Source organism: Actinosynnema sp. NPDC020468 (assembly GCF_040642015.1).
Lineage (GTDB): Bacteria > Actinomycetota > Actinomycetes > Mycobacteriales > Pseudonocardiaceae > Actinosynnema.
This window is the reverse complement of sequence record NZ_JBFAEO010000008.1, coordinates 115,343-173,013: the sequence shown is the minus strand read 5'-3', so window position 1 is coordinate 173,013 and position 57,671 is coordinate 115,343. Positions and strand designations below refer to the sequence as shown.

Genomic DNA, 57,671 nt, shown 5'->3' with positions numbered 1-57,671 from the left:
TGGAGCAGGCGGGCGACGGCGCCGTCGCGCGGGTTCGCCCGCGCCGCGCTGCGCGGTCTCGTCCCGCTGCTCGCCGAGGGGGCGCGCGTGCCGGACGCCGCGCAGCGCGACGTCCTGGCCCGCGCGGCGCTCGCGGCGGGACGTGCGATCGACTTGACGAGGACCACGGCGGCCCACGCCTTCGCCTACCGGCTCACGTCCGCCCACGGCGTGCCGCACGGGGTGGCGTGCCTGCTGAACCTGAGTTGGCTGCTGCCGTACAACATCGAGCGCGCGGGTGTCCCCGAGGTCGTGGCGCTGCTCGGCGCGACGGGCCGCGACCCGCTCGACGTGGTGGTCGGCGCGTTCGGCCGGTTCGGCTGGTCGCACCGCCTGCGGGACTACGGCGTCACGCGGGACGACCTGCCGGCCCTGGTGGACGCCGGTTTGGGTGTCCGAGCGCGGGCGGACAACAACCCCGCGCCGCTGGAGCGCGGGGAAGTGTTGGAGGGACTGCGCCGAGTCCTGTGAGGGTGGGCGCCCACCCTCACCGGTGGGCGCTCGCGAACCACACCCGGCCGGCGCCGGCGCCCCGGGTCGGTCGTGGGACGTCCCGGCCGAGCGACCGCGCGACCTCGGTCGGCTCCACCACCCGCGCGGCCCAGCCTCGCGCGGCCAGCCACGCGGCCGGGTCGTCCACGGCCGACAGCCAGGCCGCGCCGTTGCGGGCGAACTCGCCGAGGTCGAGGTCACTCGGCCGGCCGTCCAGGAAGGCGGTGTTGACCTGTTCCACGGCGAGCCTGCTGCCCACCGACGACGCCGAGCCCACGCCGGCCAGCACGGCCTCCTGCACGGGAGGCGGCAGGAAGAACAGGATTCCCTCGGCCACCCAGGCGATCGGCTCGTCCACGCGCAGGCCGGCGCCCACCAGGTCCGCGAGCCAGTCGCCCGTGAGGTCGCTCGGCACCACCACCCGGTCGGCGGTGGGCCGCGCGCCCGCCGAGTCGATCACCCGCTGCTTGAACGCGAGCACGTCGGGCAGGTCCAGCTCGAACACAGTGGTGTCGCGCGGCAGGCCGAGCCGGAACGCCCGGGTGTCCAGGCCCGCCGCCAGGATCACGACCTGGCGGCAGCCATCGGCACGCGCCCGCACCACGAAGTCGTCGAAGTACCTGGTGCGCACGGCGAAGAAGTCGTGGTGCGGTGCCCCGTCCTTCCGCAGCGCCGCGTACGGGACGGCGTCCGGCCCGCCCGCCGCGCCGACGAACGCGTCCGCCAGGTCGTCGGTGAACAGCGCGTCGGGTCGACGCGACTCCACGGCGCGGGCGAGTGCGATCACGAAGGCCGTCGACTCCACCGCGGACCCGGCGAAGGAACGCCCCGAGTTCATCGGACCTCCTCCTCGAGGCGCCGGTCCAGGCCGGGATCGACGTCGGGCACGCGGTAGTCGCGCACGAACCGCTCCTCCAGCAGCAGGATGCTCAGCACCTGGAGGTAGGAATGGCTGTAGGGGTAGGGAACGTGGCCGTTCTCGAACGTGCCGACCTTGTCCAGCAACGCCTTCACCCCGACCCGGTCCAAAATAGAGGACGAGTCCGGTGCGGACGAGAGCAGGTCGTCCACCCAGTCACCGGCACCGGGCAGCAGGGCGCCCGCTCCGGGCACGCGCAGGCCGAACTTGGGCCGCCGCACCACCTCCTCGGGCAGCACGTCCGCGAACGCGTCCCGCAGCACGCGCTTCTCCTGCGCTCCGCGCAGCGCCCACTCCCTCGGCAGCGAGGTCGCGAACGCGACCAGCGCCGGGTCGAGGAACGGGTAGCGCGACTGGAGCGTGGACCCCGCCGCCGGCCGGTCGCCCTGGCAGGTCATGCCGTACCCGATGAAGAGGGTGTGGATGTCGAGCCACTGCGCCCGCCGGACCAGGTCCCAGCGGTCGAAGTCGGGCACCTGGCCGTGCACCCAGTCGAGCAGCCGGCGGTCGACGTCCGCCGCCCGCACGTCGCCCGCCAGCAGCCCGGCGACCGGCTCGCTCTCGAAGCGGCGCAGGTGCACGCCGAACGGCGAGCTCCCGAGTCGGTCCCGGTGGAACCGCACGATGTCCGGGCTGCTGGTCGAGTCGGTGGCCCGGATGTCGTGCAGCACGCGATCGAGCTCGCCCGCCGCGCCGTCGAGCGACCCCGAACGCAGGAACTCCTGCGCCACCACCGCTTCCTTGGTGATGTCGTACCCGAGGAACAGCTCGTCGGCGCCACCGCCGCTGACCATGAGCCGCATTCCGTGCTCGGTGGCGTGCCGGGCGAGCAGCGCGTACCCGATGGGCGCGGCGCGGAACAGCGGGACCTCGCACCGGTGCACCGCGTCCGCGAACGAATCCCGGATGTCCTTCTCCGACACCGTGATCGAGGAGTGCTCCGAGCCCAGCGCCGACACGACGACCTGCTGGTGGTGCGACTCGTCCACGCGCCGGTCGGCCAGGCGGATCGAGAAGGTCCGCAGGGCGCCGCCGCGCAGCTCGCGGACGATGGAGGCGATGACGGCGGAGTCGAGCCCGCCGCTGACCAGGACGCCGACCCCGTCGTCGGTGCCCGGGTTCCCGATGCGGGTTCGCACGGCCTCGGTGAGGGTGGCCCGAAGCCGCGCCTTCGCCTCGTCGTAGTCCGCCGGGGGGTCGGCCGGCGGCGAACCGATCGCGTCGAAGCCGTGGAAGTGCTTGCGCAGCTCGGTGTTGTCCTCGCGGACCGTCAGGACGTGACCGGAGGGGAGGGAGTCGACGTGCTCGAAGGAGGTCTCGCCGGGTATCGCCGCCCAGAAGCGGGAGGCGGCCAGCACGCGGGACGCGGACAGCTCGCGCGGCACCTCGGGAAACCCGAGCACACCCTTGATCTCCGACGCGAAGTAGAGCGCACCGCCTCGACGGGAGTAGTAGAGCTGGCGCTCGCCGAACGGGTCCCGGGCCAGCGTCAGCTCGCCGCGCTCCCGGTCGTAGAACGCAAACGCGTACTGCCCGTTCACCCGACGAAGGGTGTCGCGCACGCCCCAGCGCGCCAGCGCCCACAGCAACACCTCGGTGTCGCCGGCGGTGTCGAAGCGGCACCCCTCGGCGGCCAGCTCGGCACGCAGCGCGCCCGCGTTGAAGACCTCGCCGTTGAACCCGAGCACGAACCGGCGGTCCGGGGTGCGCATCGGCTGCCGCCCGCGCACGGGGTCGGTGAACGGACGGCCGACCACACCCAGCGCCAGCCGCCCGTCGTGGTAGGACCCGGCCGCGCCCGGTCCCCGGTGGGCGATGGCCCGGATCGCGCGGTCCAACCCCGCGCGCCTGCGGTCGTCGTCGCGGTTCCCGAAGGAACCGGCTATGCCTCCCATGTGTGCCCCCGAGTTCTCGTGTGTTCAGTACCTGCCGGTGGCCGGCGCCACGGCCCGGCCGGGTCCGTACGGCGCCCGGTCAAGCCACGCGCCGAGGCTCGGCACCCACGGCGCGAGCAGCCCGGAAACCCGTCGTGCGGCCACCCGGACGCGACCGCGCGGCCTCATGTGGGCGAGCGCGGCGGCCGCCGCCGCGCTGTTGGCCAGTGCCGCCGCCCGGCGTCGTTCCGCGAACTCGTCGACGGCGGCCCGCGCCCGCGCCCCGCTGGTCGCGAGGCGGGCGACGGCGATCGCGGTCGCGGCGCTGTCGGCGTCGGCGATGCCGCTGTTCATGCCCCGCGCGCCGAACGGCGGGAACAGGTGCGCGGCCTCGCCGACGAGCAGGACCCTTCGCCGCGGATCGGTGAAGGTGTCCGCGACCCGGTGCGTGAAGTGGTACTTCGACGCCCACCTGATCCGCTCCGCGTACGCGGCCGGTACCACCCTGGGCAGCCACCGGCGGACGGCGTCGAGGGTCGCGAACTCGTCGTCGGCGTCGGTCGCCCGGCACTGGAGGTCCACCTGGAACCCGGAGGCGAACGGCACGACCAGCACGTTGCGGCCGCCGAGCCCCGGGTGCTCGTAGTGGAAGACGCGCGCCGGTGGCCGGGGATCGGCCGGGTCCTCCTCCACGTCCACCACGACGTGGTACGAGTCGGACCGGTGGCCCGGCGACCCGATGCCGAGCGCGGCGCGCAGCCGTGACCTCGCGCCGTCGGCGGCGACCACGTGCCCGGCCGGGAGGTCACGTCCGTCCACTGTGGAGAGCACGACCCCGGTGGTGCCGACGTCGACGCCGCCGATCCTGGTGTCCCACTCGAACCGCACACCCACGTCGTGGCACGCGGCCAGCAACAGGCGCTCGGTCTCGGTCTGCCGCAGGCTCACGAACGGTGGCGGGCGGTCGGGCGGGCCCGGCGGGTACGTGCGGGAGTGGACCTGCCTACACCGGTAGAAGGTCTGCTGCCGGGTCCACACCAGCCCGCGTTCGGCGAACTCCCGGCGCAGACCGGGCCGCAGGCGGTCCAGCAGGGCGAGCGATTCGCCGTGCACGAACAGCGCCCGGCTCCCGGAACGGACCCGGTCGGCCGGTTCCGCCTCGTACACGACGGTGGGGATGTCCAGTGCGCGCAAGGCCAGCGCCGCGGTCAGCCCGGCCGGACCGGCGCCCACCACGGCCACCGGGTCGGTCGCCGTCATCCGTCGCCACCACCCGCGCGGAGCACGAACCGGCGGAGCTTGCCGGTCGGCGTCCTCGGCAGCGCGCCGACCACGGTCACCGACCTCGGCACCTTGAACGGCGCGAGGCTCCTCCTGGCCAGGTCGAGCAACTGCGCCTCCAGCAGGGCCGGGTCCACCTCGTCGGTGGTGGTGACGACGAACGCGCGCAGCCTGGTCGCGCCCGAGTCGTCCGGTACGGCCGCCACCCCGACCTCGCGCACCTCCGGGTGCTCGCCGAGCACCTGTTCCACCTCCAGCGGGGAAACCTTGATACCGCCCACCATCTCGATGTCGTCCGCCCGTCCGGCGTGGGCGTAGGAACCGTCCGGGTTGCGGACCGCGCGGTCCCCCGTCCGGAGCCACCCGTCGACGAGCACGCGCGCGGTCTCGTCGGGACGTCCGTGGTAGTGGGTCATGATCGAGGGACCGCGCACCCACAGCTCGCCGACCTCCCCGTCGGGCCCGCCCTCGCGGCCGATCCGGAGTTCGTAGCCGGGCAAGGGGAATCCGATGGTGCCCGGCACGTCCCGGTCGAGGGTGTTCGCGCAGCAGGCCCCGCCGATCTCGGTGGAGCCGAGCTCGTCCAGCACGGGTGCGCCGAGCAGCGTCCGCGCCCGTGCGCCGAGGTGCGGGGTGAGCCGTTCCCCGGCGGAGACGGCGACCCGGACGGAGCGGAAGGCCTCGGCGTCGGCGTCGACCACCAGTCCGGCGTACGCGGAGGGCACCGCGTGCAGGACCGTCACCCGGTGTCGCCGCACCGCTTCCGCGACCGCGGCGGGTGTGGGCTTCCCCGGCAGGAGCACGGCCGACGACCCCGAGTGCAGCGGGTAGACCAGGCTGTTGCCGAACCCGTAGGCGAAGTACAGCTTCGACAGGGAGAAGCTGACGTCGTCCGGGGTGATCCGCAGCATCCGGACACCCACCGCGTCGTGGCACGGCGCCAGGTTCCCGTGCCGGTGCACCGCGCCCCTGGGGTCGCCGGTGGTGCCCGAGGTGTAGTGGATGTAGAGCGGCGCGTCGTCCGGCACCGGGCGGGCGTCCGCCGGGGGCGCGGTGCGCGCCGCGTCCAGCAGCGCGTCGATCCCGGACCGGGGCGTGACGCCGAAGCGGTGCGCGAGCTCCGGCGCGGTGACCGCGAACGCGGGCGAGCAGTCGCGCACGAGCCGGTCGTGCTCCCCGGCGCCCGAGTTCGGGTTCACCGGCACGGCCACCGCGCCGATCCGGGCGATCGCCAGGAAGAGGCACACCCATGCCGCGCCGTCGGGCAGCGCCACCACCACGCGCTGTCCTCTGTGGACTCCACGGGCGCTCAGCGCCGTGGCCAGCCGGGCCGAGGTGTCGTGGACTTCGCCGTGCGCCCAGGACTTCCCGCCGACCTCGTGGTACGCCACCCGGCTCCACCAACCCTCCCGACCCGCGAGGTCGGCGATGCGCGCCGCGACGTTGACCACGTGGCCCTCCCCTCGGGAGTTGCGATGTGCCTCGCGATCGACGCTAACCACCCGGCGCGCACCACTCCAGGTTTCCTGTGTGTCGGCACAAAGCGGGTGGACTTCTCCGCGCCGGTGCGCTGTGGTCGGATGGCGGCGGCGGCACGCCGGGCTCGATGCCCCCGGTGGTGCCCCGAACTTCCCGCAGCACCCGCGATCCGGGGCGTGCGCGCGTCCGCGCTGCCTGCGAAGACTCCCACGAGGTCCGATGCGCACTTTGCTGATCGACAACTACGACTCGTTCACCTACAACCTCTTCCACCTGCTGGGCGAGGTGAACGGCGAGCCGCCCGCGGTGGTGTCCAACGACGACCGGTTCGACCTGGCGGACCTGCGCCACTTCGACAACGTGGTGATCTCACCGGGCCCGGGCCGTCCGGAGCGGACCGCCGACTTCGGCATCTGCGCGGACGTCATCGCCGCGGGCGACCTGCCCCTGCTCGGGGTTTGCCTGGGGCACCAGGGACTGTGCCTGCTCGCGGGCGGCGAGGTGGGGCCCGCGCCCGAGGTCCGGCACGGGCGGCTCTCCCCCGTGCTGCACGACGGGCGGGAGCTGTTCGCCGGGCTCCCGTCGCCGTTCCACGCCGTCCGCTACCACTCGCTCGCGGTCACCCGCGTGCCGGACGAGGTCGAGGTGACGGCGCGGACACCGGACGGCGTCGTGATGGCCGTGCGGCACCGCACCCGGCCGCAGTGGGGCGTCCAGTTCCACCCCGAGTCGATCCTGACCGAGCACAGCCGGGAGCTGCTGGCGAACTTCCGCGAGCTCACCAGGCGCCACGCGCCACGTCGGGTGGCGCGCACGGCCAAGCCCGCGCCCGCCCGCCCGGCGGCGCCCGCCGCGCCACCGCGAACGCGCCGCGCCGAGGTCCTCGTGCGCCGCGTGGACGTCACGCTCGACGCGCGCCGCGTGTACCAGGAGCTGTACCGGGACGGGGTGAACCCGTTCTGGTTGGACAGCAGCTCGACCGCCGGCCCCGACGGGCGGATCTCGGTGCTGGGCGACGCTTCCGGGCCGCTGGCGCGGACCGCTCAGGCCGACGTCCGCCGGGGCGTGGTGGAGGTGGAGTCCCGGCACGGCACCGAACTGGTGGCGGGTTCGTTCCTCACCTGGTTGGACCGCGACCTGCGGTCGTTCGACGTGCGCGTGCCCGCGTTGCCCTTCGGCTTCGCGCTGGGGTGGGTCGGCTACCTCGGCTACGAGCTGAAGGCGGAGTGCGGCGGGCGGCGGGCGCACCGGGCCGGGACACCGGACGCCACGATGGTGTTCGCCGACCGGGCGGTGGTGGTCGACCACCACGCCGGGTGCCTGTACCTGCTCGCCCTGGCGGAGGACCCAGCCGGCGCCCCGGCCTGGCTCGAGGCCACGCGGGAGCGGCTGGAGGCGCTGGCCCGCGTGCCGGAGGCCGACCTGCCGCCACCCCGTCCGGTGCGCCTGAGCGGCAGGCTGCGCGCCCGGCACGGCAAGCGGGAGTACCTCCGGCTGGTCGAACGCGCGCAGCGGGAGATCGCGGCGGGTGAGAGCTACGAGGTCTGCCTGACCAACGCGGTGACCGGGTGGGGCGAGGTGGACCCGTTCGAGGCGTACCGGTTCCTGCGCGAGCACAACCCGGTCCCGTTCGGCGCGCTGCTCCGGTTCGGCCGGCTGGCGGTCCTGAGCACCTCGCCCGAGCGGTTCGTCTCCGTCGGCCGGGACGGCACGGCGGAAGCCAAGCCCATCAAGGGAACCCGGCCGCGCGGCCCGACCCCGGAGGAGGACGAGCGCCTGCGGCGCGACCTGGCGTCCAGCGAGAAGGACCGGGCCGAGAACCTCATGATCCTCGACCTGCTGCGCAACGACCTCGGCCGCCACGCCCGGCTCGGCTCGGTGCACGTGCCGAAGGCGTTCGACGTGGAGAGCTACGCGACCGTGCACCAGCTGGTGAGCACCGTCCGGGCCCGGCTGGCACCCGGGGTGTCGGCCGTGCGGGGCGTGCAGGCGGCGTTCCCCGGCGGGTCCATGACCGGCGCGCCGAAGGTGCGGACGATGCAGATCGTCGACGAGCTCGAAGCGGGTCCGCGGGGCGTGTACTCGGGCGCGCTCGGGTACTTCTCGCTGTGCGGCGCGGCGGACCTCAGCATCGTGATCCGGACCCTGGTGGTCGACGGCCGGCGGGTGGAGTTCGGTGTCGGCGGCGCGGTGATCGCGCTGTCGGACCCGGAGGAGGAGTTCGCGGAGACCGTCGTGAAGGCGACGCCGATGTTGCGCCTGTTCGGGCAGGCGTTCCCGGAGGGCGGCGAGGACCCGGCGACCCTCACGGGCGCCTGAACCGCGTTCGGCGGTCGGCGCGGGTGGTTCCACCAGACCGGAACCACCCGCGCCGGCCGCCGGGGTGACGGCGGGCGGCGCTCAGGTGAACGTGTGCTCGGCGCCGGGGAAGCGCCGCGCGCGGACGTCCCGCGCGAAGGAGGTCGCCGCGGCGTCGAGCGCCCCGGCGAGGTCGGCGTAGCGCTTGACGAAGCTCGGCACCCGGCCGCGCCCCAGCCCCGCCATGTCCGTCCAGACCAGCACCTGGCCGTCCGTGTGCGGTCCCGCGCCGATGCCCACGGTCGGGATGCGCAGCTCACCGGTGACGGTCTTGGCGACCTGGTCGGCCACCATCTCGAGCACCACGGCGAACGCGCCCGCGTCCTCGACCGCGTGCGCGTCGGCGACGACCGACGTGGACGTGTCGCCCCGGCCCTGCACCCGGTACCCGCCGAGCCGGTGCTCGCTCTGCGGTGTGAAGCCGACGTGGCCCATCACCGGGATGCCCGCGTTCACGACCGCCGTGATGTGCGGGGCGAACGCGCGTCCGCCTTCGAGCTTGACCGCGTGCGCGCGGCCTTCCTTCATCAGCCGCACCGCGGTGCCGACGGCCTGTTCGACCGACACCTGGTAGGAGCCGAACGGCAGGTCGGCGACGACCAGCGCGTGCTTCGCCGACCGGGTCACGGCGCGGACCAGCGGCACCATCTCCTCGATCGTGATCGGGATCGTGGTCTCGTGACCGAAGACGCTGTTGGCCGCGGAGTCGCCGACGAGCAGCACCGGAATGCCCGCGTCGTCGAAGATCCCGGCGGAGTGCACGTCGTAGGTGGTGAGCATCGGCCACGCCTCGCCGCTCTCCTTCAGCGCTTGGAGGTGCGGGATCCGGATGCGCCGCCTCGGTGGGCGTTCGGGGGTCGTTTCCATGGTTCTCCTGCTTCGAGCGTGTCGGACCGTGGGACGTGCCTTGCGCGAGGGCGCCCGGTCGCGGCGGTCGTCACACCGGCCGGTCGACCAGGGACTGGTACACCAGGTTCTTGAAGACCCGCTGGTAGTACCTCGCCCGCCAGTACTTCTGGGTCATCAGCAGCGCGACGAGGTCCTCGGCCGGGTCGACCACGAAACTGGTGGATCCGCGGCCGAACCACCAGTAGTCGCCGACCGTGCCGAGCACCGCCGCCGGTCCCGCGTGCCGGCGCACGGCGACGCCGAGGCCGAAGCTGTGGCCCTCGCCGGGGATGAAGTCGGGCCCGGTGCCCCGCAACGGGCCGAGCTGGTCGGCGGTGAGCAGCTCGACCGACTTGCGGCCGAGCACCCGCTGCCCGTCGACCTCGCCGCCGCCGAGCAGCATGCGGGCCAGCCGCAGGTAGTCGCCCAGGGACGAGAAGGCGCCGCTGCCGCCGGACAGGAACGCGGGGCGCGAGGTGAGGTCGCGCATCGGACTGCCCGCGGTGAAGGGCTCCGGCGGCTGCACGATCAGGTGCGCGCGTTCCGGTGGCACGAAGAACCCCGTGTCGGCCATGCCGAGCGGGTCCAGGACGCGGTCGGCGACCAACTCGTCCAGCGGCCGGCCGGACACCACCTGGAGCAGGTGCCCCACGACGTCGGCGGACCGGCCGTACTCCCAGTGGGACCCGGGCTGCATGGCCAGCGGCAGCTTGGCGATCGACGCGGTGAAGTCCTCCACCGACTGCGCGTACGCCGCGTCCGTGTGGTCGAAGTCGCGAACGCCCGCCTCCTCGTACAGCTTCAGCATCCACGGCGAGCCCCGGTAACCGCCGACGATGCCCGACGTGTGCCGGAGCAGGTCCAGGACGGTCATCTCCCGCCGCGCGTCCACCAACCGGAACGAACCGCCCGGGGTGGACTCGCCGACGGGCCGGTCGGCGAGTTCGGGCAGGTACCGCCCCACCGGGTCGGCGAGGTCGAGCAGTCCCTCCTCCACCAGGGACAGCGCCGCCGCGGTGGTGACGAGCTTGGTCATCGAGTAGACGCGGAAGAGCGCGTCGAGCCTGATCGGCGCGGTGTCGGTCCGCGACATCGCGCCGACCTGCGCCACGTACGCCGTGCGTCCGCGGCGGTGCACCAGGGCGAGCGCGCCGGGAATCGACCCGCTGTCCACATGGGACTGAAGCAGGCGTCCGATCCGGGCGAGGCGGGGCGCGGAGAGGCCCACCTCCTCGGGGGACGCGCGAAGACCGAGGTCTGGTTCCGGTGGCACTGGGCTCCCTCAGGTCGGAATCGGCACGTGCACGGGGCACTCCGCGCGGGTCGACTCCCGGCGGACGCGGTGAGGCCGCCCCGGGCCGGGTCGTCGCCGATCCGGCGCGCCGCGGCGCCGTTGACGGCCGGCACCCGGGAGCCCGCTCCTCCCGCGATGACGCAGGTGCGCGACCGCTCCCCGTGGTGGATGTGCGCCACGTCGACTTTCCCGTTCGGCGGGATCCCCGCCGCGGCGAGCGGCTCCGAATCGGCGGTGGGCGATCCCGCGCGGCGCGGGTCGGCCTTCGTCACGGTGGCGCGGCGGGTCGTGGACTTCGGCATCTCCCGGTACACAAGCCCCCCCAGGCCGTGGTGCGACGTCGTGGCTTCCTGCTTACTCGACACCGCGCCGGCCCGGCAAGGACGGTTGTGCGTTTGAACAATTCCGTTGACAACTGCGAGACGACACCAGTAGACCCAAAAGAAATGTGTCGACCGGGTGGGCACGCGGCGGTCCGCAGTTCAGCCGACCCGATTCGGACTTATCGGCGAATTCGATTTCGCACAACTTCCGGACGGGGAGGCGGTGGCGGGTGCCCATGCGCAAAGGGCTGTTCTCCGGTGGCCGGTGGCGGGCCGGATCCGGTGTGGTCGAGGTACGCGACCCCTACACCGGGGAGGTCGTCGGCGCGGTCGCCCGCGCCGATCGCGGACAGGTGCTCGACGCCGTCCGCGACCTGACGGCGTTCCGACCCTCGCTGACGGCGTACGACCGCGCGGAGGTCCTCGCCGCGACGGCGGGAGCGGTCCGCGCCGAGCGGGACGACTTCGCGGACCTGATCTCCCGCGAGTCCGGCCTCTCGGTCTCCGACGGCCGGCGCGAGGTGGACCGCGCCGTCGCGCAGCTCGAGTACGCCGCGGAGGAGTGCAAGCGGATCACCGGCGAGGTCGTCGGGACCGACGTCACCGGCGCGCGGCAGCGGCGGCTGGCGATCACCACCCGCGAGCCGATCGGCGTCGTGTGCGCGATCACGCCGTTCAACAGGCCGCTGAACCAGGTGGTCACCAAGGTCGCCCCGGCGGTCGCGGCGGGCAACCGGGTCGTCGTCAAGCCCTCGGAGAAGACGCCGCTCAGCGCCGTCCGGTTTGTCGAGACCCTGGTCCGGAGCGGACTTCCGGCCCGGATGATCGCCCTGGTGGTCGGCGATCCGCGCGAGGTCGTCGGCGCGCTGCTGGACTCCGGCGGGATCGACATGGTCACGTTCACCGGCAGCACCGCCGTGGGCAAGGCGATCGCGCGGTCGGCGGGCATGCTGAAGCAGACCTACGAGCTCGGCGACAGCGGTGCCCTGGTGGTGATGGAGGACGCGGACGTCCCGGCCGCCGTGGCGGCGGCGACGGCGGGCGCGTTCGCCACGTCCGGGCAGTCCTGCCGGGGCGTGAAACGGGTCGTCGCGCACGTCGACGTCGCCGACGAGGTGGCGGCCGGGCTCGCCGCCGCCGCGTCGGCACTGGTCGTCGGGGACCCGAGGGACCCGACCACCGACGTGGGGACCCTGATCGACGAAGCCGCCGCGCTGGAGGTCGAACGCCGGGTGGCGCTGGCCGTGGCGCAGGGCGCGGAGGTGCTGTGCGGTGGTGTCCGCGCCGGCGCGCAGTACCGGCCCACCGTGCTCGACCACGTGCCCGGGAACGCCGAGCTGGTGCGCTCGGAGACCTTCGGCCCGATCGCGCCCGTGGTGCGGGTGACGGACTTCGAGCACGCGGTGGACGTCGTCAACGGCACGTCCTTCGGGCTCCAGGCCGGCATCTTCACCCGCGGCCTGGACTACGCGCGGCGCGCGGCGGAGCTGTTCGAGGTGGGCGCGCTGATCGTCAACGGCGGGCCGCAGTTCGAGTCGCCGAACATCCCGTTCGGCGGGGTCAAGGACAGCGGCATCGGCCGGGAGGGGGTCAAGTACGCGATCGAGGAGATGACGAGGGTGAAGACCATCGTGTGGTGACGCGCCGGGAAGGTGATCCGTTGCACGCCAACGGTTCCCCGCGCACCACACCCGCTCGTGACGACGGAGGACGAAGGATGCAGGTGGACGGTCGACCGACCGATTCTCCCGGGAGGCGGCCCGCGGCCGTCGACGGCGGGATCGCCAACCCGAAAGCCGTTGCCTGGAACCGGCTCGGCAGCGCCTACTGGAACCGCAACTACGACGGCGGCCCGGACGAGGCGGGGTGCGCGCAGTACCTCGGCGGTGTGGCGGGTGGCGAGCGCGTCCTGCTCGTCGGCGCCAGCACGGTCCGGCTGGCCCGTGCCGCGCTCGACGCGGGCGCCCGGCTCGTGGTCGCCGACTTCTCGGAAATCCTGCTGGCCGAGTTGGAGGCCTCGCTCGGCGCGGACGCCGCCCGGTACGTGCGGGCCGACGTGGTGAGCGCGGATCCCCCGGACGTCGGGAGGTTCGACCTGATCGTGGCGGACCGGCTGGTCAACCGGTTCACCCGGGACGAGATGGTCCGGGCCCTGCGGTTCCTCGCCTCGGCGGTGGACGTGGGCGGGCGGATGCGGTTGAGCTACCGGCTCGGGCTGTACGAGCGGGACGAACTCCTGCTCGCCGAGGCGCGACGCCGGGGAGAGCAGGCCGCCGTGTTCGACGAGGCCGCGTTCGACGTCGACTACAGCGGCGCGTCCGGGTGGCTCGCGGAGGTGCTGCCCCGGCACGGTGACATCCCGGTGGAGGCGCTGGTCGACTTCTACGTCGCGCGCGGCCGTGAACACCGGCTGCGCGAGGGTGAGCTGGACGGGCTGCTCGCCGAGGCCGTGGGGGACGGGACGCGCTACCGGGTGGCCCACCTCCCCGTGCCGGGGCTGCCCGCCGACTTGCTCCTCGAATTCACCCGATCGGCGTGACCGACTCCGGGAACAGTGGCGCGAACAGTGGTTTCGACATCGTGTCCGCGCAGTGCGGCGAAGTAAGACGCCCACAATTTCTCACACTGTGAACAACGGTTGCCCACCGGCTTCGCGCTTTAGGGCGACCGTGTTACTTTCGGATCGGCTGGGCCTTTATCGGGGCGGGGTGTCCGGCGAAACCGGGGGCGGTGCTCACCCTATCCCTGCTTGAAATGCACCTCCCGGCGCCGATTCACCCTGCGCGAATTACGGGGGGATTGTGGTGACCGAGAATTCATCGACCGGTGGTGACGCCGGTTCGGCTTACGTGGTGCTTGTGGTGGACGACCGCAACGGGCCTCCGTGGCAACTGGGAACCGACGCCGACGTGGTCCGCGGGACGCTGGAACCCGAGTGCCGATCGGGGCTGCTGGCGATGGTCGCGCCCGGCGGGGAACGCCTCGTCCTGCTGGTGCCGGCACACCGGGAGGTGCGCGCGGCCGAGGCGAAGTCGTTGGCGAACCGCGCGTTGCGGGGTTTGGAGGGCGCCGGTCGGCAGGCGGTGGCCACGGTGGCGAGGACGCGGGGGGACCACGGTCTCGGCGCGGCGGTGAAGGAGGCGCACAGCATCATGCGGGTGGTCCGGGCGCTGGAGTACGGCTCGGGCGCCTACCTGCGCGACGACGTGATCATCGAGACCGCACTGCTGCGCTCACCGGACCTCACCCGACTGCTCTCCGACCGGATAGCCCCGCTGGCGCACAGCAACGCGCCACTGCTGGACACGCTTTCCTGCTTCCTGGCCTGCGGACAGGACCGCAGGAAAGCCGCGCGCCAACTGCACATCCACCCGAACACCCTGATCTACCGGTTACGCCGGATCCGCGAGCTGACCGGGTTGTCCCCGACCGTGCCGAGGGACATCCAAACACTCGGCGCGGCCGTCGCGGCCCGCCGCCTGAACCGGACGGGAGAACCGATCCGCGGCGCCACCCCCGGGCACCAGGGCCGGACGACGGCCGAGTGCTGATCGCGGCACCGGAGTTCGACCCGAACGCGTTCCGGCCCGACGCGGGGTGAAACACCCGACCACGTCCGCAGTGGACCGGGGGGGCGCCCCCCCGGTCGCCGGTCCCCCGCCCTCGTCGCCAACCCGCGCAGCACCGTCGGCACCCGCCGACAGGCACCGCGACACCCGGACCCGACGGTGGCCTGCGAGACGTTGGTGTGCAACAGGATCAGAACCACCTCGACCTGGGCGGACGAGGCGGCGACGAAGCCGCCGTGGTCCAGGACCACCCTGGGATGTCCGGGAATTCGCCCATGTCCGGTCAAGCGCCACGCGAGCGTTCCGACACCGCGGTCCCCGTGACCTGCCTGCGGGCGCGGTGCGGGTCGACCACGCGATCACGGGATCGACATGGCCACCAAACGTCGATTTGCCAGTGGCGTCCTACTGATCCGTTCAGTGGGACGCTGCTGGTCTTTACAGCTGATTTGCCCCGAGAGCGGAACGAGATCGGATCCGCCTGCGCCATCCTGGGTCCGTCGCCGCTTGGGGAGGGACTCACCGGTGCCCGAGGACATCGCCGGGTCCGAGCAGATGCTCGCGAACTGGAACACCCGGAACCGCGCCGCCCGCCGGGGTGACGAGCGGTCGTCGGACGGTTCCGCGGAAATCCTTGCCGTGCCCAGTGGAATCCGGCAGGACCTGGTGATCAACAAGGCCAGGAAGAACTTGCCGCACCGTCGGCCGACCAGCCGGTGCGCACACCGCACGACCGCAACGAGATCACCTTCCGGATGAGGGGGTTCGATGGGTTCCGGTGGTTTCAACGTCACCTCGGACGTGTTGGAAGCGCACGCCAAGGCCTTGGAGGGCCTGCACGGGCGACTTCAGGAAGCAGTGGACGCGGCCGGCACCGTGTCGATGCCGACCGACGCGTACGGGATCATCTGCCAGCCGTTCCGGATGCTGCTCGATCCCGTTGAGCAGTGGGGCGTGGACGCGCTCAAGGGCGCCGCGGAGGCGCTGGACGCCACCGCCAAGAAGATCGCCGCGACCACTGAGCACTACCAGGAGGTCGAGGCCCGGATCACCCGCACGCTGAAGGGCGGCGCCTGATGTCCTCGCCGAACCGGCTGGTGGCGAGTGCCCCGGCCGAGCCCACCGGTTTTTTCAACGCCGGCACGGGTGACAACGGCTGGGCGACGGGTTTCTCCATCGCCGACTCGGCGATGGACGCGTACAAAGGTCTCTTCGAAGGCGGCTGGATCGAGGGCGGCCTCGGCGTCGTCGGCCTGGTCGCCGACGCCGCCTCGATGGCCATCGACCCGTTCGGCACCCTGCTGTCGTCCGCGGCCTCGTTCCTGATGGAACACGTGCAGCCGTTGAAGGAGGCGCTGGACTGGCTGGCGGGCGACCCGCCGGTGATCCAGTCGTACTCGACGACGTGGAACAACGTCTCGCAGGAGCTCGGCGCGATCGCGGGCGACTACAAGGCGGCCGTCGACGGCACCGGCGAGTGGACGGGCGCCGCGGCCGAGTCCTACCGCAAGGCCGCGGGCGAGCAGCTGGACGCGTTGTCCGGCGCGGCTTCCACCGCGGGCTCGGTCGGCACCGTCGTCGGTGTGATGGGCATGGTCGTCGGTTTCGTGCGCGAGATGGTGCGCGACCTGATCGCCGACCTGGTCGCGAAGCTGATCACGTGGGTGCTGGAGGCCGTGTTCACGCTGGGTTTCGGCACACCGGTGATCGTGGCGCAGGCCGTCACCGCGATCTCGAAGTGGGCCGCGCGCATCGGTGAACTGATCCAGAAGCTCATCACGACCATCAAGAGGGTCTCGCCGCTGCTGGGCAAGCTGGTCGAGATCTTCACCAAGATCATGAAGGTCGTCGGCAAGCTGACCGGCAAGGTGACCGGACTCGACGTGATCTCCACCAAGTCCGTCAAACCCGGCGGCCTGTTCCCCAGCGCCAACGCCCCGGACCTCTCGCCCTCGACCCGCGGCGGGCCGCCGTCACCGTCCACTCCGGACAGTTCGCCGCACTCGTCGTCACCGTCGTCCGACTCGGCGCCCGACACTTCGACCCGCGCCTCCGACGGCTCCACGGCCCACACCCCGTCGCGCACGCCTGACAGCGCGTCGGCCCCGCGTACGCCGGACAGCGCGCCCTCACCCGCGGCTCCGTCGACTCCCGACGCGCCGCACCCGACGCGCGACACGGGCCAGACCGTCCAGTCCTCGGCGGCGGCGCCGGAGGCCCCGTCCCGCCGGGAAACCCCCCAGACCCCGACCCGCACCTCGGACGGCAGTCCGTCGTCCGCGCGGCCGCAGGTGGGACCGCCGGGCGCCCGGAACGCGGGCGGCAACGCCCCGTCCTCCCCCACCGCAAGCCGTCCCACGGCCCCGAACCAGGGCTGGACCGGCACTCCTGGCAGCCGCGGCGAAGTGGGCTCCAGCGCCACCACCCCTCGCCCCTTCGACACCTCGACGTCGGCGGCCAGGGCAGACGCCCCCGCCCACCCGACCTCGATGCCCGCAGCCCCTTCCACGCCTTCCAGCGGTATGCCTTCGGGCGCGATACCGTCGGGTGGCATCCCGTCAGGGGGAATGCCTTCAGGCAGTGGCACGCCTCCCGCCAACGCCCCGCACACCTCTTCGACCGGCGCTCCGTCCGCAACCGCCCCTTCCGCAGGAGCACCGCACGCTCCGTCCTCTCACGCCCCCTCAGCACCGCGCAGCGACGCCCCGATGCACCCGCAGTCGTCGGCGCCACCGTCGCCCACCGCATCGTCGACTCCTTCGGCCCGAACGGACGCCGCACAGGCCCCGTCCCGCCCCGACACACCCCGCGGTGTCCCGTCCGCGCCGTCGCGTCCTTCCGCGCCCAACGCTCCGCACGGCGGTCCGTCGCACCCCGAAGCCCCCAGCCGACCAGGCGCACCACACCGGCCCGACAACCGTCCCGACGGCGCACGTTCCCGCGGCACCGACACCGACTCACCACACCGCGACCCGGCCGGCACCACTCGCTCGGAAGCCGCGACCCCGCGGTCCCCGAACACCCGCTCCCCCCACAGCCTCGACGCCGGCACACCGCACCGACCCGGCGCCGACGCACCTCACCACCCGGACGCAGACAGGCCGCACGACAGCAGCCCGGACAAGCACCACGACGGTGACCCGGACACGCCGAACAGCCACGACCCGGATGCCCCACCGGCCGACCGTCCCTCCGTCGAGGCCGCGCACGCCAGGCACGCCGAGACCACCCCGGCCGGCGTCTCGCACCACGGTGGCGACAAGGACATGGGCGACCTGCCGCACAGGGTTCCCCACGACCCGCGCTACTTCACGGCCGACGTCCACATCACGCCGGACGGCAAGGCGCGCATCGGCGGTCACGACTACACACCGGCCGAGTACGCCGACATGCTCAAGCGCAGCGGCTACGACAGCAGCAAGCCCGTGCGGCTCATCGGATGCGACGCCTCGAGGAACGACTTCGCGCGGCAGCTGTCCAAGAATCTCGACGCGCCCGTCCTCGCACCAAACAAGCCCGCCTGGACCGACAGCCGCGGCCGCGTCTTCACGAGCGACCCCGAGATCCGACCGGACGGCACGCGCCGGCCGAAGATCCCGCCCAACGGCGAGTGGGAGACCCATCACCCGGACGGCACCAGGACCAACGCGAGCGAAGACGGGTTCGCCCCCGGTACGCCCGACAAGGACAAGGAGCTCGATCCGTCCGACGCCCGCGACCGCATGGCGCGGCGGAACATCCGGGACGAGCCCGTCCACATCGAGACCCTCGAACCCAGGGCCTTGATGGAGGAGAAGCTCAAGGACAGGGACTACCGGGACAAGTACTACGACGGGCCCGACAAGAACGGCGAGTACAGCCGCAAGAACGCCAACCAGGTCGACGCCAACGGCGACGACGTGCCGAAGCTCGTCGAGAACCCGAAGGGCTCCGGCAACTTCGACGCGTCCTCCGACGCCTACACGCCCGCGAAGTTTCGCGAGGACATGCCCGAGGTAAGGCACAACGCCACTGCGGACCAGAAGTCGGCCGCGCAGGAAATCATCGACCGCCGCGAAGCCTCGTTGGCACGCACGAAGTCGGCCGACGACGCCTACCGGAAGGAGATCGCGGGCGATCGCGACGCCTCGCAGCAGACGATCGAGGAACGCCGCGCGGCGCACGCCGAACGAACCGACGTCGGCGAGGAACTCGGCGAGCACGCCGCGGCAGACGCGGTGCGCGACTCGTTCCCGCCGGAGAAGTTCGACGTCACGCCGCTGCACGACCCCGCCCTGAAGGGCTCCGGCCGTTTCGACCAGGTCTACGAGGTCCACAACAAGGAGACCGGCGAGACCAGGCTGGTCATCGTCGAGGCCAAGGGGCCCAACGGAGAGCTCGGCACTCGCCGGCACAAGCAAGAGAACTTCCAGCAAGGCCACCCGCGTTATGTCGACAGCGTCATCGAGAACATGCGGCAGAAGGGCACTGCGGGGGAGCAAGCACTCTCCAAGCGACTGAAGGCCGCCCGGACGGGTTACGTCCTGGACTACCAGGTCGTCAAGGCCAAGGTCACCGGCTCCGGTACGTCCGCCGAGTACGGTGGCTACAGCCAGAAGCACTTCGACCTGTCGAGATAGACGGAAGGAATCAGCCCGGTGGTGACCATCGCACGACACGTGATCGACGTCGTCAAAGCGCGGCACGAGGCGGACGATTACGCCGGCGACCGCGAGCAGATGACCAGCCGGATCCGACTCAACGCGAAGGCGCTGTACTTCCTGCAAGGGGAAGCGCAGGCGGAAGCCGCGTGGCGAAGCGTGGTCGACCCAACGGCGTCCCGCAGCGACACGTGGGAGGCCGTGGCCCTGGTGATGCAGGCGTCCTCGGCGATCTTCGCCGCCTCGAGCAGGGCCGAGGGCGAAGTCACCTTCCGGATCCTGGACGAGGACTACACGATCCCGGCGACGGGCCCGACCCAGGACTCCACCATCAGCCTGTGGTCGACGGCGATGTCCCTGGCCATGATCTGCAGGGATCGTCCCCGCCTCGACCTGCTGGCCCGGACCTCGATCGACGCGCTGCGCGAGCGGACCGGCCAGACCGACGAGTTCCAGTACGACTGGGTGAGGACCCTCCAGGCCTACTGGCGTTCCGCGGACGGCCTGATCGACACACTGCTCCGCGCCATGCAGGGTGCCGATCCCGACGCCGATAGCGTCGCGGGAGCTGACCTGGTCGCGCGGATCTTCTACCCGCCGATGGAGCTCTTCTACCTCCTCACCCAGCGCGAGGACGCGAAGTTCAACGAATCGCTCGCCAAAGCCGTCGAACTCCACAAGCAGTACTGGACGGCCACGCGCGAGCGCGCGACCGACCCGGAGGGGTTCATCGCTTGGCAGCTGCTCGCGATCGCCTGCCTCGCGAAAGACGCCGGCATCGACATCACGGTCGAGTCCGACTACCTGCCCCGCAACCTCCTCGACGGCACCTGGGTCGGCGAGAAGCAGCTCTGACGCGCCTGTAACCGCAAGGCTCCTGCACACCCTCGGGGTTTGTGGGCGGCGTGGGTGTGACCTTCCCGCGCGCGTCGCATCGCGGGGCCGGCGACGCATCAGGGCTGAGCTCGTCGTGGAACCCGGGGTGTCACGGGATCCGGCCCGCCACGGCACCGACGCGCACGACCGGGGCCGTGCGGTCACCGGGTGCCCGCAGTCGACGGACCGCACCGTCCGGTGCCACGCGGAACCGGGGTGGCGGGGAGGGCAGCCACCCCGGTGGCGGGGTCACGAGATTCGGGCCGCCAAAGGAGCGAAGCCCGCGGGGAACTTGCCGAAGGTTTCGACGTAGGTGTTGTAGCCGTCCGCGGTCAGGGTCCGGGAGACGTTGGTGACCAGTTTGCCGTCGACCTTCTTCTCACCCACCACGCGGAACCGCTCGGTGCCGATCGACGGGAGGGCGGAGTCCTTGAAGCACTCACCGGGACGCTTGACCGTCGTCGTGGCGAGGCCGCGGTCGACGAACAGCAGGTAGGCGTTGAAGTCGCTGCCGTAGTTGCAGAACTCCAGCTTGTAGGTGCGCGGCGCGGCGGTGGCGGCGCCGGTGGAAGCGAGCAGGAGGCCGGTCGCCATCATGAGGGCCGCCGCGGCGGCCGCGAGCTTCCGAGTACCGGATCGCACGTGCTTCTCCTTGGGCAGAGGGGAACTCCCGGTCGGGAGTCACGGCAAGGACACCACCGGGCGCCACCGCGGCACCAGGCAGGAAGACCGGCGGTCCACCGGCAGTCCGCACCCATCCACAGAGGACTTCGCGGTATGCGCAACCGTTGGAGCAGAAGGAGATGAACGCGCGGTGACGAGAAGCCGGGCAGCCGGGTGCCGACGTGACAAGATCCTGGACACCTTCGCCTGGGTCGCCTGAGACCTCGAGGTGTCGGGTGTCCACGTCGTCGAATCGGGCGTCGAGGAAGTGGACACCGAGCTACCGCGGCTCCGCGTCGGTGAGCAGCCGGCGAACCCGCGACCAGGCGCCGTCGGCGCCGACGCGGAGAACGGGATCGTGCTCGACCTGTCCGGCCTCGACACCGTCACCCCGACGACAACAAGGTGACCTGCTCCCCCACGGCGAACACCGACCTGTTCGACCTGCTGCGCGCCGGCCGCGGCCGACACGGCGTGATCACCCGCGCCACCCTGCGCCTGGTCCCCGCGCACACCCACCCGCATCCACCAACCGCACACCCCGCCCGTGCCTACCGCAGGCAGGTACTCCGCCGTCACCACCGCCGAGCTCACCGCCGCCGACCTCGGCGAGACCGGACTCGTGCTGCTCCACCCCGTGCCCGCAACCGATTCGCCACCCCCGGCCTGCACCTGCTCGGCGTCCTACAGGCCGCTCCACCGAACTCCCCCGCCGTGCTCGCCTCGATGCTCGACTCGAACCGCCGCCTCACCGAGCGGGTCGCCGCCGGCGGCGGGACCGTCCACCTCGGAGCCCTCGCCCCCTGACCGCCCCACCTTCGGGGGAACTCCGGACCAACGCCCCGGCCACGCTGGTATCCATCAACGGTGGTCATCGACGAGGACGCACAACGGCGGATGGCCGCGAACCGGGCGAACTGGGACGCACGCACCCCGATCCACGCCGCCAGCCACTTCTACGGACGCAACCTCCACCACCCGGAGAACTGGTTCGCCGACTTCGAATGGCACGACCTAGGCGACCTCCACGACCGCGACCTAGTCCACCTCCAATGCCACATCGGCACCGAGACCATCGCGCTCGCCCGACGCGGCGCCCACGTCACCGGCCTGGACTTCTCCGCCGCCTCCATCACCGAGGCACGCCGCATCGCCGCCGCACACCAAGTCCAGATCGACTACGTCCACGCCGACGTGCACGACGCCGTCACCGAACTCGGCACCAACCGGTTCGACATCGTCTACACCGGCAAAGGCGCCCTGTGCTACCTGCCAGACCTGCCCACCTGGGCCGCCATCGTCCACGACCTGCTCAAACCCGGCGGACTCGTCTACATCGCCGAATTCCACCCCCTGCTCAACGCACTGGGACCCAAACCGACCGTCGGCAGCGACCTGTTGCTGCGCAACGACTACCTGTCCGGCCGCGGCCCGCAACGACAAGACTCCACCCACACCTACACCGACGGCCCCGCCCTGAACACCGCCACCGTCTCCCACGAATGGCGACACGGACTAGGCGACCTGATCAACGCCCTCATCGGCGCGGGTCTGACCATCCGGCACCTCACCGAAACCGACGCCCTGCCCTGGCAACGCTGGCCCACGATGACCCAGGACACCGACACCTGGTGGAGACTGCCGCCCGAGTCACCACGCATCCCATTGCTCTTCGGACTCCGGGCGACCAAACCCGAACACCGACTACCCATCGACGTCGATCATGGCCCGCACGTCGTCGGCCCGGGGATCGCCCAGCTAGACCAAGCCGAGGAAGGGATGACCAGAAAGGCCGCGACATGACCGCCTCGCGCGCCACCGAGGTCTGGACCCTGCGGGACAAGTTCGCGGCCCACCTCAACCTCCGCGAAGAACTCGGCCCGGACAAACGAACCCCACCCTCTTGGTTCCTCACACTCGAGCAGTCGAAGACCTGACCCCCTACTGACAGCCTGGCAAGACGCCTACCACGAACCACCCACCCCTACCTGATCAACTACCGCGACCGCCGGCTCCGACCAACCCTGGCTCGCCTGACTGAACTCAACTCCCCACTACGCCGCTACATGGACAAGAACCAATACTTCATTTGGCGTGCACCGGACGACCAAGCCTTCTTGGAACGGCGACATGTTCGACTCCGAATCCCAGTTCACGCGCCACATCGCAGCGAACAGCGCAGAACCTGCACCCGGATCTTGACACTCCTTGGAGATCCGACCGCGTTCCCATTTCCTCGTAGGGGCTATCCAGCTGCACGACGCTCGTTCCATCTGACTGCCGTCGCGTCCGCGCGGGAGGCCAACACGGGGCAGGACACGCAGACCTCGGAAAGGCCTGCGCATGCGGAGACGAGGCACCGGGCACGCCGTACCTGCTCGACACCGCAGGAAGACCCCCGCGCGTGCGGGGACGAGGACCCCAACGCCGAGATCACCGTCACCCACTCGGGAAGACCCCGCGCGTGCGGGGACGAGTCGCCGATCGCCGTGATCACCTCGACCGGGAGGGGAAGACCCCCGCGCGTGCGGGGACGAGTGCGCCAGGTCGTCCCAGGCTGCTTGCGCCGCCGGAAGACCCCCGCGCGTGCGGGGACGAGGGGTGTTCCGCCGCGGTGTGGCGGTCCGCCTCCGGAAGACCCCCGCGCGTGCGGGGACGAGTCGGTGCGTAGCCAGTGCATCGGCGAGTCGGGGGGAAGACCCCCGCGCGTGCGGGGACGAGTACCGGAGTGCGTCCGGCCCGTGGTCGTGCTGCGGAAGACCCCCGAGCGTGCGGGGACGAGGGCCAGCTCACCGTCTACGTCGCGACCCACGACGGAAGACCCCCGCGCGTGCGGGGACGAGAACGTGCCGACCACGGCGGTGATCCTGACCGTCGGAAGACCCCCGCGCGTGCGGGGACGAGATCACCGAGATCACCAGCTACCAGGGCAATCCGGGAAGACCCCCGCGCGTGCGGGGACGAGAAGGTGTGGAACGTCGTGCGCGGCCTCGCCCACGGAAGACCCCCGCGCGTGCGGGGACGAGCACCGGAAGCGGGGCACCGAGGAAAAGCCCCAGGGAAGACCCCCGCGCGTGCGGGGACGAGACAACATGCGCGGGACCACGCTGCAAATCCACAGGAAGACCCCCGCGCGTGCGGGGACGAGAACCAATCGTTCGCGTCCGCGTAGTAGGGGACCGGAAGACCCCCGCGCGTGCGGGGACGAGTTCCACGCCCAGGACCTCGGGATGGGCTTGTCCGGAAGACCCCCGCGCGTGCGGGGACGAGATCGGCGGGCGAACCCTCGCGCTGGGCACGAAGGGAAGACCCCCGCGCGTGCGGGGACGAGGCTTCGCGACCTGCGGTCCTACAAACCGTAACAGTGTTTCTCATTCACCTCGATTCGAGGGATACCGGCTCCGGTCGTCATGATCGGCGGAGGCGGGCGGAGAGGACGAGGCCGTCGTAGTCGACGGGGTACCAGCGGTCGTGGCCGGCGGTGCGGACGGTCCAGCCCTGTTCGTTGTCGGCGGGTTCGGTCATGATGGCTTGGCCGTCGCGGATGCGTTCGGCGAGGAGTTCCCAGAGGCGTTCGCGTACTCGGCAGCTGGGAGTGCCGACGAAGATCCCGGCGGACACTTCGACCATCCATCGGGTGAGGTGACCGCGCAATCCTTCCGGCGCGGCGATCAGGACGATGACGGTCAAAAGTCCACCTTTGCCGGTGGCACGTCGAATTCCGGGCCGATCACGACCACGTGTTCTCCTGCGGGACCACCGTGCGCGGAGGCCCAGTTGACACCGCCGGACACCGCGCCCAGTTCCTCGTCCCACAGTTCGCGCGGGTCGCGGTCAACGAGTTCTTCGCCGTCCGGCAGTAGAAGGTTCTTCACGTCGCGCACGATGCGTTGCAGCAGCTGGGTTTCCACGACGCGGTCGCGCAACGCCGTGCGGGCGTCGCGTTCCTCGGTCAGCCCCTCCGCGGCGAGGTCGAAGGCCAAGGGGATCGTGAGTTCGGCCTTGTAGAGGTCGGCGACGTCCATGACGAACGACGTCGCCGACCCGGTGTGGACGAAGCCGAGACCGGGACTGGCGCCGAGGCCGACGATGACGGCGTGGCAGATGCCGTAGAGCGCGGAGTTCGCGGCGGACAGCAGGCGGTTGACGTCGTCCCCCGCAGCGAAGGCGTCGCCGGGTTTGTACTCGCGTTTGGTCCACGGAACGCCGGTGCGCTGCGAGTGGTGCTGGTAGAGCTTCTTCACCCGCGTTCCCTCGCGGCCGCGCAACTGTTGCATGGTCGCGGTCGCGACGTCTTCGCCCGGGAACCGCATGGCGTACATGCGACGGGCGACGTCGAGCCGTTCGACGGTGCGCGTGACGAGCCAGGCCTGCCGCATCAGCAGGTGGGTGCCGCGGCTGGCGCCCATGCCCGACGCGTACATCCGCACGCCGTGCTGGCCGACCCAGCACACGGCGGTGCCGGAGTCGCCGAGCAGCGCCACCGCCGCGTGGGTGATGCGGGTGCCGGGTCCGAGCAGCACGACCGCGATCATGGCGGCGGGAACGCGGACCGTGCGTTCCTTGTTGATCAGCACGATGGCGTTGTCGTCGCGGTCGACGTGGGTGCGTTCGACGTAGACGCTGGACACCCGGTCGACCACCCGGTGCAGGTCGTGGGGATGGGCCTGCCACCACATGTCAGCCATCGGCACTTCGCAGTGGCGCGAGGGTGAGCAGCCCGCACCCGTACGCCTTGTTGGGGCCGATGCCGGAGAGCATCGCGGCGCGCAGCGCGTCCGGGTCGGTGACGGCCAGGCGGCCTTCGAAGGTGATCGCCTGCATGGTCACCGGCTTGGCCCCGTCCTTCTTGGAGATCCGGTAACGCGTCGAGTCGACCACACGCACCTCGTACGGGGTCTTCGCGTCGGATGCGGGCACCAGCCCGGGAGCGGGGTCGTCGGTGCGTGCGACGGGAATGGCGAAGCCGTACCCCGCGGTGCGCCGAAGCAGCCACTCGAGTTGGTGTGCGACCGTGCGGTGCGCGACCCGGAAGCCGCGCTGGGGCTTCCGGTCGCCCCACCGCTCGAGCTGCGACGCGGTGCGCTTGGTGGGGGTCATCGTGGACTGGACGGGGTTGGCGGTGAGCCGGAACGCGAACTCACGGCCTGGCGCGAGTTGCCCCAGCAGCGGCGTGTAGTCGCGGACCAGCACGTGCTCGCCGTCCGCGTCGGGCCATCCCGCTTGTTCTACGAGGTGCGACCAGTCCGGCCGGCTCGGTGTCAGCACGATCAGGTCGACGCGATGCCCACGGGCGTCCAGCCGCCACAGGACCCGGTCGGTCGGTGGATCGGGAAAGCCGCCCAACACGGCGCCGTGGAGGCTTCGCGGATTGCGCAGGAACTCGCGGCCCTTGGCGCGCAACGGGTTGATCCGGATTCGGGACAGGTAGGTCACCGTCACCACCCCAGCAAAGCGAACGGGTCGTGGTCGGTGGTGCCGGCGCCCGAGGTCGGATCGGCCAGCCCCGTGGGGACCTCGACCCAACCGTGGCGAATCGACCGGGTGGTCCGGCCGCGGTCGAGCGGATCGAACGACAGCGGGTGGTCCTGCGCGGTGTCGAGCACGCCGTCCTCGTCGCCACCCGCCGCGGCGTCGATCGTGGTGGCGAGGGTGACGAAGGCGGGTGGCGACTTCCTGCGCCCCAACTCGTTCCTGCTGTAGGAGGCGAGCCAGGGTGTGGCCCGCAGCGCGGAAACCACGTCGGGCTGGGTCTGGTCGTCCAGCAGCAGCGGCTGGGTCGGCACGCACGACCGTCGCCCCAGGGCCAGCGGGAACGCCGGGTGGGTCACCGCGTGGCGCAGGGTCTCCACGAGTTCGCGCGGACCCTGGACGGCGACGAGGAACACCGCGTCCTGGAGGTAGAACCGCTGTGTCAGGTGGGTGTGTTTCACCGGCCCGGTGGGCTTCTGCACGCCCTTGGCGTTGACCGACGCCGACAACAGCGGCAGCCCGCGGTAATCGCTGACCGTGTGGTAGTCGCGCAGGAGCGTCCCCGGTTGATCGACGCGCACACCCAGCGAGAGGTCGCCGAGGTCGGCGATGCTCTCGCTTCGGGCACGGCCCTGCGCGGCGGCGAGCAGACCGATCACACCGGACTTGGTGGGGCGCCCGGAGGTCTCTCGTCGGTTGAACTCGCTCGTGTCGCCCCAGGACTGCAACGGCGCAGCCAAGCGCAACAACAGCACGGACTGGCCGGCTGGGTCGGTGTTCATCGCAGCGCGTCCGAGGAGAGCCAGTCCGCGGCGAAGCTCTTGACCTCCGACAACAGTCGCGGAAACGGCATCGACGCGTCGAACGCCTCCGCCAACCTGGCCGCGTCACCGTTGTAGCAGGACAACACCTTCACCGGCGCCTGGCCCCAGTTCGTGGTGGCGATGGTCATCTCGGCGGCGAGCCTGGTCATCGACTGGTCGAGCACGCCCTCGCTGGAGCGGACCGGCTTCTCGAAGGCCGACACGAGGTTCACCGGCTGGTCCTCCCGGGCCACCACGGCGACCAGGCTTGGCAGGGTGCGGTGGGCGAAGGAGTTGGCGTGCCCGCCGGGGATGGAACGGGCGAAGCAGTCGACGAACAACTCCACTGCGGACGGCACCGCGTCGGCCCCACCGAGGTTGGTTTCCAACTGGTCCAACCCGATGGTCGCGTACCGGTAGAGCGTCGCGGAGTTGAACTCGATGGTGCCGATCATCCCGGCACCCGGCTGTTCCCGCGTGTTCTCGTCGTCGACAGCGGTGTAGTAGTCGAACTCGATCTCGACCGGGTGGGTGGAAATGGCGTGCGCGACCTGACACGCCGCGTCGACGTTCAGGTTGGGGATGTCGGCGACCATCCGCCCAAACAGCGCCACGTCCACCGGGTGGCCGGTGCCCAGGATCTTCTTCACGTCAACCCGCTCGACGGCGTCCTTCAACGCCGCGTCCTCCAACGTCACGAGGTCGGCGATGTCACCGACCTCGGTGACGATGGCGTCGAGTTGCGGATAGCCGAAGAACAGCAGGTAGGACATTTGTTCGGCGTTCTTCTTACTGGCCTTGATTTCCAGCGGCGCGAGCAGCGCGTTGGCGATCCGGGTCGCGTCCTCGGCGGTCACACCGTGCGCGTCGGCCAGCCTGCGACCGAGCAGGCTGGACATCTGCTTGGTCCGCGTCCCCAGGTCCTCCTTGGACATCCTGGTCGCGAACGCAGTGCGCGTGGCGCGTTTCCACGCCTGGGAGGACACTCGCGAACGTCGCGCGCCGCCGTAGATCGCCTGTTTCGGCGAGTTGGCGTCGTCCCGGTTCATGTTGGACGGCGGGACGGTCTGAAGCACGTGGATGTCGAGAAAACGGCGTGACGACACTGCACAACTCCAAGCTGTGACGTAGGAAAAGTGGTGATCGGCTGCGAGGTCAGCCGTCGACCCGGTCCGGCTCGTCCGTCGGACGGGCGTAGAACTGCAAACCCCAGTACCTGCGCGTGGATGCCGCGCCCTCCGACCTGGTCCACATCCGGAGGTCCTTGCTCAGCCTCGTGTAGTCGAGCGCGATCGACTTGCCCCGCAGCAGGGTGATCAGGCCGCGCAAGTGCGCGACCAGCTCGTCCAAGCTGGTGGCCGTGGCCGCCGCGTTGAACCGGCGGGTGACACCGTCCTCGTTGACCCCGTCCGACGACTTCAGCCGCCGCATCGCCTCGCCCAAGCCGACACCCTTGCGGTGCATCGGCGTCCGCTGGGACTGCTGGTGCAGCCCGTAGAGCGCCAGCGCGGCGTGCTCGGCGACCAGCGCCGGCGCGTCGGGGTGTTCCGCGTAAGTCCGGTAGAACCGCCACATCTGCGGCACCGTCCCGGCCTGCCTTCCCAAACCACGCCGCAGTGCCGCCAGGTCCCCGCCGTTCGGTGGCTTGTCGTTCTTCCACCGGCCCTCGCCGTCGACCTGATCCTCCCAGTAGGGCTTGTAGCCGGGACCCGACGTCGTGGTCATGTCAGTTCTCCTGATCGGAATCACCCGTCCCGCGCGCCGCGGCCGCCAACGGCAACACCTCGCGCACGGTGCGACGGAAGGTCAACTCGGCCCTCGGGGAGCACAGGGTCACGCTCTTGCCTTTGTGCTCGATCGTGATGCCCGCGAACTGACGTGGGGACGCCTGGTCGAGCAACGGCTTCGCGACGGCGAACGCCTCCCGCCACACGACCTGCTCCCACGCCAGGCTGACCGCGTCGATCGCCTCCTCGTCGTTCCGACGCTGGAGCTTGCCCAGCACGAGGCGCGTGTACGGGTCCACCGCGTGCAACAGCCGATCCCCCGGCCGCTGCCCCTTGTCCCACGGCAGGGCCTCGGAGGACGTGGTGCGCCGGAGGTCCGCCGACAGGCCGTTCAACGCCCGGGCGACGAGGTCGGCCTGCTCCGCGATCCTGAGCAGAGTGGCCCGCTCCCCCACGCCGGTCAGCGCCACCACCGGCAGGGGGATGGAGTCGGCGATGAAGTTCTCCACGACCGCCGACTGGGTGCCGTACTCGATCCCCGTAGTGAGCACCTGCAACGGAAAATCGGGTTCGAGCACCTCGGCCAGCTCCCGCAGTTGGCGACTGGTCTGCACCGGGTCCTCCGCGTCGCGACCGGCAGGCACTGCGAGCAGACCGTCCAAGCCGCGCCACGCCGCACGACCGGACATGTGCCGACGGGGCCGCCACGTCGGTTGACTCGGCTTGGCCTTCGGATCCTGCCGCCACATCGTGTGCGGCTCGAACTCCGGCGTCGAATCCGGTCTGTCCCCGGCGCAGACCAGCACGCCGGTGACACGCGGCCCGTCCGGCGTGTCCTCCGGCTGCAAGCGGATGCGGCGGGACTGCCAGGTCAGCAACTCCAGCCGACCTGCGGCCGTTTTCACCGCCCAGTCCGCCGTCCACGGATCCCGCCGCCATTGCGGACGGTCGCCGTCAGGCAGGCCGTCCTGGACGCGGGGGACGTTCAACATCAACGTCTCGGCGAGCGTGCGACCAACGGGAACGACGACGCCCAGCTGCCCCAACGGTCCGGTGAGGTTGCCGGTGGTCTTGCCGCTCTTCGCCCGGTCGTCATCGGCCGCCCCGGTCTTGATGCCGGCGGTGTCCCAGCAGTGGGTGTGCAACAGCCAGCGCGCGGCCTGGGCCGGGGTCAACGGCAGGGGTTCGTCGCCCACGCGCGCGGAGAACAGCGGAACGCTGTTGCCCGAGGTGATGGACGGCACGAGCAGCGACGACGACTTCACCTCGCCCTTGGTCGTGCGCAGACCGGCGACTTGCGCGAAGGGGTGGTGGGGGTGGAACAGCTCGAACCGTTCGTGATGATCACGGAGGTAGGCCGTGATCCCGACTCGCGCCGAGTTCCGCCCCCGTGCGCCGGGCTCCTCGGCCGGAACTTCGGTTCCGGTGAACAACGTTCCGTCGACGGCCGCCCGCATCCACTGCCGCCACTGCTTGGTCGACCTCGGCGCGCCGAGGGCGTCCAACACGATCGGCAACAGGAACTGCCGGAGGATCACGGGCAGCATCGTCGCCGGGGTCACCGCCAACTGCTCGATCTCGTGCGCCCGCGACAACGCCTCGCGGCCGGAGACCTCGGTGTGGATCCCACCGATGCGGACCGGGATCCACGGGTCGTCCAACAGATTCATCATCACCCGTCTTCGCCTGACAGTTCGTGGGCTACGCGAGTTGCCGGCGACGCCACTGCGAGCGAAAGCGACACACTGCGCGGTTAGTTGCACCACACTACGAACCTAGGCGGATCTTGTAAATTGTGTGAGGTTTCATCGGTGTCGACCGACGCCGATCGGCTGACGCACGACCAAACCCAGATTGTCGTCGTAGGACACGACGCTGCCCCCGAGCTCGACGGACGTCGTGTCGTCCGGAATCACGAGAGCCCGCGTGTGCTTGAGCCACGGGTGGCGGCTCCATTCAGGGAGCGTCCCGAGTTCGCGCAACGCCGCCTGGGTGAGACGGGCCGGCAACCTCACCGTTCCCGCCACGACGTCCTCCAGCAGCTCCGGCCCTTTCTCACCGTGCACGCCGAGCCGGACGTTGCGATAGGTGCGGTAGCCGCGCTCGTCGCGTCGCAACACGACCACCTCGACCGACTCCTCGCCATCGCGGACGAGAGCGTCGAGTCGCGTCTGCTCATGGGCCCCTGCGACGTGGGCGTAGCTCAATCCGGCGAGGGTCGGCGCGGTCCACTCGTCCGGTGCGGACAGCAGGAACGGCCGGGCGTTGGCCTTGCGCGCTTCCTCGCGCTGCTCCCAATCGGCACGGGACTTCTGCTCGTCCTCCGGCCACCGGGTCCGGTTCTCGTCATGGCCGGAGTACACCGACTCCACGAGACCGGGGATGACCGTCGGCAGCGTCCACCCGGCCGTACCGGTGACGCCGAGGACGAGGTCCGCGGTGCGCAGCAGGCGGTATCGACCGTAGATGTGCTCACTGGAGGCGAGAAACCGCGGTGGACCGTCGGCAGCGAAGGTCACGCCCGTGACGACCACGGTGGGACGCTTCAACGCGGTGGGCCTGGCGCGCTGATGACGATGGAGCCGGCCGACGCGTTGCAGGAGTAGGTCGATCGGGGCGAGGTCGGACACCACCAGGTCGGCGTCCACGTCGAACGACTGTTCTGCCAGCTGGGTCGCCACCAGGATCATCCTTCGCGGACGCGGCTTCCCTTTTCCGGGTTCGCCAAGAAGGTCCAGGCATTCCTGAGTGCGGCGGGCACGTGGTTCGACGGCCAAGCGGGCGTGCAGCAGTCGGACGTCCTCGCCGAACTCCTTGCACAAAGCGGTGTACGTGTCCTGCGCCCGTCGCACGTCGTTCCTGATGATCAACGCGCACCCCTCGACGGGCAGGCGACGGTTCAGCAAGGCGACAAGATCGGCCAAGTCCTCCGGCCCTTCCCCCTCCTGGCCGCCCGGCTTCTTCCGGGTCACGGAAAGCAGTTCGACGCCGACCGGCTCGGGCGCCCGCCAACTTTCCGACGACGTCACCAACACCTCCGGCTCGTCCGCCTCGACGCACACCGTGGTGATGCTCGGATATCCGGTCGGTCGCGGAAGATCCGGCAGCGAGGTCCGGACACCATTCCTCCCGCCCGTCGCGTACGCCTCCACGAGGCTTCGGCGTTGCTCCGCAGGCAAGGTCGCGGAGAGCAGGATGACCGGCACCCGTGCCTGCCCCAGCCACCTCAACGCCTCGTGGAGGAACTGCGACATGTACACGTCGGCGGCGTGGACCTCGTCGAGGATCACGACCTTGCCGGCCAGACCCGCCGCGCGCAGCATCACGTGCTTCGTCCTCGTGGCGGCGTGGAGGAGTTGGTCGATGGTGCCGACCACAACGGGGGCGAGCAGACCGCGAAGCCGTCCCAGCAACCATTCCGACGGGCCGGAGCCACCGGCCGTCTCGTCCCGGTGGGAGGACATGCCGTACATGTCCTCCCCGACGCTGTCCCACCAGTGGTCGGGGTCGACCTGAGGCGGGTTCAGGAGTCGCTTCCACTCGGTGTTGAAGTCGCGCTTGCCGTGAAGGAGAACCACTCGGTCTTCCAACCCCGGACCGACCTTGCCGACCCACTCGCGCACGCGGGTGAACATCGGGTCGCAGGTCGCCTGCGTAGGCATTCCGACGAAGACGCCGTCGGCTCCGAACGCGGCCGCGATGATCTCAGCCGTCGCCAGTGCCACTTCGGTCTTGCCCTCGCCCATCGGCGCCTCGATCACGAGCAAGCCGGGCGAGGACATGGCCCGAACACGTTCGACCGCATGGCGCTGGAACGCGCGGGCACGCCGGCCGAACCGCTCCATCAGGATGTCCTCCGGAGGCGTACTCAGGCGCCCCCAGCCACCGTGCATCCGCAGTTCCCGCCAGGCGTTCGCCGCCCGACCCCGAGCGCTCGCCATCGTCACGGCGTTCAGGTCGTCGATGCCGGTGAAGTAGTTCTCGTTGCTGGCGATCCAGTCGGCCATCACCACGAGCCCGCTCAGGTGAAGCTGTTCGCTGCGCGTCAACATGACCACCGGTTCGACCTCGACCACCTCCGCGAAGCCCTGCGCGCGAGTGAAAACAGCGACCACCGCACACTGCACGCTCTTCCACGCTTCTCCACGCCCGTGCCCATCCGCGCGAACGAACGACCCCGCGACGGCGCCGCGTTCAGGGACAAGGCCGTGGTGACCAGCGACCAACGGCCAGATCCAGTCGATCGCCTCCTCCGACCAGCCGACCTCGCCCAGGTGGTCGATGAGCAACTTCGCTCCCGCCCTGTCGTGCCGCCACCGCGTCTTGGGCGTGACCGAAGCGGGCCAACTCAACCCGGACGCACGGACACGTCGCGCCTCCACCGCGTCGAGCACCTGGAATGCGGGTGTCGCTTTACCGCAGTCGTGAATTCCGCAGATCCAGGCGAAAAACCTACGGCCGCGGTCACCCGAAACCGAGTCCAACCGATCTTTTGTCGATGACGAGAGGAAGTTGTCCCACAGCAGTTCTGCGACGGCAGCTGTGTCGAACAGGTGGGAGAGCAGCAGGTTCATCGTGCCGCCCGCATTTTTGCGGGATTTCCCCCAGAGGGCACCGAGCCGAGTACACGTCTCCGCGTCAAAGCCAAGTTCGACAGCAAGGGCCGCAGCACTGGACACGTACTTCTATCCCATCAAGTCTGGCCCGTCAGGCAAATCCGCCGCCTCGTCGGGCACCCGAAGATCAAAGGCACACCAATCGTGAGCCATCCGAACATACGAACGATCATAGCCGGTGATGTTCACTAGATCGAGCGAGCCCACCGATCCATGAACCGCAACCGCAATAATGCGGCCAATGGCGATGCTGGCATCGCTCCATCCCCCGACTTGACTGCCCGCCGTATGGCAAGCGATGGATCCGCAGGCACGGGGAGGCGAGCGCGCCCCGGTAGCCGACATCCACAGGTAGGGCGACCCCGCATGCACGGGGACGACGAGGACCTGGGCGCCTGGCGCGACGGAAGACCCCCGCGTGCGCGGGGACGAGCGCTGCAACCGGGTCGGCGGCAAATACGTGGCGGGAAGACCCCCGCGTGCGCGGGGACGAGCGGTCGTTTACCGCTGAGGTCGACGGCGACCGGGGAAGACCCCCGCGTGCGCGGGGACGAGGCGGCCAGCGCCCGGAAGGCGTACTACTGCGCGGGAAGACCCCCGCGTGCGCGGGGACGAGCGTGACCGAGGATGTGCACGGTCAGCGCCGGGCGGAAGACCCCCGCGTGCGCGGGGACGAGTCCATGACCAGCCGCCCCGTGAGCCGCCGCCCGGGAAGACCCCCGCGTGCGCGGGGACGAGGGCGTGGTGCCGGTCGGCAGCGCGATCGAGTACGGAAGACCCCCGCGTGCGCGGGGACGAGGTGATCTGGAGGACGCGCTGCGCGTCGTCCAGCGGAAGACCCCCGCGTGCGCGGGGACGAGCTCGGAGTTGCGCTCGGTGTAGGCGAGCGTCGCGGAAGACCCCCGCGTGCGCGGGGACGAGGGAAGAGTGGGATGTCGCCACCGGCACCTCGGTGGAAGACCCCCGCGTGCGCGGGGACGAGACCGGGCCGGCGACGTCGTCGCGTGTGGTTCCGGGAAGACCCCCGCGTGCGCGGGGACGAGGGGGTATCGCGTCGCGTGGGGCAGCGTGCGAGCGGAAGACCCCCGCGTGCGCGGGGACGAGTTGATGCTGCTGGCGTGGGTGCCGTACATCGCGGGAAGACCCCCGCGTGCGCGGGGACGAGGCTTTGTGACCTGCGGGTTTATGAACGAGAACAGCGTTTTCCATTCAGTCCTCGCAACCTACCCCCACCCTGCTCGCGCTGTGGTTAAGGATGCCACGGGTCTAACGCCGTCCGGTGCCGTGATCACGACACGGTTCGGAGCCGGTGAGGCCTGGGCGCCGGTGAGGGTCACTTCCGGTGTCGCGGGCTTTGCGGTCCGCGGTGCTGTGCCGGGTGCTCGACGGGGTGTGCGGGTCGAAGTGGGTTGGCAGGTGTCTGGCTGGTGTGGTTCCGCAAGCCTGTAAGTCGGGCTCGGGCTGCCAGACGACGGAGCCGGTCCGACAGGGTGTTGGATTCCATCGGGTCGGGTGTGGCGGTGTTCAGGAGAAAATTCGTTGCGGCTTCTGCGAGTTGGCGGTGGAAGTCGGGACCGGGTTGTGGGCTCGGTGTTCGCGTGGGTGGCTGGATCGTCCGTTCGGTTGCCGTGGCGAGTGGTTCTGCCGGCTTGGATCGAGGGGCCGGGTGTCGTGGGCGCGTTCACGGTGCCCGACGAGTGCGAGCCGGTCGCGCATGGCCGCTGCGGCAGGCGAGAGGGCGGATGCCACGGGTTGTGTGGAGGTGTCATGAAGGCGCACCAACGGGGACAGCCGGTGGTGCAGGACCTTGGTCGCCGACGAGACGGTGTCGGTTTCTCGGTTTTGCCAGGCGTCGGTGATGGCCTGGACGGGGTCGGTGGTGGGTTCGACGGCGTGGAGGCGTTGGGCGAGGGCGGGCCACGCCGGGTCGGCGAGGATGCGTTCGGACTCTGTCGGCAGGGCGGTCCGGATCCATTCGGTGGCTTGGTGGTCGAGATGGGTCGACGCCGCGTTCGTCAGCCATAGCCGGAACATGCGCGTCGGGGTCGGATCGACGGAGGGTTCGACTCCGGGTTGCTCGATGGGCTGTCCGGTTCGGCCGGTGGCCAGTGCGGTGATCCAGCGATGTGCGCGTTGCCGTGTGCCGATTCCCTCCGGGCCGGCGAATGAAAGGTCGGAGTCGCGGATCTGCCAGTGTCCGCGGAACACGGCGACCTGGCCGGCGATGTGGATCCATTGGCGACGGTGGGCGGTGTTCTCCGGTGTCGGACCGAGATGAGTGGTCCACGGCGGCCAGGCGAGCACGGCGACGCGGACGAGCCGGTCCACGGGGGTGGTGATGTCGTCGGCTTTGGTGTGCAACCAGGTGTGGAATTCGGTGCGGGCTTCGTCCGGTGGGCCGACGGGAGCCGGCGGTGGGGTCAGCCATCCCGGGAAGTCCGGTCGGGACGGGTCAGGGGTCGCGGCCAGGGTGGCCGTCGGATCGGGGTCCAGGGAGTCGAGTTCCAACAGCGCGTCGAGCAGTGCGGGCAACACCGGGTCGGCGAGGATTTCGTCCGCCATGTCCGACAACGCGTCGCACAGCCATCGTTCCGGGTCCTGGTCGGAGAGGTACAGATGGAGTCCGTGCTGGTACTCGAGGATCTGCCGGTCGAGCCGGAACGGTGCCGCGAGGGCGTCACGCAGTTCTTCGGTGGCGGACCTCTCGCCGCTTTCGTTGTTCAGGATCCGCGTGAGCGCTTGCGCGGCCGGGGTGTCGGCCCGGTGGCGGTAGAAGAGGTCGCCGTTTTTGACGTGACCGGTTCGGCGAGTACGGAGACCTCGGCGGTTGTGGCGGGTGACGATGGTGTCGCCTCGACCGGCGTGGTAGCCGTCGCGGAGCAGGGTTCCGGTGGGTTCGACGTGCCCGGCGGCGCGCAGTTCGTGTTGGGCTCGGGCGGAGAGGTCCGCGACGACGCCATTGGTGTCGGAGGCCATGGCGACCACCGTGCAGTCGGTTGTTCTTGATGTACCGGTCGATTGCGGTGGTGTCTCCGAGACGCACGCCGAGAACTGCCTGTGCTTCGGCCGGGTTGACGAAGCGGTGGACGTGGTCGAGTTCGATTCCGCCCGCGTCGTGATGGATGAGGCGGAGTGTGCCGCCGGCTTCGACGGCGGCGAGTTGGCGGTGGTCGCCGACCAGGCGGACGACGGCGCCGCGTTCGGCGGCCAGTTCCCGGACGCGGTCGAGCATGCGGGTTCCGGCCGCGTTCCAGGCGTGCCACGGCGGCGGTCGCGACGGGTTCGGGTACGACCGTCGCTACGGCGACGGGGCGTTGTTCAGCGTCGAGGATGGCCTGGCCTGCCGGTGGTGGCCGCGACGGCGGAACACGGACTCGCCGGTGGAGCGGCGCAGCAGTTCCCGCCGAGCATCGCCGTGATCTACGAAACACTTCGCGACTCCCGGCGCGGCTCGTTCGTGTTCACCTCACCGGCCACCTGGGACGGCCGGGACCCGGGCGGCCGCGGTGGTGTCGATCATGTTCCACCGATCCTGCCGTGGCTGACGTTCCACGAGGGCCGCCACAGCCATTCCACCTGGATGATCGAGGACGGGATCCCGGAGGTCGCCCGACGGGCCAGGCTCGGCCACAAGATGAAGGGCATCGCGCGGATCTACGACCATGTGACCAGCGTCATGCTGGACCAGCTGGACGAGGCCCTCGAAGCCCGGTGGCGTTCGTCACTGCTGACGCTCCAGGACGACGAGTTGACCGCAGTGGTCGGACGTTTTCCGCACCTCGGGCAGACGGTGGCCGACGCGCGAGCACTACCGTCGCACCGACCGATCGCCATTTTTTCGCCATTGATCTTGCCCAACACGCAAGAAGCCCGGCCTCAAGATCGAGTACCGGGCTTCTGACCTGCGTATTTCGTTGGTGGACGATACAGGGATTGAACCTGTGACCCCTACCGTGTCAAGGTAGTGCTCTCCCGCTGAGCTAATCGTCCGAGGCGGAGACGGGAATCGAACCCGTGTACAGGGCTTTGCAGGCCCTTGCCTAAGCCACTCGGCCACTCCGCCAGTGCACCTGAGGCTAGCACCCAGGGTCTGGCCTGAGCCCAAGGGGCCCTCTGCCGAGCGGATGACGAGACTCGAACTCGCGACCCTCACCTTGGCAAGGTGATGCGCTACCAACTGCGCTACATCCGCATGCTCCGGGGATTTCTTGAACTGTTTGCCCTTTTGGGGCTGGTGTTCGTGACTTCCTCGGTGCGAGAGGAACTTTATTACATCCACCGCGACAGGATCAAATCGGGGGTCCCCTCAGACCCTCGCAAGCCCGTCACCAGCGGTTTCAGGTGAGGTCGGTGGAGATCAGGTGGGTCAGCGCCTCGTCCACGTCCACCCACAGGTGCTCGTTGCCCGGCACCACGACGTCGTACGTGCGGTCGAGGAAGTCGGCCAGCTCCTGGGCGGACGCCTCGAACATGGCGTGGCCGGACGGGGAGCTGAGTTCGATCACGACGACTTCGGGGTCGTCGGCGGCCGGGCGGATCCGGACGTCGCCGTCGCCCGCGTCGGCGATCAGGCCGTCGGCGAGGAGGTCGCGAGCGAAGACCCACTCCACCCAGCCGGCGCGGCCGGTGCGGAACGCGGCCACCACCGCGTACGGGTCCTTCGTGTCGTATCGAAGCTCCACCTGCACCGGAACCGCGGGTGTCCGCGGCGCCAACAGGTCGAACACCGCTGTAGAGCGGAGTGTCACGTGGTCGTTGCGCATCGTCGTTACCCTCTTCTCCCTTCCCGGCCAAGGAAACGACCGAGCTCTCTACTTGTGACGTACATGTGGCGAGGAACGCTCGACATCGAGGCCGTTATCACCCGATCGGTCCCACGAAACTTCGCTGGGCGACCGGATCGCTGCGTTCCGTGTCCACGCCGACACCACCGCACCATCTTGCTGGGTTTAACCTGAACCCGGTACCGGCTGTTGCGCGAATGTTGGACGTGAGGACTCTTCTCGTGGCTGACTCACCCGCCCCGGCGCCACGGCGCCAACCCGACGACCGACCGTCCGACGTGGACCTGGTCGCCCGGGTCTCGGCGGGTGATCGGGGCGCGTTCGGCGCGCTCTACGACCGCTATTCCCGGCCGGCGTACTCGCTGGCCAGGCGGATCTGCGTGGATCCCGACCTGGCCGAGGACGTCGTCCAGGAGGCGTTCCTGTCCCTGTGGCGCAACCCCGGCGGCTACGACCGCACGCGCGGGGGGTTCGGGACGTGGCTGATGACCGTCGTGCACCACCGCGCGGTCGACGCCGTGCGCCGCGAGAACACCCAGCGCAAGCGCAACGTGCCGCTGACCGACGAGGAGTCGGAACGCAGCACGACGCCGACCGCGGGTGCCGACCACGACGCGCTGACCAGCGTGGTCGGCGCCGAGGTGCGCGAAGCCCTCAAACGGCTGCCCGAGGACCAGCGGCAGGTGATCGCGCTGGCCTACCTGGGCGGCTACACGCAGATAGAAGTGGCCGCGCTCACGGGAATACCCCTGGGCACGGTCAAGTCACGGACATTCGCGGCCATCCGCCGGCTGAGAGGCACGTTGCAGTCGGTCTGGTCGGGGGAAACCGGCGAAACGCCGGGCAGGACGACGGGAGCACACCGGTGACCGGGGAGCAGAGGGACGACTGGTGCCCTCAGGAGGAGCTCGCGGTCGGTTGGGCCATGCACGCGCTCGAACCGGACGAGGAAGCTCGACTGCGGGACCACCTCCCGGGGTGCACGCGGTGCCGCGAGGCGGTGCGGTCCACCCAGGAGGTCACCGCGGCGCTCGGCGGATCGGTTCGGCAGTACGAACCGCCCGCCCGGCTGAAGGCCCGGCTGATGGAGGCGATCGAGCACACGCCGCAGGAACGCGTGGCGCCCGAACCCGCCCTCGCGCCGGTCGTGCGCCTGGACGAGCAGCGGTCGCGGCCGAAGTGGGGTCGCCGACTGGTGGCCGCCGCGGCGGCGCTGGTGGTGCTCGCGGTGATCGGGGTCGCGGGGCTGCGGTTCGACGACCTCAGCGACCGCGTCGCCCAGCAGGACCAGCGGACGAACCAGCTGGAGTCGGCGTTGCAGGTGGCGGCCGACCCGACCACGAACCGGGCCGTGCTGCGGACCGACTCGGGCGAGCCGCTGGCGGTACTGCTGTCCGGTGACCACAACGCGGCCGTGATGCCGATGGCGTTGAAGTCGAACGACCGGTCGTCGCAGATCTACGTGGTGTGGGGCATCTCGACGCCCGACGCCGTGCCGCTGGCGACGTTCGACGTGTCCTCGGACTCGGATGTGACGCTGCTCTCGTGGTCCACGGCGGCCCACGCGCACAACAACTTCGCGATCTCGCTGGAACCAGGCCGGACCGCGCCGAGCACGCCGACGAACAAGGTGGCCGCCGGACAGGTCGCTTCGTGAGCGATGATGTGACGATGACGACTGATCAGCGCCCGGACACCGGCCCCCTGGCCTGGTTCCGCCGCACCCGGTCCCGCCGCCTGGCCTTGAAGATCGGCGTCGGCGTGGTCGGCGGGTTGGTGCTGGTCGCGGGCATCCTGATGATCCCGTACCCCGGCCCGGGGTGGCTCGTGGTGTTCACCGGCCTGGCGATCCTGGCCACCGAGTTCACCTGGGCGGAACGGGTGCTGAAGTTCGCGAAGGGGTACTACGACAAGTGGGTGGCGTGGCTGAAGCGCCAGAACCTCCTCGTGAAGGCCCTGGTGATCGCGGGCACCTGCGCCATCGTCCTGGTGACCTGCTGGCTACTGGGCGCGTTCGCCCTGGTGGGAGGCTGGTTCGGCCTCGACTGGCCGTGGTTGGCGAGCCCGATTTTTGGCCACGGGGGATGATGTTGTAAGGTATGCACACACCGCGAGAGCGGGGCAGGAAAACCGAATAGGGGCGATTAGCTCAGCGGGAGAGCGCTTCGTTCACACCGAAGAGGTCACAGGTTCGATCCCTGTATCGCCCACCGCAGGTCAGAGGCCCGGAACCGTTTTTGGTTCCGGGCCTCTCCCGTTGTGCGAGCACTGAAGTACAGCAGCCGCTCAGCAGTCGGGACTTTCGCTCACCTGCTGGAGTGCCTTTCGCGTGGTCTCGTCGGAGACCTCGGTGTCGATCTCCATCGTGACCTTCGTGTTCCGACGATCAGGGAGAACACGAACTGCTCCGAGGGGTAACCCTGCCGGACGACCCCGACAGCGCGGAACCGGACGTTCGACGCCGACACGTCGGCGGGCGAACGGGTGCTCATCGTCCCTGCACCCCGTACCCGACGAGGACATCACGCCACCCCTGCTAGGCCCCTTCGATCTCCGCCCGCAGCCGGGCCGCCTCGTCGCCCCGGCCCGCCAGGTCGAGCAGCCCCAGCCGGACCTGCCTGGCCGCGTCGATGTCCGTCTGCAACGCGGGTTCGCTCGGGAGCGCGCCGGCCAGCAGCGACAAGCTCTCCTCGTTGGCCACGAGGGCGTCCTCGACGTCGTCCTCCGACACGTACCGGGAGAGCGCGTACGCGTGCAGCGCGCCCGCCCGTGCCAAGACGCCGACTTCGTGCTCCGCCGCCAGGCCGCGCACCTCGTCCGCCTGGGCCACGCCTTCCGGGACTCGGTCCGTGACGCACAGCGAGATGGCCCGATGGGCACGCAGCATCACGCCCTGGTCGGTGTAGGCGGGGTCCTCACGCGCCGCCTCGTCGACGAAGTCCAGCCACCGGGTGACCCAGTCCACCGCCTCCTCGAACCGGCCGCTCTGCCCGAACAGCGACGGGAGCATGATCAGCATGCCCACGAACTGCATCCGATCGTCGGGCAGCTCCCGGCCCGGGTGGTGCTCGACGGCGGCCACCAGCACGTCGATGATCTCCGCCGGCGGCGCCTGGGTGGCGGAGAGGCTCAGAGCCAGCACTGTCCGGGCGCGCGCGGCCGGAGCGTGGTCGCCGGTACCGGCGGCCGCCTCGTCCCGGATCGCGACCTCCTCCCTCGCCGCGGTCACCGCGTCGGAGGGCCGCCCGGCCTCCAGGTAGGCCCAGCCGAGGACTTCGAGCGCGTCCGCGAGCTGACCGCCCAGGTCGGTCACCGAACGGGCCACCTCCACCATGCGGACGGCGACGACCACGCGCTCTGCCGGTCGCCCGGCTCGCTCCAGCCTCTTGGCGAGATCGCGGAGTTCACCCGACAACGCGTCGAACAGCATCCGGTCGATGCCCTGGGGGGTGTGCACGGCGATCTCCGACGCCCGGTCCAGCACGGGCCAGACGCGTTCCCACTCGTCGGCCCGGTCCAGGACGTTGGCCAGCGCGGTGAGACAGCGGACCATGTTCGGCCGGTACAGGGGGTAGCCGCGCTCACGCTGGGCATCGGCGATCTCGACCGCCCGGCGTAACAGGTCCTCGGCCACGTCGAACGCGCCCGCGTCGGCCTGGGCGTCGGCGTCGAACACCAGCGCCGACAGGTACCGGTCGTCGTGGGCCGTCGGGTTCGAGTCGGCCTGCCGTCTGGCCACCGCCAGCGCCTCCTGCTGGTAGCGATCGCCCTCCTCGCGCTGCCCGATCTCGTTCAGGCACCAGCCCAACAGGTCCAACGCGGCGGACCGCTCGGCCTCGAACTCCTTCGGGTAGGTCACCCGGGCGCGGTCGAACGCCTCGACCGCGCGCCGCAGGACCGGGTGCGCGTCGGCGTACAGATCGGCCGCCATGAGCGCGTTGCCCAGCACCATCAGCGCGGTCGCGAGTGCGTAGCCCCCGGTGTCGAACTGCTCGTCCGCGCTGGGTGCGAACTCGACGGCCCGTTCGAACAGTTCCCGTGCCCGTTCCTCCTCACCGGACATCAGCGCGGCACTGCCGAGCGTCACCAGCGGCCCGGTGGCGTACGCCTCGAAGGCAACCGGCCGGTCCGCTGCGCGCTCGAGGTCGGCGGCGGCCTCGCCGAGGACGTCCAACGACTCCTGCGCCAGCGCCGCGCTCTCGGCGAGCGAGCCGAGCATGCCGAGCAGTTCGGCGATGGCGTTGAGGGTGACGGCCATGTCGATCGGGTCGACCACGCCTGCGGGCAGCGTCCGGTACAACCGGATCGCCTCCTTGCCCAACTCGACCGCGCGGTCCAGTTCACCGGCGAACCGGGCCCGCAGGGACAGCTGCGCGAACACCTCTGCCCGCTCCGCGGGGCTCCCGGCCCCGCCGAGGACGACCGAGGACGCGGCCTCGATCACGTCGTACATCCCCACATCGAGGTCGGCGTCGCGGAGCGGGAAGTCTCCGACGATTCCGGCCAGCACCTCGGGGTCGAGGTGGGTCAGTGCGCTGAGCGCGGCGCCTCCGGCGTCCAGTGCGAGCTTGGGGTCGGCGCGCAGCAGCGCCTCCAGGTGGGCGACGACGTGGGGGCGGCGCCCCGGCGCGGAGGCCGCCGCCAGGAAGGTGACCGCCCGGTCCACACCGGTCGGCGGCGTACCGTCGGCCGACCGCGCGAGCAGTGCCCGCAACGACGGCAGCGCCCACTGCTCGGCCCGCTGTTCCGGGCCGCCGGGCAGCATCAGCGCCAGGAAGTCCTCGGCCAACCGGTCCGGCAGCAGCGGTTGCAGCACGAGCTCGGGGTCCGTGCCGGGGTAGCAGTACGCGTGGTCCATCACCAGCCCGCGTGGATCCTGGGCGAAGCTCAGCGCCCGCACGGCCTCCGGGAACGACTGGGCGCCGATCAGGCAGGCGGCGAACACCGCCTCGCGCATGGCGTGCGGCGCGGCTCGGAAATCGGGCCGCTGGAGCAGCCGGAGCCAGTGGGCCTCCTCGCGGTCCAGCAGGTAGGTCGACAGGTCGGTCGGAGTGGCGGGTGGCGTGACCTGGCGGACGTGTGCGTCGACCGCCACCAGTGCGGCCATGTGCAGCGACAGCGCGAGCCCCAGGTCAGGGTGGTCCAGGTCGGTGGGCGGGGCGATCGCGGCCGGGTCGGCGACGCCGAGGGCACGGGCGAACGAGTCCCGCGCCGCGGTGAACATCCGCGCGCGGTCGGCCGCGGAATCGGCCAGCGCGGTCAGCGCCAGGTCGTCCGCGGTGCCCTGCCGCGCGGCCAGTTCGAACCGCACGGCCGGCCACGGTGAGGTGGCGCGGGCCAGTAGCAGGATGCGCACCCGACGCCGGTCGCCGACGTGCCGGTCGATCAGCGCCACCAGGTCGGTGTGCGGCACGCGGTCCGCGTAGTCCACCACCGACAGCAGGTCCTGCCGACCGTCGTCGGGGCCGTCCGGCGCGGCCCAGGTCGCCTGCGCCCGCCAGCCCGCCGCCGCCGAGTCCGCCGCGAAACGCCTGCCCAGCCGGGTCTTGCCCTGGCCGCCCGGCCCGTGCAGCCACAGCGCGGACAGCGGGGCGGTGCCGTCCCGCCACGCGGTGAGCTCGTCCAGTTCGGCGGCGCGCCCGGTGAACGCGACCACCTCGTTCTCCGCGACCAGCAGCCGGCTCGGCTGGTCGGCGAACCGCGCCGGGTCGGCCGGCGGCGGCGCGACGGCGGCGGATCCGATCGCCGCCGCGAACTCCCGGTGCCAGTACTGGGGGTGCAGCTTCGCCTCGGCAAGCCCTTCGACGGGCGTGCCCGCGTCCAGGCACCCGACCACGAACGCGGCGACGGTCCGCCGGGTCGGCTCCGTCTTGCCGGTCAACAGGTCGCTGAACGTGGAGGCGCCGAACCCGTTGCCGTTGCGCCCCACGTGACCGCGCAGCTGGGCGCTCGCCGAAACCTTGCGGAACGACGGTTCCCCGAGGGCGACGTGCAGTCTGCGCAGGACGTCGAGCCCCGGTCGATCGGCCACGACAGCCTCCCCGCTGTTCGGTTTGTCCGGTCGGACCGACCGGACAGCCCGGACTCCCACCGTGGATCACGTCGCCTAGCAAAGGGAGCAGGACCATGTGGTGCCCCATCCTCGACGTGATCGCGACCGTGGCCTCCTGGCCGTGGTTGGACCCGCTGACGACGGTGCTGCGCGCGGTGAACGCCGTGGTCGGTTTCGCCGTCGCCACCTACCAGGTGATCCGGTTGCGTCGTGATCACCATCGCGGTGTGACCGGTGACCGTTACCGCGACGGGCGTCGCCGCAGGCGCACGTGACCTGGGGCCGGCGGTGGTCGTTGCGCGACCACCGCCGGCACCGCAGGGTGTGCGGGCGGGCACGCGCCTACAGGTCTCGGCGCAGGAGGTCTTCTTCCGTTTCCCGGCGCACGAGCAGGCGGGGTTCGCCGTGGCGCACGCCGACGATCGGTGGGCGGCACACCAGGTTGTAGTTCGACGCCAGGGCGTGGTGGTAGGCGCCGGTGGCCGGGATCGCGAGCAGGTCGCCGGAACGCACGTCCGCCGGCAGCGGCACGTTCTCGGCCAGGACGTCGCCCGCCTCGCAGTGCCGGCCGACGACGGTCACGGGTGCCTGGGGGCCGGTTCGGCCGACCAGGCGGACGGTGTAGCGGGCGCCGTAGAGCGCGGGGCGGGGGTTGTCGCTCATGCCGCCGTCCACCGCGACGAACGTGCGGGTCGCGGTGTGCTTCACCGCGGCGACGCGGTAGAGGGTGATGCCGGCGTTGGCCACGATCGACCTGCCCGGCTCGATCAGCAGCCGGGGCACCGGGACGTGGTGTGCCTGGCACTCGTAGTTCAGCGCCACCCGGACGCGGTGGGCGAAGCCGCCGAGGTCGAAGGGGGTTTCGCCTGGCAGGTACGGTGCCGCGAAACCTCCGCCGAGGTCGAGTTGATCGATGGGGACGCCGCACGACGCGATCAGGCGGACCATGCGGCGGACCGCCTCCTCGTAGGCCGCGACGTGGCGGATCTGCGAGCCGAGGTGGCAGTGCAGGCCCACCAGGCGCAGCGACGGACTCGCCGCCACCCGGCGGACGGCCTCCAGCGCGGCGCCCGAGGCCAGGGAGAAGCCGAACTTCTGGTCCTCGACGCCGGTCGCGACGGCCGGGTGGGTGCGGGCGTCCACGCCGGGTGTCACCCGGATCAGCACCTGCTGCCCGGCGCGGGCCGACGACTCCAGGTGGCCGATCTCGTCGGTCGAGTCGAGCACGACGCGTCCGACGCCGTACGCGACCGCCGCCTTCAGGTCCTCGGGGGTTTTCACGTTGCCGTGCACCAGGATCCGTTCGGCGGGGAACCCGACCGACCGGGCGAGCGCCAGTTCGCCCGCCGAGCACACGTCGAGCGAGAGCCCGTCCTCCGCCATCCAGCGGTAGACCTCCCGGCAGGGCAGCGACTTGCCCGCGAACACCACCTCCGCCGCCGGCAGCGCCGCCCGGAAGGCCCGTGTTCGGGACCGCGCGGTGGCCTCGTCCAGGACCTGGCACGGGGTGCCGAAGCGGGCCGCGAGCCGCGAGACCGAAACCCCGCCGATCACCAGGTCGTCCCGGGTCGCCGTGGTGCCGACGGGCCACAGCGCCTCCTCCAGTACCGGCGGAGCGGCGATTCCCGTGCTGGGCAACAACTGCGCGAGTGTCATGACCGCCAGCACACTCCGGCGCCGGACCGCGCGGCACCCGCGGGAACGCGTCCCTGACGCCGATCGGGCGGACCTTGACGGCTCGCTTACCGGAGCCCGACAGTCCTCTGTAGACGATGGGCCGGCCTCCAGGCCACGCCCCGGTTCACGAGCCGGAGGAGGTGGGCGACCACGAGACCGGCCAGGGAGCACAGCAGGATGACCGACGCGTGGCGCGCCGAGTCCGGGGTGAGCGCGAGGTCGCCGTGCCGGCCGAGGACGAATCCGGCGTGCAGCGCCCAGCACACCGCGGCGGTGGCCAGCGTGGCGCGGGTGGTGGACAGCGCGGCGACGGTGTCCACCACGGCGACCAGCAGCGCCAGGGACAGCACCGGTCGGGTGGTCGCGCCCAGGGTCACGGCCGCCGTCGTGGCCAGGACGCCGAGCACGGCGCCGAGGGCGAAGGCGAAACCCGGTGGCATCGCGGGCGGTGTGGTGCGCATGGTCCGAGTCGACGCCCTCGAGGTCCGCCGCGGAACGGCCTTTGCGCGATCGGACCGCCGCGGCACGGGATTCCTTGCGCGGTGTTGACGCCCGCGGCGCGCCGCGGCGGCCCCCTCGGGCACCGCAGCGCCCGGAGCCCTACTTCGCCGCGTCGAGCGCGCGGTTGAGCGCGGTCACGTTGACCCCCGGCTCGCCGAGGAAGCCCAGCGACCGGCCGTCGGTGTGGTCGGTGATCAACCGGCGCACCACGTCCGGCGCCAACCCGTTCTCCCGGGCCACCCTGGGTACCTGGAGCGCCGCGTAGGCCGGGCTGATCAGCGGGTCGAGGCCGGAGGCGGAGGCGGTGACGGCGTCCTCGGGCACCTGCGCCTCGCCGACGCCCTCGCGCTGGGCCACCTCGGCGCGCCGTTGCGCCACCACCGCGTCGTAGTCGGTGTTCAGCTCGCCCTTGTTGGCTCCGCCCGAGGCGGGCAGCGTCGCGGCCGACGGTCGGGCCACGAACCACCGGTCGCCGTCCCGCGGCACGGCCACGAGCGTGGTGTCGACGGCCTCGGCGTTGGCGTGCAGGCCCGGCAGCCGGGACACCGCCCACACCGCCGCCGGGTAGAGCACGCCGGTGATGACGGTGAGCACGAGCAGGACGCGCAGTCCGGCCAGTGCCTGTTTGACGAACGCGTTCATGTCAGCCGATCCCGGGGATGAGTCGGACGAGCAGGTCGATGAGCCAGATGCCGGCGAACGGCGTGACGACGCCGCCCAGGCCGTAGACGAGCAGGTTGCGCCGCAACAGCGCGGACGCGCTGGAGGGCTGGTAGCGGACACCGCGCAGCGCCAACGGGATCAGCACCACGATGATCAGCGCGTTGAAGATCACCGCCGACAGGATCGCGGACCGCGGCGACCCGAGGTGCATGATGTTGAGCCGGTCCAGCTGCGGGTAGATCGCGGCGAACATCGCGGGCAGGATCGCGAAGTACTTGGCCAGGTCGTTGGCCACGCTGAACGTGGTCAGCGCGCCCCGGGTGATCAGCAACTGCTTGCCGATGCCCACGATCTCGATCAGCTTGGTGGGGTCGGAGTCCAGGTCCACCATGTTCCCGGCCTCCTTGGCGGCCGAGGTGCCGGTGTTCATCGCGACGCCGACGTCGGACTGGGCCAGCGCGGGCGCGTCGTTGGTGCCGTCACCGGTCATCGCGACCAGCTTGCCGCCCTCCTGCTCGGCGCGGATCAGGGCCATCTTGTCCTCGGGCTTGGCCTCGGCGAGGAAGTCGTCCACGCCCGCCTCGTCCGCGATCGCCTTGGCGGTCAACGGATTGTCGCCGGTGACCATCACCGTGCGGATGCCCATCGAGCGCAGTTCCGCGAACCGCTCCTTCATGCCGGGCTTCACCACGTCGGACAGCCGGATCACGCCGAGCACCCGGTCGTCCCGCGCCACGACCAGCGGCGTGCCGCCCTGCTCGCTGATCCCGTCCACGATCGTCTTCGCCCGCGAGTCCAGGGTGAAGGCGCTCGCCGCGCCCTTGCGCACCCGGTGGCCGTCGAGGTCGATGCCGCTCATCCGGGTCTGGGCGGTGAACGGGACGAACTCGCCGGTGTTCTCGTGCCGGTCGGCCTCGGCGGACCGGCCGTGCCGCTGGGCGCAGAGTTCGACCACGCTGCGCCCCTCGGGCGTGCCGTCGGCGAGGCTCGACAACCGGGCCGCGTCGACCAGTTCGTCCAGCGACGCGCCGTCGACCGGGATCAGCTCGGTGGCACGGCGGTTGCCCCAGGTGATGGTGCCGGTCTTGTCCAGCAGCAGGGTGTCGATGTCACCCGCCGCCTCCACCGCCTTGCCCGAGGTCGCCAGCACGTTGCGCTGCACCAGCCGGTCCATGCCCGCGATGCCGATCGCGGACAGCAGCGCGCCGATCGTGGTCGGGATCAGGCACACCAGCAACGCGGTCAGCACGACCACCGACTGCTCGCCGCCCGAGTAGACCGCGAACGGCTGCAACGCCACCACGGCCAGCAGGAAGATGATCGTCAACGTGGACAGCAGGATGGTCAACGCGATCTCGTTCGGCGTCTTCTGCCGTTGCGCGCCCTCGACGAGCGCGATCATCCGGTCCACGAACGTCTCGCCGGGCTTGGCGGTGACGCGCACGACGATCCGGTCCGACAGCACCGTGGTGCCGCCGGTGACCGCCGACCGGTCGCCGCCCGACTCGCGGATCACCGGCGCGGACTCGCCGGTGATGGCAGACTCGTCCACGGTCGCGATGCCCTCGACCACGTCGCCGTCGCCGGGGATCACCTCGCCCGCCTCGACCACGACCAGGTCGCCGACCTTCAGCTCGGTGCCCGCGACGGTGCGGCCGTCGGTCAGCCGCGCCACCGCGTCCTTCTTGGTGGCGCGCAACGACTCCGCCTGCGCCTTGCCCCGCCCCTCGGCGACGGACTCGGCGAGGTTCGCGAACAGCACGGTGAACCACAGCCACACCGCCACCGCGACGGTGAACGCGCTGGGGTCGGTCGCGGCGAACACCGTGACCAGGGCCGAGCCGACCCACACCACGAACAGCACGGGGTTGCGGGCCTGGTGCCGCGGGTCGAGCTTGCGCAGCGCGTCGGGGAAGGAGGTGAGCAGCTGCCGGGGGTTGAACGCGCCCGCCGAGACCTGGTGGCCCAGGTTGCGCGCGTGGCGGTCGCGGATCTCCTCCGGAGTCCGCGGGGTTTGGGTCGTGGTGGTCACAGCAGGGCCTCCGCGATGGGACCGAGGGCGAGGGCGGGTACGAAGGTGAGCGCGGCGACGAGCACGATGGCGCCGGTCAGGAGCGTGGCGAACAGCGGTCCGGTGGTGGGCAGCGTGCCCGCCGTGACCGGTACTTTCCGTTGCGCCGCAAGCGATCCGGCGAGGCACAGCACGGCGACGATCGGGACGAGCCTGCCGAGCAGCATGCACAGCCCGAGCGAGGCCTGGAACCAGTCGCTGGTCACCGTGATGCCGCCGAACGCGCTGCCGTTGTTGTTCGACGCCGACGCGTAGGCGTAGAGGATCTCCGACAGGCCGTGCGCGCCCGGGTTGTTCAACGCCCCCTGGGTCGACGGCAGCACCGCCGCGATGCCGGCGCCGATCAGCACCAGCGCGGGCATGGCCAGGATCGACACCGCCGCCGCCGTCACCTCGCGCCGGCCGAGCTTCTTGCCCAGGTACTCGGGCGTGCGGCCGACCATCAGGCCCGCCAGGAACATCGCGATCACGGCCATCACCAGGATGCTGTACAGGCCGGTGCCGACACCGCCCGGCGTCATCTCGCCGAACAGCATGTTCAGCAACGTGCCGCCGCCGCCGAGCCCGGTGTAGCTGTCGTGCAACGAGTTCACCGCGCCGGTCGACGTCGCCGTCGTCGTGTCCGCGAACAACGCGCTCGACGGGATCCCGAAGCGGAGTTCCTTGCCCTCCAACGGACGCAGGCCCTTGGCCTCCGCCACCCAGATCACCGCGAGCATCGCGCCCCACAGCACGCCCATGACGCCCAGCAGCACGTGACCCTGCCTGCGATCGCCGACCATGGTGCCGAACGTGCGGGTCAGCGACACCGGGATCACCAGGATCAGGAAGATCTCGACCAGGTTGGTCCAGCCGTTGGGGTTCTCGAACGGGTGCGCGGAGTTGGCGTTGAGGATGCCACCGCCGTTGGTGCCCAACTCCTTGATGGCCTCCTGCGACGCGACCGGCGCCGTCGCCACCGTCTGGCCGTCCACGTCCACACCGGACTTCAGCGACATCACCACACCGGCCGCCACCAGCACGATCGCGAACACGAACGCCACGGGCAGCAGGATTCGGACGGTGCCCCGGGTCAGGTCGACCCAGAAGTTGCCGAGCCGATCGGTGCGGTGCCGGACGAACCCGCGCACCAGCGCCATCGCCACCGCCATGCCGACCGCGCCGGACACGAAGTTCTGCACGGTCAGGCCGACCATCTGCACGGCGTGCCCCATGACCGTCTCGGGCACGTAGGACTGCCAGTTCGTGTTGGCCACGAAGCTGATCGCGGTGTTGAAGGACATGCCGGGCGGCACGTCGCCGCGGCCGAAGTCCCACGGCAGCAACGACTGCACGCGTTGCAGGACGTAGAGCAGCACGATCCCGACGAAGGAGAACCCGAGCACCCCCAACGCGTAGGTGCTCCAGCGCTGTTCGGAATCGGCGTCCACGCGCGCGATCCGGTACACCGCGCGCTCCACCCGCAGGTGCTTGCCGCCGGTGTAGACGCGGGCCATGTAGTCGCCGAACGGCCGGTACACCGCGGCGAGCGCGACGAGCAGGAAGGCGACCTGGAGCAGGCCGGCCGAGGTCGAGGACATCAGAACCTCTCCGGCCGGATCAGCGCGACGAACAGGTAGCCGAGCAACAGCAGGGCGAGCACGCCGCCGACGACGTTCGCCACCACACCCGTGCCGCTCACAACCGCCCCAATCCGCGCACGCCGAGCGCCAGCAGCGCGAACACCCCGATCAGCAGCAGCGCGTAGGCCAGATCGGCCATGAGCCTGCTCCCTTCCCGATTCCAAGCGACCCATTCGAGGGACGCGACGCCCAGAAGGGTGCATCGGCGCCGAGCCCGTTCCGGGCGGGCTGACGGGTCCTTGACGCCGGTGATCGGGTCCTTTACGGATCGTTGACGAAGGCGCCCCGCGCGGACGACGAACGGCCGCCGCCGGTTACCCCGGAGGAGTGCGCGCGTTCACCCGCGGTCACCGAACCCGGTCCGACGACGCGGTCCGCGTCAGCGCACCACGGTCCCGCGGTGCTCCCACGCGAGCGCGAGCAGTGCCGCGCCGGCGGCCTGGGTGGGTTCGTCGTGCACGAACCGCCGAACGGTGTCCGCGTCGAACGGCTGGGCGTCCAGCACCCGGCCTTCGTCGTTCGTCCGCACGACGGCGCCGAACACCTCGTCGAACAGCTCGGCGTCGATCGCCACGACGGTCAGCAGGTCCGTCGCCAACGTCAACGGGTCGACGCCCATGCCCAGGTACCACGCCCGCACCCGGTCGCCCAGCGCGTCGGTCAGCCGGGCCGCGAGGGGCCAGGCCTCGTAGTCGATCGGCCCGCGGTCGCCGCCGTAGTCCTCCGACTCGCCCCGCAACTCCTCGGCGAACTCGCGCACCACGCAGCGCCACAGCGAGAAGTCGTTGTCGAGGTGCCACGCCTCCTCGCCGGACGCCTGGAACACCCCCACCGGCAGCACCTGGTAGAGCCCGCCCGCGTGACCCACCCGCTTCGGATCGCGCCAGTGCAGGAAGAACGTGGCCGCGCCGTCGGGGTCCACCCGCAGGGTCAGGGTGCTGATCGCGACGTTGGTCGGCCGCCGCGCCGGGTCGCAGGGCGCGCCCACGGCCGTCCGCAGCGGCAGGTCGTCCAGCAGGCCCAGGTCGCGCGCCGCGTACTCGTGCGCGCACGCCTCGCCCACGTCGATCCCGTCGAAGTACGTCCCGGCGCCGAACACCAGCCGACCGGGCGGTCCGGTGAGGTCCGCCTCGAGCAGCCGGTAGGTCGACCGGTCCTGGAACACCCGCGGCGCGGCGAGCGCGGCCATCGCCGCCGAGTAGCTGCGAAGACGACCACCGGTCGACGGGGGCAGGATCGCGTCCACCAGGTCCTCGGTGCCGTCGACACCGGGACGACCGCCCTCCGCCCGGTGCAGCCGCACGAGGTCCAACGGCATCGGCGCGGCCGGGATCCAACGCGGGTCGGTCAGCAGCGGCGAGTCCGCGACCGTGGGCGTGTCCGGGTACTCCGCGGTCGCCCGCACGGCCAGGGCGTGGCGGTGTTCACCCAGGTGGGCGCGCACCCGGAGCCACTCGTCGGAAGTCGGCACCCGCGTCCCCTCCAAGCCGAAGCCGGCAGTGGGTGTGATCTTCGCACCCATCACGGGCCGCCTGAAGCCAGGTTAGGCTAACCTAACTCGTGAAGCGGGAGTGGTGATGACGACGCTTCGCGGAGGACTTCCCCACCCGGTGGCGGTCGGCTCGTGCGACCACCACGCCAGGCCGCGCTCGCCGGTGACGTGCTTCCCGGCGGGTGCGGCGTCCTCGTTGTGCCACAAGGGGACTGCCCGAGGGGGCGCCGCCCTGGTGGACGACGCCCCCGGAACGCGTCGGTCAGCTCAGCGCGGTGAGCGTGAGGGTCGCGGAGTACGTGCCGGCGCCCACCGCCACCGGGACCTTCAGCGCGAGGTCCGCGCCGAGCTTCGCGGTGCCGGACGGGTGGTCGAGCGCCGCGCTGCCCAGGGTGGCGGGCGTGGCCAGACCGGGACCGCCGTCGAAACCGGACGCGACGGCCGCGCCCGCGACCGCGCCACCGGTGTTCTCGGTGACGGCCGGCGTCCAGCCGAGGTGCTTGCCGGCGAACGACGTCGTGCCCGCGGTGAAGTCGCTGACCTGCGCCGACACCGACCAGGCCGGCGCGCCGACGCGCGTGTCGGTCACCCGGACCGGGTTGATGCGGCCGGTGGCCAGGTAGTGGTCACCCGCCTCCTTGGCCGTGCCCAGGTCCACGAGCGTGTTGGCGCCGTCGATCGTCCACAGGAACTCGCCGGGACCGGTCGGGGCCTGCGGCACGACGACCTTCAGGTCCTGCGCGGTGCCGGCGGGCTGGGTGGGCACGGTCGCCACCGCGTAGCCGACGTCGAACGGCAGCGGCGGCTTGTAGTCCTGGTTGCCGCCGCAGCCGGTCGAGTAGAAGTGCGGGCGGACCGACGAGGGCACGGTGCGCACGAACTCGGCGGGCCAGGAGCCCCACCAGCCGGTCGCGCCGCCGTCCACGCCGCACGAGCGGGTCTGCGCCGTGCCGCCGTCGGTGAAGTCGACCTGGACGCCCTGGTAGTCCGGGGTGACCCGGAACCCGGTGGCGGACAGCCCGGAGACCGAGCCCGCGTCGAAGGTGAGCAGCGTCAACCGGCCGAAGTCCTGCGGCGCGGTCGGGTTGCCGCCCATGTCGACGCCCGCGCCGAGGCTGAACTCGACGGTGAGCGAGCCCGAGCCGTCCGCGTTCACCCCGACCTTGGGGTTCCTGTAGATCTCGTTGGGCGCGTTGAACTGCGGCGGGTAGGCGTTGACGGTGTAGCTGCCGGTCCAGGACAGGCTGCCCGCGCCGGTGGCCGGATCGACGGTGCCCGTGCCCCGGGTGAACTTGACCGCGTTCGCGGTCTTCTGCGGGTTCGACACGGGCATCGACGTCGCGGGCTTCGGCGTGACGGCGTACTCGGCCTGCGCGCCGCCGGACACCGAGCCGACGAGCTGCGTGACGTTGCCGGTCAGGTCCTTGTAGCTCCACGGGCCGAAGATGCCGACCTGCGCGTAGCCGTTGAGGCCCCACACGAACGTGGCGTTGTCGATCGTGACGGGCTGTGCCTGCGCGGGCACGGCGCCGAACAGCGCGCCCGCGCCGACGACCGCGCACACCCCGACGATCCGAGCCCGCATCCGGGCCCTGGGTCTTGTCATGGTCAAGCCTTCCTGAGTTAGGTAAGGCTTACCTTAGTTTTACGATCACGGGCACGACAAGGCACCGGCCGTTGAGAGGCCCGTCTCACCTGATCAGCGCGGCCGGCCACGGGGTGACGAGGTCATCGCGCCACGACAGCGCTCGCGACCTCACTCGTCCGGACCGGGCGACCACTCCCCCGCACCGCGCCTTTTTGCCTTTCATTTACCTTCGGCCGCGCCCCTGTGTTCGCCCGTCGGCGAATCTCCGAAAAGCAGTCGCGCGATTACCGGAGAAGGTCCATCCTGGACTTATTCGTTCAGGACACGTCCCGGGGCACCGTGCTGCCCTCGGCACCAGGTCCGGTTGGTGTGGCCAGACCTCGCAGGAGGGGCAGGTAGATGTCGTCCACCAGTTCGGTGATCGTCTCGTCGGACGTGGGGACGCCGCAGGTCATGGACTCGTTGCGGACGAGGTCCAGCGGGGCGCGGGCGGCGCGGTGAGGCAACGTCAGGGGCTCCAGCTCACCCCTCGCCACGGCGCGCGCGACGACCGCGCCGACCGCCTCGGTGAGCGGACTCGGACCGGTCAGCCGGGAGCGCAGAATTTCCGCCACCTCCGGGTGACGGAACGCCTCGCCCATCACGCCCGCGACTATTTCGGTCATCACCGAATTCACCCGTTTGGCGGTCCAGGTGAACAACGCGATCAGGTCGTCCCGCAACGCGCCGGTGTCGGGCGCGATGGGCTCCACCGGGACCCGGCGACCCCACGCGGCGAGCGCCAGCTCGGCCCGGCCGGTCCAGCGCCGGTAGATCACCGGCTTGCTCGTGCCCGCCCGGGCGGCCACCGCCTCGATGGTGAACCGGCCGTAGCCGACCTCGCCCAGCTCCGCCCAGGCGGCGTCCAGGATGGCGCTCTCCAGTTCGGAGCCACGACGCCTCGACCTCGGTTCCGCCACCCTGCTCCTTAGATACTTTGCGTTTCTTATTAAACCGGTCTACCTTGCGCACAGTAGACACGATCCGTTTCTTATGGGGGAGAATCGTTGCTGAGTCGCCTGCTCCGCACCTACCTGCGGCCGTACCGGCGGGAGCTGACGGTCGTGCTGGTGCTCCAACTGATCGGCACGGTGGCGTCGCTGTACCTGCCGAGCCTCAACGCCGACATCATCGATCGTGGCATCGCCACCGGTGACACCGGCTACATCCTGTCCACCGGCGGTTGGATGCTGGTGGTCAGCGTCCTCCAGATCGCCTGCTCGGTCGTCGCCGTGTACTACGGCGCGCGCCTGGCCATGTGCTTCGGCCGCGACGTGCGGTCGGCCGTGTTCCACCGGGTCGGCGAGTTCTCCGCCCGCGAGGTCGCCACGTTCGGCCCGTCCTCGCTGATCACCCGCACCACGAACGACGTGCAGCAGGTCCAGGTCCTGGTCGTGATGGTGTGCACGATGCTGATCACCGCGCCGATCATGTGCGTGGCGGGCATCGTGATGGCGCTGCGCGAGGACGTCGGCCTGTCCTGGCTGCTGCTGGTCTGCGTGCCGGTGCTGGCCGGCTCGATCGGCCTGATCGTGAGCCGGATGATGCCGCAGTTCCGCCTCATGCAGGTGCGGATCGACGCGGTGAACCGGGTGCTGCGCGAGCAGCTGTCCGGCATCCGCGTGGTGCGCGCGTTCGTCCGCGAGCCGCACGAGACCAAGCGGTTCGAGGAGGTCAACACCCAGCTCACTGACACCGCGCTGCGGGTCGGCAGGCTCCAGGCGATGATCTTCCCGATCGTGATGCTGATCATGAACGCGTCCAGCGTCGCGGTGCTGTGGTTCGGCTCGCACCGGGTGGACGCGGGCGAGATGCAGATCGGCGCGCTGACCGCGTTCATCAGCTACCTGATGCAGATCCTGATGTCGGTGATGATGGCGACCTTCATCTCGATGATGATCCCGCGCGCGGCGGTCAGCGCCGAGCGGATCAACGAGGTGCTGAACACCGACTCGTCGGTGGCGCCGCCGGAGAACCCGGTCATCGAACTGCCCAAGCGCGCCGCGCTGGAATTCGTGGACGCCGAGTTCCGCTACCCCGGCGCGGCCGACCCGGTGCTGCGCGGCATCACGTTCCGGGCCGAGGCGGGCCGGACCACGGCCGTCATCGGCAGCACCGGCTCGGGCAAGTCGACCCTGCTGAACCTGGTGCCGCGGCTGATCGACGTGACCGAGGGCCGCGTGCTGGTGGACGACGTGGACGTGCGGGAGGCCGACCTCGACGCGCTGTGCTCGCGGATCGGTCTGGTGCCGCAGCGCCCTTACCTGTTCACCGGCACGATCGCGAGCAACCTGCGGTACGGCAACCCGGACGCCACCGACGAGGAGTTGTGGCTCGCCCTGGAGGTCGCCCAGGCCCGCGACTTCGTGGAGGCCATGCCCGAGGGCCTCGAGTCGGCCATCGCGCAGGGCGGCACCAACGTGTCGGGCGGTCAGCGGCAGCGGCTGTCCATCGCCCGCGCGCTGGTCCGCAAACCGGAGATCTACCTGTTCGACGACGCGTTCTCCGCGCTGGACCTGGCCACCGACGCACGGCTGCGCGCCGCGTTGCGCCCGCACACCGGCGACGCGGTCGTCGTGGTCGTCGCGCAGCGCGTGTCCACGATCATCGACGCCGACCAGATCGTGGTGCTGGACAACGGTTCCGTCGTCGGCATCGGCACCCACCACCAACTGCTCGACACGTGCCCGACCTACGTCGAGATCGTCCAGTCCCAGCTGACCTCGGAGCAGGCCGCATGAGCACCACGACGAACCGGCCGACGCCCACGCGGATGGGCGCGGGTTTCCCCGGCATGGGCATGCCGATGGGCAAGGCCACGAACTTCAAGCCGTCCGCGAAACGCCTGCTGGCCAGGATGCGCCCGGAGCGCTACACCCTGTCCGCGGTCGCCGCGCTGGGCGTGATCAGCGTCGGCTTCGCGGTGGCCGGCCCGAAGATCCTCGGCCACGGCACCGACATCATCTTCGAGGGCGTCCTCGCCCGGATGCGCCACGTGCCGGGCGCGGGCATCGACTTCGGCGCGCTGGCCGAGGTGCTGCTGTGGGTGATGGCGCTGTACCTGGCGTCGTCGCTGTTCGGCTGGGTGCAGGGCCGCATCCTCAACGGCGCGGTGCAGCGGGTGATCTTCCGGCTGCGCGCGGACGTGGAGGCGAAGCTGCACCGCCTCCCGCTGAGCTACTTCGACGGACAGCCGCGCGGTGAGCTGCTGTCCCGCGTCACCAACGACATCGACAACATCTCGACCACGTTGCAGCAGACGCTGAGCCAGCTGCTGACGTCCCTGCTCACGGTGGTCGGCGTGCTGGCGATGATGATCACCATCTCGCCGCTGCTCGCCGTGATCGCCCTCCTGCTGATCCCGGTCTCGGTGATCGCGACCGGCCGGATCCGCAAGGTGTCGCAGGCGCAGTTCGTGGCGCAGTGGAAGCACACGGGCGCGTTGAACGCCCACATCGAGGAGTCGTTCACCGGCCACCAGCTGGTGAAGGTGTTCGGCCGCCAGCGCGAGGTCGAGGCCGAGTTCCGCCGCCGCAACGACGAACTGGTCGGCTCGGCGACGAGGGCGCAGTTCCTCTCCGGCCTCATCGCGCCGCTGATGATGTTCCTGTCCAACGTCAGCTACGTGGCGGTCGCCGTCGTCGGCGGCCTGCGGATCACCTCGGGCGCGATGACGCTGGGCGAGGTGCAGGCGTTCATCCAGTACTCCCGCCAGTTCACCCAGCCCCTGACCCAGGTGGCGTCGATGGCGAACCTGATGCAGTCCGGCGTCGCGTCGGCGGAACGCGTCTTCGAGGTGCTGGACGCCGAGGAGCAGATCCCGGACCCGACCGACGCCCCGACCCCGACCCAGAGCCGAGGCCGGGTCG

The 57,671-nt window shown here is 70.9% G+C and carries 45 protein-coding genes, 4 tRNA genes, 2 pseudogenes and 2 CRISPR repeat arrays (2 of these 53 running past the window's edge); of the genes and pseudogenes, 19 read left to right on the top strand and 32 right to left on the bottom strand.

Annotated features, from left to right (window positions below; all coding sequences use genetic code 11):
• Nucleotides 1-510 carry the final stretch of a phosphonoacetaldehyde reductase gene (locus tag AB0G50_RS09435; RefSeq protein WP_360104304.1) on the top strand. Its footprint begins 555 nt before the window's first position, so only the last 510 of its 1,065 coding nucleotides appear in the window; its start codon lies off the left edge, out of view; its stop codon occupies nucleotides 508-510.
• A gap of 16 nt (nucleotides 511-526) precedes the next feature.
• Here AB0G50_RS09435 and AB0G50_RS09430 read toward each other — a convergent pair whose 3' ends face one another.
• The 4 genes from AB0G50_RS09430 to AB0G50_RS09415 are packed head-to-tail and all read right to left on the bottom strand — an operon-like array spanning nucleotide 527 to nucleotide 6,056.
• Nucleotides 527-1,369, bottom strand: coding sequence for an SAM-dependent methyltransferase (locus AB0G50_RS09430; protein ID WP_360104302.1), 843 nt, complete (start codon nucleotides 1,367-1,369; stop codon nucleotides 527-529).
• A complete protein-coding gene (gene asnB / locus AB0G50_RS09425) occupies nucleotides 1,366-3,345 on the bottom strand; it encodes an asparagine synthase (glutamine-hydrolyzing) (RefSeq protein WP_360104299.1) in 1,980 nt (659 codons plus the stop codon). The genes AB0G50_RS09430 and asnB overlap by 4 nt, the downstream gene beginning before the upstream one ends.
• Nucleotides 3,346-3,369: 24 nt before the next feature.
• Nucleotides 3,370-4,584, bottom strand: a complete 1,215-nt coding sequence (locus tag AB0G50_RS09420) for an FAD-dependent monooxygenase (protein ID WP_360104296.1) — start codon at nucleotides 4,582-4,584, stop codon at nucleotides 3,370-3,372.
• Nucleotides 4,581-6,056 (bottom strand): AMP-binding protein, encoded by a 1,476-nt coding sequence (locus AB0G50_RS09415; RefSeq protein WP_360104293.1) that lies wholly within the window; start codon nucleotides 6,054-6,056, stop codon nucleotides 4,581-4,583. The genes AB0G50_RS09420 and AB0G50_RS09415 overlap by 4 nt, the downstream gene beginning before the upstream one ends.
• 247 nt (nucleotides 6,057-6,303) lie before the next feature.
• Here AB0G50_RS09415 and pabB point away from each other — a divergent pair, with 247 nt between their 5' ends.
• Entirely contained in the window at nucleotides 6,304-8,403 is a 2,100-nt protein-coding gene (gene pabB, locus AB0G50_RS09410) for an aminodeoxychorismate synthase component I (RefSeq protein WP_360104290.1), read from the top strand.
• Nucleotides 8,404-8,484: 81 nt separating this feature from the next.
• Here the strand turns inward: pabB and panB are convergent, their stop codons facing one another.
• From panB to AB0G50_RS09395, 3 genes and pseudogenes are all read right to left on the bottom strand, one after another.
• Entirely contained in the window at nucleotides 8,485-9,309 is an 825-nt protein-coding gene (gene panB, locus AB0G50_RS09405; protein WP_360104287.1) for a 3-methyl-2-oxobutanoate hydroxymethyltransferase, read from the bottom strand.
• A 70-nt stretch (nucleotides 9,310-9,379) separates the two neighbouring features.
• A complete protein-coding gene (locus AB0G50_RS09400; protein WP_360104283.1) occupies nucleotides 9,380-10,603 on the bottom strand; it encodes a serine hydrolase domain-containing protein in 1,224 nt (407 codons plus the stop codon).
• A 110-nt stretch (nucleotides 10,604-10,713) separates the two neighbouring features.
• A pseudogene (locus AB0G50_RS09395) lies at nucleotides 10,714-10,926 on the bottom strand (aspartate 1-decarboxylase); the annotation flags it as partial.
• Between the two features lie 257 nt (nucleotides 10,927-11,183).
• Between AB0G50_RS09395 and AB0G50_RS09390 the strand changes: the two are divergent.
• The 6 genes from AB0G50_RS09390 (at nucleotide 11,184) to AB0G50_RS09365 (ending at nucleotide 20,011) form a co-directional block, all read left to right on the top strand.
• On the top strand, nucleotides 11,184-12,587 hold the full coding sequence (locus tag AB0G50_RS09390; protein ID WP_360104280.1) for an aldehyde dehydrogenase family protein: 1,404 nt from the start codon (nucleotides 11,184-11,186) through the stop codon (nucleotides 12,585-12,587).
• 83 nt (nucleotides 12,588-12,670) lie between these two features.
• Nucleotides 12,671-13,486 carry a class I SAM-dependent methyltransferase gene (locus AB0G50_RS09385; protein ID WP_360104277.1) on the top strand — a complete coding sequence of 272 codons (816 nt, stop codon included), beginning with the start codon at nucleotides 12,671-12,673 and terminating at the stop codon, nucleotides 13,484-13,486.
• A gap of 322 nt (nucleotides 13,487-13,808) precedes the next feature.
• Nucleotides 13,809-14,498, top strand: coding sequence for a helix-turn-helix domain-containing protein (locus AB0G50_RS09380; RefSeq protein WP_360104274.1), 690 nt, complete (start codon nucleotides 13,809-13,811; stop codon nucleotides 14,496-14,498).
• A gap of 786 nt (nucleotides 14,499-15,284) precedes the next feature.
• Entirely contained in the window at nucleotides 15,285-15,593 is a 309-nt protein-coding gene (locus AB0G50_RS09375) for a type VII secretion target (RefSeq protein ID WP_360104271.1), read from the top strand.
• The gene (locus AB0G50_RS09370; protein ID WP_360104268.1) at nucleotides 15,593-19,135 is read left to right on the top strand and encodes a hypothetical protein; all 3,543 of its coding nucleotides are present in this window, start codon (nucleotides 15,593-15,595) and stop codon (nucleotides 19,133-19,135) included. Before AB0G50_RS09375 ends, AB0G50_RS09370 begins: the two co-directional genes overlap by 1 nt.
• Nucleotides 19,136-19,174: 39 nt before the next feature.
• The gene (locus tag AB0G50_RS09365) at nucleotides 19,175-20,011 is read left to right on the top strand and encodes an immunity 49 family protein (RefSeq protein ID WP_360104265.1); all 837 of its coding nucleotides are present in this window, start codon (nucleotides 19,175-19,177) and stop codon (nucleotides 20,009-20,011) included.
• A gap of 270 nt (nucleotides 20,012-20,281) precedes the next feature.
• Here the strand turns inward: AB0G50_RS09365 and AB0G50_RS09360 are convergent, their stop codons facing one another.
• Nucleotides 20,282-20,674, bottom strand: a complete 393-nt coding sequence (locus AB0G50_RS09360; RefSeq protein WP_360104262.1) for a hypothetical protein — start codon at nucleotides 20,672-20,674, stop codon at nucleotides 20,282-20,284.
• Nucleotides 20,675-20,963: 289 nt separating this feature from the next.
• On the opposite strand from AB0G50_RS09360, the gene AB0G50_RS09355 reads away from it, so the two are divergent.
• Both AB0G50_RS09355 and AB0G50_RS09350 read left to right on the top strand, forming a co-directional pair.
• Nucleotides 20,964-21,104 carry a hypothetical protein gene (locus AB0G50_RS09355; RefSeq protein WP_360104259.1) on the top strand — a complete coding sequence of 47 codons (141 nt, stop codon included), beginning with the start codon at nucleotides 20,964-20,966 and terminating at the stop codon, nucleotides 21,102-21,104.
• Nucleotides 21,105-21,562: 458 nt separating this feature from the next.
• Nucleotides 21,563-22,498 carry a class I SAM-dependent methyltransferase gene (locus AB0G50_RS09350; protein WP_360104256.1) on the top strand — a complete coding sequence of 312 codons (936 nt, stop codon included), beginning with the start codon at nucleotides 21,563-21,565 and terminating at the stop codon, nucleotides 22,496-22,498.
• Nucleotides 22,499-23,023: 525 nt separating this feature from the next.
• A CRISPR array of direct repeats spans nucleotides 23,024-24,026; the repeat unit is 28 nt; unit sequence GGAAGACCCCCGCGCGTGCGGGGACGAG.
• 77 nt (nucleotides 24,027-24,103) lie between these two features.
• On the opposite strand, the gene cas2e is transcribed toward AB0G50_RS09350, so the two are convergent.
• The 10 genes and pseudogenes from cas2e to AB0G50_RS09300 form a co-directional block, all read right to left on the bottom strand.
• A complete protein-coding gene (cas2e, locus tag AB0G50_RS09345) occupies nucleotides 24,104-24,385 on the bottom strand; it encodes a type I-E CRISPR-associated endoribonuclease Cas2e (RefSeq protein WP_360104253.1) in 282 nt (93 codons plus the stop codon).
• Nucleotides 24,382-25,383: a type I-E CRISPR-associated endonuclease Cas1e gene (cas1e, locus tag AB0G50_RS09340; protein ID WP_360104251.1), complete on the bottom strand. Its 1,002-nt coding sequence runs from the start codon at nucleotides 25,381-25,383 to the stop codon at nucleotides 24,382-24,384. The genes cas2e and cas1e overlap by 4 nt, the downstream gene beginning before the upstream one ends.
• On the bottom strand, nucleotides 25,376-26,131 hold the full coding sequence (gene cas6e, locus AB0G50_RS09335) for a type I-E CRISPR-associated protein Cas6/Cse3/CasE (protein ID WP_360104248.1): 756 nt from the start codon (nucleotides 26,129-26,131) through the stop codon (nucleotides 25,376-25,378). Before cas6e ends, cas1e begins: the two co-directional genes overlap by 8 nt.
• Nucleotides 26,132-26,133: 2 nt before the next feature.
• Entirely contained in the window at nucleotides 26,134-26,949 is an 816-nt protein-coding gene (cas5e, locus tag AB0G50_RS09330) for a type I-E CRISPR-associated protein Cas5/CasD (protein ID WP_360104245.1), read from the bottom strand.
• The gene (cas7e, locus tag AB0G50_RS09325; RefSeq protein ID WP_360104242.1) at nucleotides 26,946-28,076 is read right to left on the bottom strand and encodes a type I-E CRISPR-associated protein Cas7/Cse4/CasC; all 1,131 of its coding nucleotides are present in this window, start codon (nucleotides 28,074-28,076) and stop codon (nucleotides 26,946-26,948) included. The genes cas5e and cas7e overlap by 4 nt, the downstream gene beginning before the upstream one ends.
• 49 nt (nucleotides 28,077-28,125) lie before the next feature.
• Complete coding sequence (gene casB, locus AB0G50_RS09320; protein WP_360104239.1) at nucleotides 28,126-28,695, bottom strand: type I-E CRISPR-associated protein Cse2/CasB; 570 nt, start codon at nucleotides 28,693-28,695, stop codon at nucleotides 28,126-28,128.
• A 1-nt stretch (nucleotide 28,696) separates the two neighbouring features.
• A complete protein-coding gene (gene casA, locus AB0G50_RS09315) occupies nucleotides 28,697-30,370 on the bottom strand; it encodes a type I-E CRISPR-associated protein Cse1/CasA (protein ID WP_360104236.1) in 1,674 nt (557 codons plus the stop codon).
• 132 nt (nucleotides 30,371-30,502) lie between these two features.
• Complete coding sequence (gene cas3, locus AB0G50_RS09310; protein WP_360104233.1) at nucleotides 30,503-33,376, bottom strand: CRISPR-associated helicase Cas3'; 2,874 nt, start codon at nucleotides 33,374-33,376, stop codon at nucleotides 30,503-30,505.
• 290 nt (nucleotides 33,377-33,666) lie between these two features.
• Nucleotides 33,667-34,478: a CRISPR direct-repeat array (repeat unit 28 nt; unit sequence GGAAGACCCCCGCGTGCGCGGGGACGAG).
• Nucleotides 34,479-34,837: 359 nt separating this feature from the next.
• Nucleotides 34,838-36,289, bottom strand: coding sequence for a hypothetical protein (locus AB0G50_RS09305; protein ID WP_360104325.1), 1,452 nt, complete (start codon nucleotides 36,287-36,289; stop codon nucleotides 34,838-34,840).
• A 64-nt stretch (nucleotides 36,290-36,353) separates the two neighbouring features.
• Nucleotides 36,354-36,545, bottom strand: a pseudogene (locus AB0G50_RS09300) (AAA family ATPase); the annotation flags it as partial.
• 117 nt (nucleotides 36,546-36,662) lie between these two features.
• On the opposite strand from AB0G50_RS09300, the gene AB0G50_RS09295 reads away from it, so the two are divergent.
• Entirely contained in the window at nucleotides 36,663-37,214 is a 552-nt protein-coding gene (locus AB0G50_RS09295) for a tyrosine-type recombinase/integrase (protein ID WP_360104230.1), read from the top strand.
• Nucleotides 37,215-37,228: 14 nt separating this feature from the next.
• On the opposite strand, the gene AB0G50_RS09290 is transcribed toward AB0G50_RS09295, so the two are convergent.
• The 3 genes from AB0G50_RS09290 to AB0G50_RS09280 all read right to left on the bottom strand — a co-directional run bounded on the left by AB0G50_RS09290 (nucleotide 37,229) and on the right by AB0G50_RS09280 (nucleotide 37,505).
• Nucleotides 37,229-37,303 (bottom strand) — tRNA-Val (locus tag AB0G50_RS09290).
• Nucleotide 37,304: 1 nt separating this feature from the next.
• Nucleotides 37,305-37,376 (bottom strand) — tRNA-Cys (locus AB0G50_RS09285).
• A 56-nt stretch (nucleotides 37,377-37,432) separates the two neighbouring features.
• Nucleotides 37,433-37,505: transfer RNA gene (locus AB0G50_RS09280), tRNA-Gly, on the bottom strand.
• On the opposite strand from AB0G50_RS09280, the gene AB0G50_RS09275 reads away from it, so the two are divergent.
• Entirely contained in the window at nucleotides 37,476-37,658 is a 183-nt protein-coding gene (locus AB0G50_RS09275; protein ID WP_360104227.1) for a hypothetical protein, read from the top strand. The two genes, AB0G50_RS09280 and AB0G50_RS09275, sit on opposite strands and share 30 nt — an antisense overlap.
• Here the strand turns inward: AB0G50_RS09275 and AB0G50_RS09270 are convergent.
• Nucleotides 37,651-38,076, bottom strand: a complete 426-nt coding sequence (locus tag AB0G50_RS09270) for an SsgA family sporulation/cell division regulator (RefSeq protein ID WP_033435346.1) — start codon at nucleotides 38,074-38,076, stop codon at nucleotides 37,651-37,653. The two genes, AB0G50_RS09275 and AB0G50_RS09270, sit on opposite strands and share 8 nt — an antisense overlap.
• Nucleotides 38,077-38,318: 242 nt before the next feature.
• Here AB0G50_RS09270 and AB0G50_RS09265 point away from each other — a divergent pair, with 242 nt between their 5' ends.
• From AB0G50_RS09265 to AB0G50_RS09250, 4 genes are all read left to right on the top strand, one after another.
• The gene (locus AB0G50_RS09265; protein ID WP_360104224.1) at nucleotides 38,319-38,966 is read left to right on the top strand and encodes a sigma-70 family RNA polymerase sigma factor; all 648 of its coding nucleotides are present in this window, start codon (nucleotides 38,319-38,321) and stop codon (nucleotides 38,964-38,966) included.
• The gene (locus tag AB0G50_RS09260; protein ID WP_360104221.1) at nucleotides 38,963-39,754 is read left to right on the top strand and encodes an anti-sigma factor; all 792 of its coding nucleotides are present in this window, start codon (nucleotides 38,963-38,965) and stop codon (nucleotides 39,752-39,754) included. Before AB0G50_RS09265 ends, AB0G50_RS09260 begins: the two co-directional genes overlap by 4 nt.
• Before the next feature lie 14 nt (nucleotides 39,755-39,768).
• A complete protein-coding gene (locus tag AB0G50_RS09255) occupies nucleotides 39,769-40,185 on the top strand; it encodes a TIGR02611 family protein (protein WP_360104218.1) in 417 nt (138 codons plus the stop codon).
• Between the two features lie 50 nt (nucleotides 40,186-40,235).
• A tRNA-Val gene (locus AB0G50_RS09250) sits at nucleotides 40,236-40,307 on the top strand.
• Nucleotides 40,308-40,633: 326 nt separating this feature from the next.
• On the opposite strand, the gene AB0G50_RS09245 is transcribed toward AB0G50_RS09250, so the two are convergent.
• Nucleotides 40,634-44,128, bottom strand: a complete 3,495-nt coding sequence (locus AB0G50_RS09245) for a hypothetical protein (RefSeq protein WP_360104215.1) — start codon at nucleotides 44,126-44,128, stop codon at nucleotides 40,634-40,636.
• A gap of 95 nt (nucleotides 44,129-44,223) precedes the next feature.
• Between AB0G50_RS09245 and AB0G50_RS09240 the strand changes: the two genes are divergently transcribed.
• Nucleotides 44,224-44,424, top strand: coding sequence for a hypothetical protein (locus AB0G50_RS09240; protein WP_360104212.1), 201 nt, complete (start codon nucleotides 44,224-44,226; stop codon nucleotides 44,422-44,424).
• Nucleotides 44,425-44,491: 67 nt separating this feature from the next.
• On the opposite strand, the gene lysA is transcribed toward AB0G50_RS09240, so the two are convergent.
• The 9 genes from lysA to AB0G50_RS09195 all read right to left on the bottom strand — a co-directional run bounded on the left by lysA (nucleotide 44,492) and on the right by AB0G50_RS09195 (nucleotide 54,722).
• The gene (gene lysA / locus AB0G50_RS09235) at nucleotides 44,492-45,805 is read right to left on the bottom strand and encodes a diaminopimelate decarboxylase (RefSeq protein WP_360104209.1); all 1,314 of its coding nucleotides are present in this window, start codon (nucleotides 45,803-45,805) and stop codon (nucleotides 44,492-44,494) included.
• Between the two features lie 86 nt (nucleotides 45,806-45,891).
• A complete protein-coding gene (locus AB0G50_RS09230; protein WP_360104206.1) occupies nucleotides 45,892-46,287 on the bottom strand; it encodes a hypothetical protein in 396 nt (131 codons plus the stop codon).
• A gap of 139 nt (nucleotides 46,288-46,426) precedes the next feature.
• Nucleotides 46,427-46,969 (bottom strand): potassium-transporting ATPase subunit C, encoded by a 543-nt coding sequence (locus AB0G50_RS09225; protein WP_360104203.1) that lies wholly within the window; start codon nucleotides 46,967-46,969, stop codon nucleotides 46,427-46,429.
• A gap of 1 nt (nucleotide 46,970) precedes the next feature.
• Nucleotides 46,971-49,022 (bottom strand): potassium-transporting ATPase subunit KdpB, encoded by a 2,052-nt coding sequence (kdpB, locus tag AB0G50_RS09220; protein ID WP_360104200.1) that lies wholly within the window; start codon nucleotides 49,020-49,022, stop codon nucleotides 46,971-46,973.
• Nucleotides 49,019-50,641 carry a potassium-transporting ATPase subunit KdpA gene (gene kdpA / locus AB0G50_RS09215; protein WP_360104197.1) on the bottom strand — a complete coding sequence of 541 codons (1,623 nt, stop codon included), beginning with the start codon at nucleotides 50,639-50,641 and terminating at the stop codon, nucleotides 49,019-49,021. Before kdpA ends, kdpB begins: the two co-directional genes overlap by 4 nt.
• The gene (gene kdpF, locus AB0G50_RS09210) at nucleotides 50,641-50,742 is read right to left on the bottom strand and encodes a K(+)-transporting ATPase subunit F (protein WP_360104195.1); all 102 of its coding nucleotides are present in this window, start codon (nucleotides 50,740-50,742) and stop codon (nucleotides 50,641-50,643) included. Before kdpF ends, kdpA begins: the two co-directional genes overlap by 1 nt.
• Before the next feature lie 320 nt (nucleotides 50,743-51,062).
• Nucleotides 51,063-52,154, bottom strand: coding sequence for an XRE family transcriptional regulator (locus tag AB0G50_RS09205; protein WP_360104192.1), 1,092 nt, complete (start codon nucleotides 52,152-52,154; stop codon nucleotides 51,063-51,065).
• A 283-nt stretch (nucleotides 52,155-52,437) separates the two neighbouring features.
• Nucleotides 52,438-53,781 (bottom strand): hypothetical protein, encoded by a 1,344-nt coding sequence (locus tag AB0G50_RS09200; protein ID WP_360104189.1) that lies wholly within the window; start codon nucleotides 53,779-53,781, stop codon nucleotides 52,438-52,440.
• Nucleotides 53,782-54,080: 299 nt separating this feature from the next.
• Nucleotides 54,081-54,722 carry a TetR/AcrR family transcriptional regulator gene (locus tag AB0G50_RS09195; RefSeq protein WP_360104186.1) on the bottom strand — a complete coding sequence of 214 codons (642 nt, stop codon included), beginning with the start codon at nucleotides 54,720-54,722 and terminating at the stop codon, nucleotides 54,081-54,083.
• An 87-nt stretch (nucleotides 54,723-54,809) separates the two neighbouring features.
• Between AB0G50_RS09195 and AB0G50_RS09190 the strand changes: the two genes are divergently transcribed.
• Nucleotides 54,810-56,543 carry an ABC transporter ATP-binding protein gene (locus AB0G50_RS09190; protein ID WP_360104183.1) on the top strand — a complete coding sequence of 578 codons (1,734 nt, stop codon included), beginning with the start codon at nucleotides 54,810-54,812 and terminating at the stop codon, nucleotides 56,541-56,543.
• 32 nt (nucleotides 56,544-56,575) lie between these two features.
• On the top strand, nucleotides 56,576-57,671 hold the 5' portion of the coding sequence (locus AB0G50_RS09185; protein WP_360104322.1) for an ABC transporter ATP-binding protein. 722 nt of this gene lie beyond the right edge of the window; only the first 1,096 of its 1,818 coding nucleotides appear in the window; its start codon is at nucleotides 56,576-56,578; the stop codon falls past the right edge of the window.

What these genes read in the sequence shown, in the direction of transcription:
- panB (WP_360104287.1), bottom strand. Translation starts at nt 9,309, where the DNA reads ATGGAAACGACCCCCGAACGCCCACCGAGGCGGCGCATCCGGATCCCG.
- casB (WP_360104239.1), bottom strand. Translation starts at nt 28,695, where the DNA reads ATGACCACGACGTCGGGTCCCGGCTACAAGCCCTACTGGGAGGATCAG.
- pabB (WP_360104290.1), top strand. Translation starts at nt 6,304, where the DNA reads ATGCGCACTTTGCTGATCGACAACTACGACTCGTTCACCTACAACCTC.
- AB0G50_RS09240 (WP_360104212.1), top strand. Translation starts at nt 44,224, where the DNA reads ATGTGGTGCCCCATCCTCGACGTGATCGCGACCGTGGCCTCCTGGCCG.
- AB0G50_RS09420 (WP_360104296.1), bottom strand. Translation starts at nt 4,584, where the DNA reads ATGACGGCGACCGACCCGGTGGCCGTGGTGGGCGCCGGTCCGGCCGGG.
- AB0G50_RS09370 (WP_360104268.1), top strand. Translation starts at nt 15,593, where the DNA reads ATGTCCTCGCCGAACCGGCTGGTGGCGAGTGCCCCGGCCGAGCCCACC.
- AB0G50_RS09430 (WP_360104302.1), bottom strand. Translation starts at nt 1,369, where the DNA reads ATGAACTCGGGGCGTTCCTTCGCCGGGTCCGCGGTGGAGTCGACGGCC.
- lysA (WP_360104209.1), bottom strand. Translation starts at nt 45,805, where the DNA reads ATGACACTCGCGCAGTTGTTGCCCAGCACGGGAATCGCCGCTCCGCCG.
- AB0G50_RS09200 (WP_360104189.1), bottom strand. Translation starts at nt 53,781, where the DNA reads ATGACAAGACCCAGGGCCCGGATGCGGGCTCGGATCGTCGGGGTGTGC.
- asnB (WP_360104299.1), bottom strand. Translation starts at nt 3,345, where the DNA reads ATGGGAGGCATAGCCGGTTCCTTCGGGAACCGCGACGACGACCGCAGG.
- AB0G50_RS09270 (WP_033435346.1), bottom strand. Translation starts at nt 38,076, where the DNA reads ATGCGCAACGACCACGTGACACTCCGCTCTACAGCGGTGTTCGACCTG.
- cas1e (WP_360104251.1), bottom strand. Translation starts at nt 25,383, where the DNA reads ATGGCTGACATGTGGTGGCAGGCCCATCCCCACGACCTGCACCGGGTG.
- cas5e (WP_360104245.1), bottom strand. Translation starts at nt 26,949, where the DNA reads ATGAACACCGACCCAGCCGGCCAGTCCGTGCTGTTGTTGCGCTTGGCT.
- AB0G50_RS09225 (WP_360104203.1), bottom strand. Translation starts at nt 46,969, where the DNA reads ATGAACGCGTTCGTCAAACAGGCACTGGCCGGACTGCGCGTCCTGCTC.
- AB0G50_RS09305 (WP_360104325.1), bottom strand. Translation starts at nt 36,289, where the DNA reads ATGGCCTCCGACACCAATGGCGTCGTCGCGGACCTCTCCGCCCGAGCC.
- kdpA (WP_360104197.1), bottom strand. Translation starts at nt 50,641, where the DNA reads ATGTCCTCGACCTCGGCCGGCCTGCTCCAGGTCGCCTTCCTGCTCGTC.
- AB0G50_RS09390 (WP_360104280.1), top strand. Translation starts at nt 11,184, where the DNA reads ATGCGCAAAGGGCTGTTCTCCGGTGGCCGGTGGCGGGCCGGATCCGGT.
- casA (WP_360104236.1), bottom strand. Translation starts at nt 30,370, where the DNA reads ATGATGAATCTGTTGGACGACCCGTGGATCCCGGTCCGCATCGGTGGG.
- AB0G50_RS09255 (WP_360104218.1), top strand. Translation starts at nt 39,769, where the DNA reads ATGACGACTGATCAGCGCCCGGACACCGGCCCCCTGGCCTGGTTCCGC.
- AB0G50_RS09230 (WP_360104206.1), bottom strand. Translation starts at nt 46,287, where the DNA reads ATGCGCACCACACCGCCCGCGATGCCACCGGGTTTCGCCTTCGCCCTC.
- AB0G50_RS09375 (WP_360104271.1), top strand. Translation starts at nt 15,285, where the DNA reads ATGGGTTCCGGTGGTTTCAACGTCACCTCGGACGTGTTGGAAGCGCAC.